This is a genomic window from Stenotrophomonas sp. YJH_SMC_110, from assembly GCF_059369255.1.
Genome location: NZ_JCAFSM010000004.1, coordinates 108,474 through 165,031, shown reverse-complemented (window position 1 = coordinate 165,031; position 56,558 = coordinate 108,474). Strand labels below are relative to the sequence as shown.

Below are 56,558 nucleotides of genomic sequence, written 5' to 3'. Positions count from 1 at the left end.
ACGGTCGGCACCCACCTCACCCGGTCGGCATCCACCTCACCCGGTAGGTGCCAACCTCACCCGGTAGGTGCCAACCTTGGTTGGCACGACGTTCCGGAGGAACCCCAGCATGCAAGGCCAACCCGAATACAGTGGCGGCTGCCAGTGCGGCGCGGTCCGCTTCCAGGCGCGTGGCGAGCTCACCGACAGCTCGATCTGCCATTGCCGGATGTGCCAGAAGGCGTTCGGTGCCTATTACGCGCCGCTGGTATCCGTGCGCGGCGTGCAGTTCAGCTGGACCCGCGGCCAGCCGCGCTATTTCCAGTCGTCCAACCTGGTGCGGCGTGGTTTCTGCGCCGACTGCGGTACACCCCTGACCTATGAAGCCCCGGATGGCGTGGCCGTGGCTGCCGGCGCCTTCGATGAGCCGGAACGCCTGCCACCGACGATCCAGTACGGGGTGGAGCGCAAGCTGCCGTTCGTCGACAGCCTGTCCGGCCTGCCGGCGCGGCGCACCGAGGACGACGTCGCCGCGCTGGAGTTCCTGGCCACCATCGTCTCCCACCAGCACCCCGACCACGACACCCCGCACTGGCCGCCGCGCAGTCGGTAACGCCCCTCTGCGGCCGGTCGCAGCGCCCGGCCTGCCGATGCTCTACCATAGCCACCCCCTTTCCGGTCCCCGCCCGCATGAGCAAGAACAGCCAGTGGATTGTCGGCGTCAACGCCGTCGCCTCCTCCATCGAGAACGACGCCGAGAACGTCCGCGAAGTGCTGGTCGAGGCCGGTGCGAAGAACCCGCGCCTGACCGAGATCGAAGAGAACGCCCGCCGCAAGGGCATCGATGTGCGCAAGGTGAACAGCCAGGCGCTGGACGGTGTTGGCGGTTCGGTGCGCCACCAGGGCGTGGCCGCGCGCTACGCCGCCGCCCGTACCTACAGCGAGAACGAGCTGGAAGGGCTGGTCACCGCGGCCGAGGGCAAGGCCCTGCTGCTGGTGCTCGACGAGGTGCAGGACCCGCACAACCTCGGCGCCTGCCTGCGCTCGGCCGCTGCCGCCGGGGCGACCGCGGTGATCATCCCGAAGGACAAGTCGGCCACGGTCAATGCCACTGTGCGCAAGACTTCGGCCGGTGCCGCCGACCTGATCCCGGTGGTGGCGGTGACCAACCTCTCGCGCTGCCTGAAGGACCTGCAGAAGCAGGGCGTATGGATCTACGGCCTGGCCGGTGAAGCCACGGCCTCGCTGTACCAGCTGGACCTGAAGGGCAATATCGCGCTGGTGCTGGGCGGCGAAGCCGATGGCCTGCGCCGCCTGACCCGCGAGAACTGCGATGGCCTGGTCAAGATCCCGATGCCGGGCGAGATCGAGAGCCTGAACGTCTCCGTCGCCGCCGGCGTCAGCCTGTTCGAGGCCGTGCGCCAGCGCGGTTGATCGGCCAGCGCGATGTGATCGGGGTCAGATCCCTTTTCCAATGGGAAAAGGGATCTGACCCCGTTTCATGTCCCGCCTCACCCCGCGCTGCCGCCCAACGCCTTGAACAGCGTCACGTCGTTGTTGAGCTGGCCCTGGCGCGCGCGTGCCAGCGACAGTTCGGCATCACGCCGGGTCTGCTGCGCTTCCAGCCAGGTGCGCAGATCGGTGGCACCCACGCGGTAACGCACTTCCTGCGCGCGTTCCACTTCCACCGCTTCGTCGTATGAAGCCTGCGAGGCCGCCACCTGGCGCGCCAGCTGCTCGCGCGCCGACAGTGCGTTGTCCACTTCCGAGAGCGCGGTATACAGCGTCTTGCGGAAGTTGCTGGCGGCGATCTGGTAGGCGGTGCCGGCGATATCGGTATCCAGCTGCGCACGCTGCAGGTTGAGGAACGGCAGCGACAGGCCGGCGCCCAGCGTGGCCACCGGGTTGCGCAGTACGTCGCCCAGCGAGGTCGCGCTGGAACCGAGGCTGCCGGTCAGGCTCAGCGCAGGGTAGTACTGGGTGGCGGTGACCTTGATGGTCTTCAGGCTGTTGCGCAGGCGAAGTTCGGCCGCGCGCAGATCGGGGCGGCGGCCGAGCAGATCGGTCGGCAGGCCTTCGCTGATGGCTGGGCTGCGTGCGCCCAGCAGGTCCTGTGGTTCGTCCTGCTGGGGCCAGGGCGTGCCGTCCAGCAGCACGGTCAGCGCGTTGCGCACCTCCACCCGCTGCTGTTCCAGCGCGCTCTGCGAGGACCGCTGCGACTGCAGGTTCTGCAGTGCCTGGCGCACTTCCAGGCGCGATACCGCACCGGCGTCGAAGCGGGCCTGCACCAGTTCGCGGGTGCGTTCCAGGCGCTCCAGGTTGGCCTGGCCGGTGGCGATCGACTGGTTGAGGTAGGCCAGGTTCCAGTACTGGGTGATGGTGTCGCTGATCACCAGCAGCGCGGTGTTCTGCCGATCTTCCTCGCTGGCCTCGGCTTCCCAGCGGGCGATGTCGCGCTGGGTGCGCAGGCGGCCCCACAGGTCCACTTCCCAACCCAGCGAGACGCCGGTGGAATAGCTGCGGCGCCAATCATCAGACTGGTTGGTGGCGCGGCTGGCGCTGCCGCTCACGCCGGATGACGAGGGCTGCGGCCACAGTGCGTTGCTGGCCAGGCCGGCCTGCAGGCGCGAACGCTGCACGGCCAGGCCGGCGGCGGCCAGATCGCTGTTGGCGGCCAGCGCCTGCGCCACCAGACGGTCCAGGCGTTCATCGCCGAAGCCGGTCCACCAGGTGTCCTGGCGGATGTCGCGGCCCGGTGTATCCAGGCTGCTGCGCGGGTCATCGGCTGGTGCGTTGAGGGTGGCATCGCCACGTCCATACTGCGCCGCCACGGCCGGGTCGTGCACCGGGTAGCGGCCGACCGACGCGCAGCCGGACAGGGCGAGTAGAACGGCACCGGCCAGCAGCAGGTGCCGGGGAGCGGGGAAGGGCAGTCGGGTCATCATCTTCATTCGCGGGCCAGGGCCTCCACCGGGTCGAGCTGCGCGGCGTTGCGCGCTGGCAGGAAGCCGAACGCAACGCCGATCAGGGTCGAGCAGGCAAACGCGGCGACGATCGAGGCGGTGGAGAACAGCACCTGGAAGTCGCTGGCGAAGCGGCCGATCATCGAGCCCAGCAGCAGGGCCAGGCCGATACCGAGCACGCCGCCGAGCAGGCAGACCAGCACCGCTTCGATCAGGAACTGCTGGCGGATATCACTCTGCCGTGCACCGACGGCCATGCGCACCCCGATCTCGCGGGTGCGCTCGGTCACCGATACCAGCATGATGTTCATCACGCCGATGCCACCGACCAGCAACGCGATGGCGGCGATGGCACCGATCAGCAGGGTCATCGTGCGCGTGGTCTGCTCGATGGTCTCGCGGATCTCGGCGCTGTTGCTGAGGAAGAAATCCTCGGTGCCATGGCGCAGGGTCAGCAGGCGGGTGATCGCTTCCTGCGCGGCGTCCATCGGCGTGTCATCGTCCACGCGCACGGTGATGCTGGACACGTGGCTCTGGCCGAGCATGCGCGACATCACCGTGGTGTACGGCACCCACACGCTGAGGCTGGTGCTGCCGCCGAAGCCGAAACTCTGCCGCTTGGCCACGCCGACCACGCGCGCCGGCACGTTGCCGAGCAGGATCACCTGGCCGACCGGGTCGACATCGGGAAAGAACTGGGCCTGGGTGTTCTCGTCGATCACCGCCACCTGGCCCAGGCCCTTGACCGCATCGGCATCGAAGAAGCTGCCGCTGAGCAGGGTCACGCCCTTGACCCGGAAGAACTGCTCGCCAACGCCGCTGACCTGGGCGGTGGACGACTGGTTGCGGTAACGCGCGGTGACCGAAGTCGATACGCTGGGGGTGGCGCTGTCCACGTAGCTCTGCCTTGCCAGTGCATCGGCATCGCTGGCCTTGAGCGTCTGTACGCGCGCCGAGCGCATGTCGCCGAAACCGCGGCCGGGATAGACGTCGATGGTATTGGTGCCGAGCGCGCTGATGTTCTGCAGGATCTGCTGCTGGGAGCCATTGCCCAGCGCCACCACCGAGACCACCGAGGCGATGCCGATGATGATGCCGAGCATGGTCAGGAAGGTTCGCAGCCGATGTGCGTTCATCGCCAGCAGCGCCATGCGGAACGCTTCGGTGAAGCGGTCGCGCGCGGCCCGCCAGCTGTTGCCGTGGGCGACGCCGGTACTGGCCTCGCGCTGCGCACGGTAGGTCGGCGCATTCGGGTTGGCGCGGTCGGCGATGATCTCGCCATCGCGGATTTCGATGATGCGCTGCGCGTGCTCGGCCACGCTCATGTCGTGGGTGACGATGATGATGGTGTGGCCTTCGGCATGCAGTTCGCCGAGGATCGCCATCACTTCCTCGCCGGATTTCGTGTCCAGCGCGCCGGTCGGTTCGTCGGCCAGGATCACCTCGCCGCCGTTCATCAGGGCGCGTGCGATCGACACGCGCTGCTGCTGGCCACCGGACAGCTGGCCCGGCTTGTGATGCATGCGGTCGCTCAGGCCCAGCCGCTGCAGCAGTTGCTCGGCACGCGCGTTGCGCACCGGGCCGGGGCTGCCGGCGTACACCGCCGGCACTTCCACGTTGCCGCGCGCATCCAGGTCGCCGAGCAGGTGGTAGCGCTGGAAGATGAAACCGAAATGCTCGCGGCGCAGTTCGGCCAGTTCGTCCGGTTGCATCTTCCCGGTTTCGCGGCTGGCCACCTGGTAGCTGCCACGGGTGGGACGATCGAGGCAGCCGAGGATGTTCATCAGCGTCGACTTGCCCGAGCCGGACTGGCCGACGATGGCCACCATCTCACCGGCGTGGATGTCGAGATTGACGTCGCGCAGCACGGCGATCACATCATCGCCGGCCGGGAATTCACGTCGCAGGTCGCGCAGGCGCAGCAGCGGCGCCGTCGTGCTCATCGGCGCCCCATGCCCGGGCCGCCAACCCGCATCTGCATGCCGCCGCGGTTGCCGCCGCCGGCGCTGGCACCGGCCGCACCCGCTTCGCCAACCACCACGCGCTCGCCTTCCTTCAGCCCGGACAGGATCTCGGCCGAGGCGCCATTGTTGATGCCCACCGTGACCTTGCGCGGCTGCGGCTGGCCCTTGTCGTCCAGCACCCGCACCATGCGCTCGTCGCCACGGCGCTTCGGCCCCAGCGCCACTGCCGGCACCATCAGCACGCCCTTGGCCTGCTTGAGCAGCACCGAGACCTGCGCGGTCATGTCGATGCGCAGCGTGCCATCCGGGTTCTCCACGTCGAACAGCGCGTTGTAGTAGACCGCGCTGCTGGAACTGGAACTGGAGGAGCTGCTGGAGCTGGATGAATTCTCGTTGGCGATCGAGGCTGGCGCCGGATTGATCTGGCGCAGCGTGGCGTGGTACTTGCGGTCCGGGTCGCCGAGCGTGGTGAAGTACACCGGCATGCCGGCCTTGATCTTGACCACGTCGGCCTCGGAGATCTCCGCATTGACGGTGACCACGTCCAGCCGCGCCAGCATGACGATGGTCGGCGCGGTCTGGTTGGCGTTCACCGTGCGGCCTTCCTCGGCCACCACCGCCACCACGGTGCCGTCCATCGGCGCGGTGATGCGGGTGTAGGCCAGGTTGGCGCGGGCGGTGCCCAGCTCGGTTTCGCGGCCCTTGATCTGCGCCTCGTAGGACTGCAGCTGGGCACGGGCGGTCTTCAGCTGCGCCTCGGCGGCATCGTATTCCTGGCGCGAGGTGGCCTCGGCGGCCAGCATCTGCTGCTGGCGCGCGAATTCCAGTTCGGCCTGGCGCAGGGTGGCCTGCTGGACGGCGCGCTGGGCGGTGACCTGGTCCAGCGAGGCCTGTGCGTTGAGCACCTGGTTCTGCTGGGTGGTGGCGTCGATCTCGGCAATCAGGTCGCCTTCCTTCACGGTGTCGCCCAGCTGCACCTTCAGCGACTTGATCTGGCCCGAGGCCTGCGCACCGACGCTGACCAGCTTGTAGGCATCGATCACGCCGGTGGCGTCCACCGTCTGCTCGATGTCACCGCGGCTGACCGGCGAGGTGGCCACCGCCGGCGCGGCGGGCTTGCGCAGCAGCCACCAGGCGGTCGCGGCGACGATCAGGGCAAGCAGGGCGATCAGTATCAGGCGACTCCGGCGGGTCGCGGGCAGCAGGCGGAACGTCACGTCGTGGCTTCACTCTCGGGGCCGCGCGTGCGGCGTTGGCGGGCATTGTGAAGACCGGGCGATGGACGGCTCAATCCTCGGGGTATGTCTGTATGTAACACTGTCGGTGAATACGCGTAACCACAGGTATCCCGCCCGTGGGTGGATACACTGGTACGCATTGCCCCGGATGCGGTTCAGCTGCCGACACGGGATGATCGCGACATGGAGACTGAAAACCCGATGCATCGACTGCTGATCGTCGACGACGACAACGACATCCGCACGCTGCTGGCCGAGCAGCTCGGCCGCGCCGGTTACCTGGTGAGCACGGCGGCCGATGGCACCGCCATGCGCCAGCTGCTGGACCGCGAGCACGTGGACCTGATCGTGCTCGACCTCAACCTGCCGCGCGAGGATGGCCTGACCCTGTGCCGTGACCTGCGTGCGCGTTCGAACACGCCGGTGATCATGCTGACCGCACGCGCCGAGCCGATCGATCGCGTGCTGGGCCTGGAAATGGGCGCCGATGACTACCTGGCCAAGCCGTTCGAACCGCGCGAGCTGCTGGCACGCATCCGCAACGTGCTGCGCCGGACCGAGGCGCTGCCGGCCAACCTGGAGCCGCTGGCGGTGCGCCGTGCGCGCTTCTCGCGCTGGGTGTTCGACCTGGAGCATCGCCACCTGGTCGATCCGGATGACCGCGTGGTGGTGCTGTCCGGCGCCGAGTTCCGCCTGCTGCGGGTGTTCATCGCGCACGCCAACAAGGTGCTGTCGCGCGAGCAGCTGGTCGCGCTCAGCAGTGGCCGCAACTACGAGGCACAGGACCGCGCGATCGACCTGCAGGTCAGCCGCCTGCGCAACAAGCTGGGCGACGACGGTGGCCCGGACGGACTGATCAAGACCGTGCGCAACGAGGGCTACGTGCTGGCCTCCGCGGTCAACCTGGAATAAGCCGCGATGAAGCGCCTGCGCCATTTCCTGTCCTCGATGGTCGGGCGGTTGTTCGTGATCCTGCTGCTGGGCATGGCGGTGGCTGCGATCGGCGCGACCATGCTGGCCACTTCCAAGCGCCAGCAGGAGTTCGAGCGGCAGAACCTGAACCGCATCGCCGACCGCCTGCAGGGCTACGTCAACCTGCTGGACGGCAATCCGGAGCTGCGCGAGCGCCTGCTGGCGATCGGCGGGCCGAGCGTGCGCGCGCTGCAGCCCGGAGCCCGCCTCGGGCGTGCCGACACGGCGCTGATGGAAGTGCTGGAAGACCGCCCCGGACCGGTGTCGCGCGCGCATGTGCACTTCGCTTCGTTCCGCTCCTGCATTCCCAAGCTGCAGGACCTGCTGCCGCCGCCACCGCCGGGTCACCGGCGGCCGCCGCGCGAACGCGACCCGGCGTTCATCCCGCCCAAGTGCCGCGCGGTGGACGTGACCCTCAACGACGGCACGCTGCTGAAACTGGCGCTGGACTCGCCGGCGGTGGCGCACAACGGCATCCTCGCCGTGGACCCGTGGTTCCTGACCCTGCTGGTGCTGGCGATTGCCGTGCTGGCCTATATCGTTGCGCGCATGGCCAGTGCGCCACTGCAGGAACTGGCCGCCGCTGCCGAGGATCTCGGCGACGATCTGCAGCGCGACCCGTTGCCATTGCGCGGGCCGCGTGAAGTGCAGCGCGCCGCCGAAGCCTTCAACGCCATGCAGCACCGCCTGCAGCGGCACCTGGCCGAACGCACGCAGATGCTGGCGGCGATCACCCATGACCTGCAGACGCCGCTGACCCGGTTGCGCCTGCGCCTGGAGAATGTCAGCGACGAAGCCCTGCGCGAGCGCCTGATCGGTGACCTGGCGGCGATGCAGGCGCTGGTGCGCGAGGGCCTGGAACTGGCCCGCAGTGCCGAGAGTGCCGAGCAGCGCGCCGCACTCGACCTGGATTCACTGCTGGAGAGCATCGTCGAGGACACCGCCGAAGGCGGCGCCGACGTGGTCTTCGAGGGGGGCAGTGGTTCGGTGCTGATGCTGCGTCCGCTGGCCATGCACCGCCTGTTCTCCAACCTGGTGGACAACGCGGTGATGTACGCGCAACGGGCGCGGGTACGGGTCGAGCGCAGCGGCGGTGCGATCACCGTAGTGGTGGCCGATGACGGCCCCGGCCTGGCCGAAGAGCAGCTGGAGGCGGTGTTCGATCCGTTCGTGCGGGTGGAAACCTCGCGTTCGCGCCAGACCGGCGGGGCCGGCCTGGGCCTGACCATCGCCCGCGCCCTGGCCGAGAAGGACGGCGCGCGGCTGTGGCTGCGCAACCGGGCCGAAGGTGGCCTGGAGGCGGTGGTGCAGTGGCCGGCCAGTGCCCAGGTGGTGGCGCCCGGCCGCGCCGGCTGAGCCGGCGGGCCGCGGACGGTGACGCCGGGGCCGGGGTTTGGCCTATCATCTGCCCATCTCCCCAGTCTCCCCTCGATGAGCCAGCCCGTTCCCGCCGGCATGCCAGTGCGCGCTGCCCGGCTGTTCCCGCACGCTGCCGCGCCCTGCAGCCGCACCTGGCCGCCGCTGCTGCGGTGATGGGCGGGCAGGGGGACGAGGGGCGCTGGGTGGAGCGCCGCGCATCAGGATTCAGGCGGGCACTGCGGCAGGGCCTGCTGTGGTTGCTGCTGGCCCTCGCGCTGCCGCTGGCGGCACAGGAGGGCGCGCCCCCGCTGCGCGACTACGCCATCGATGTATGGACCTCGCGCAACGGCCTGCCGCACAACTCGCTGCGCGACATCGCACAGACGCCGGAGGGCCATCTGTGGTTCGCCACCTGGGAAGGGCTGGTGCGCTACAACGGACTGGACTTCACCGTGTTCGACCGCAGTACGCGCCCGGGCCTGCGCGACAACGGCATCGGCGCACTGTTCGTCGACCGCCAGGGTGGGCTGTGGATCAGCGATTCGCGCGGCAACGTCAGCCACCGCGGCAGCGACGGCCAATGGCGGGTCTGGGAGCACCAGGCCGGTACACCGCAGGTGCTGATCCAGTCCATGCAGATGGACAGCCAGGGCCGGCTGTGGCTGCTGTACGAAGGCAAGGGCATCGGCTACCTGACGCCGGATGCCGGCATCGTCTACCAGGCACCGGCGGCGGACCTGCCGATGGCGATGAGCTTCACCAAGCTGGTGGTCGATGCACAGGACCGGGTATGGGTCGGCACGCTCGACGGGCTGGTGCTGCGCGACAACGACGGCGTGCTCAAGCGCGCGCCCGCCGCGTGGGGGCTGGGCGCCGGCAGCGGCCTGTCGTGGCCGTACCGGGCACCGGATGGCGCGCTGTGGATCGTCGCCGGCGAGCGCCTGTACCGGGTGGAGGACGACGAGCTGGTGCTGGTGCACCGCCTGCCGGGCCAGCTGCACATGACCTCGATGCTGCAGGACCGGCATGGCGATCTGTGGCTGGGTACCGAGAACCAGGGCCTGCTGCGCATTTCCGCCCATGGCCTGGAGCGGCTGCCGGCCGGCCTGAACCTGCCGGGCGGACGCGTGGTCAGCCTGCGCGAGGATGCCGAAGGCAGCATCTGGGTGGGAGCCAATGGGGGCCTGTACCGCCTGCGCGAAACACTGTTCAGCAGCTTCACCGAGCGCGATGGGCTCAGTGGCGACTACGTGCGCACGGTGTTCGAGGATCGCGACCGCCAGCTGTGGGTCGGCAGCGCCAGCGGCCTTGACCTCCAGACCCGCGACGGTCGTTTCCGCGCGGTGCCGCTGCACAACCGCGGCGGCAAGGCGCCCTCGGTACTGAGCCTGGCACAGGGGCCGGACGGTGACCTGTGGGTGGGAACCTTCGGCGACGGCGTTTACCGGCTGGGTCGCGATGGGGGCCTGCGCCACAACTATGCTGCGGCTGACGGCATGCCGGGCGGCAACATCCGTGCGATCACCGTTGACCCGCAGGGCGTGGTCTGGGCCGGCACGCAGAAGGGCGTGGTGCGCATCGACGGCGACCGGGTGCAGGTCTCGAACGTGCCGGGCATGCCCGGCGGCCTGATCACCGCGCTCGAGCATGACCACCAGGGCAACCTGTGGATCGGCACCATCGAAGGCATCCGCGTGCTGCGTGGCGACCACGTGCAGTCGATCGACCTGGCCCCGCTGGGGGGCGGCCGCAGCGTGTTCGGTTTCCACCAGCTGGGCGATGCGATGTGGATCAGCAGTGATCGTGGCCTGTACCGCTGGCGCAACGGTGCGCTGGCGCGGGTCGGCCTGGAGCAGGGCATGCCGGTGGACGCGGTGTTCCAGCTGGTGCCGGACCGCCTCGGCAATGTCTGGATCAGCAGCAACCGTGGTGTGCTGCGCACCGACATGGCCACCCTCAATGCGGTGGCCGATGGCCGCACGCCGCGGGTGGTGCTGGAGCGCTACAACGAGATCGACGGCATGGCCAATGCACAGGCCAATGGCAGCTCCAGTCCATCGGCGATCCTGCGCCAGGATGGCACGTTCTGGGTGGTCACCGCCGGTGGCCTGAGCACGGTCGACCCGCAACGCCTGCAGCGTTTCCGCGAGCGGCCATCGCCGCCGGCGGCGATCGAGAGCGTGCAGGTGGATGGTGCGCCGGTGCACTGGGAGGGACCGGATCGCAATTACATTCCCGGTGGCCGCCGGTTGGCGGTGAGCTATGTCGGCCTGAGCTACCTGATGTCCGACCGGATCCGCTACCGCACGCGGCTGGACGGCCTCGATGCCGGCTGGGTCGAGCGTGGCCCGCAGCGCAGCGTCGAGTTCGTTGGCCTGCCGCCGGGCGACTACACCCTGCATGTGGCTGCGGCGCATCCGGGCGGCAGCTGGGGACAACAGGAGGCGGTGTGGAGCTTCAGCGTCGAGCCGTTCTGGTGGCAGCGGCGCAGCGTGCAGGCGCTGGGCGGGCTGTTGCTGCTGGCCGGCCTGGTGGCACTGTACCGCCTGCTGCTGCAGCAGCTGAAGGCCAGCAACCTGCGCCTGGCGCGGCGGGTGGACGACGCGACCTTCGACCTGCAGGCCAAGACCGTGCACCTGCAGGCGCTGAACCAGGAAAAGACCGAGCTGGCCGAACGCCTGGCGCGCCAGGCCGAAGCCTTCGAGCGCCAGGCCCGTGAGGATGCGCTGACCGGGCTGGCCAACCGCCGCGGCTTCGACGAGACGCTGGCGCGTGACTTCGCCCGTTCGCAGCGCAGTGGTCATCCACTGTGCCTGGTGGTGCTGGACATCGACCATTTCAAGGACGTCAACGACCGCCACAGCCACAGCATCGGCGATGCCGTGCTGGTGCAGGTGGCGACGCTGATCGCAGCCGCCAGCCGCGACTCCGACCTGCCGGCGCGAACCGGCGGCGAAGAGTTCGCGCTGCTGCTCAACGACACCCGCCTGGAGGAAGCCGCGCAGCTGTGCGCGCGCCTGCGCGGCCTGTTCCATGACCACCCCGACTGGGCCGGTGTGGAAGGCCTGCGCGTGACCTTCAGTGCGGGGCTGGTGGAGCTGGATGCCGACGACCGCACCCCGGCGCTGCTGTACCAGCGCGCCGACCGCGCGCTGTACCGCGCCAAGAGCGACGGCCGCGATCGCACGAGCATTGGTTGATCGCATCCACGCATGGCGTGGATCTACTGTGCGGCGATTGATTCGCCACCATGCATCGATGGAACGACGTCGGCCTGTAGAGTCGAGCCGTGCTCGACTACCGCGCGACAGCGCGGAAAAAGGTGCAGCCGAGCATGGCTCGGCTCTACAGAAAGCGCTGTCTTACCGCGGCCAGGCGTTGGCGATGGTGCAGAACAGCCGCGCGGTCTGCTCGGTGTCATATACCGCGCTGTGCGCTTCATTCGCATCCCAACCCAGCCCGGCGGCAGTGGCCGCACGCGCCAGCACGGTCTGGCCGTAGGCGATACCGGCCAGGGTGACCGTGTCGAACACGCTGAACGGATGGAACGGGTTGCGCTTGTGGCCGGTCCGCGCCACGGCCGCGTTGACGAAGCCGAGGTCGAAATGGGCGTTGTGGCCAACCAGGATCGCGCGCTGGCAGCCGTACTTCTTCATCGCCGCACGCACCGGAGTGAAGATGTGGTCCAACGCCGCTTTTTCTTCCTTGGCCAGCCGGAACGGATGGTCGAGGATGATGCCGGTCACTTCCAGCGACTTCGGGTCGATCTCCAGGCCCTCGGCCGGGACCACGTGGGCACTGGCGGTCTGGCCGGGGTAGAGCAGGCCGTTCTCGTCCATCTCGATCGGCACCGCAGCGATTTCCAGCAGCGCGTTGCGCTGGCTGTCGAAGCCGCCGGTTTCCACATCCACCACCACCGGCAGGAAGCCGCGGAAGCGTTGTGACATCGCGCGCTGCGCCTGGGGAAGTGCGGAATCGGGAACGGCGGCAGGTGCGGGGATGGGGTCAGTCATGCGTGAATTCTATCAGAGCGGCCCTGAGCGCCCGGCCACGCAGCCCATGCCAGCCACCGTGGTGGCACGAACGCAGAACCCGGTAGGTGCCAACCTTGGTTGGCACATGACGCGCCGACCAAGGTCGGCATCTACCGAACCGCTGGCCGCGCGGGTGTGGCCGAGGGAGACCACCGCGCCAACCAGGCGTCCACGCTCAGCTTGCCGGCGCCGGTGAAGATCAGCGGCAGCAGCATGGCCATGAACAGCACCGGCAGCTTGAAGTTGCCGAAGCCCTGGTCGCTGATCGCATAGCCCATGGCCAGGTCGGCCAGCGAGTTCCACTCCATCGGCCAATGCACCGCATAGGTGGCCACCACGGTCAGCACCAGCAGGCTCGCGGCGGCGAAACGGGTGCCGAAACCGAACAGCAGGCAGGCCGCCCCGAGCAGTTCGAACCAGGTCGCCAGTTGCCAGTTCAGGGTGGCCGGCAACTGGTCGAACGGGAATGGAAAGGCGTCCTGCAGGTCGGCGAACCAGTTCTGGCCGCGCAGCTTCTCGCGGCCGGATTCGAAGAATTCCCAGGCCAGCAGCAGGCGCAGGCCGAGCGGGGCCAACCAGGGGGCGAGACGGTCCAGCTGGTCACGCGCGTCGGCCAGGGTCGGAAGGTTCATCAGGGGATCTCCGCAAATGGGGTGTCAGGGCGGGGCGGTGAGCGGGCCGATCACGCCGGCCTGCAGGAACTGCCGCAGCAGCGCGGCACCGGGGCCGGCCAGCGCGTCTTCGGCCAGCCCATGCGTGGTGGCGAGGCGTTGCAGGTACGTACGGCCTTCCAGCCCAGGCTGTTCACCGATGCTGGACAGCAGGTGCACCGCCAAGGGGCTGAGCGCGGCGAATCGCACTTCACCGTCGGCTTCGCGGCGGACCAGCAGGCCGGTGGGTTCTGGGAGGGGCTGGGTCGGCGCATCCTCTGCACCGAGACGGTGCACCGGCCACTGGTACAGCAGCGGCCACGCCAGCGGCGAACGCTGCAGCGGCACCCGCAGCGGATCGACATCGCCAGGCGCAGGAAGTGGCTCGGCCTGCAACTGGTACAGCGCGGTTTCCACCCACTCGTAGTGGGCCAGTTCGGCCAGCGCCGGGTGCGGCAGCTGCGACTGTGCCTGCAGCCACTGCACGAACTCGGCGGCCAGCTCGGTGAACAGGGGGGTCTGGCAGCGATGGGTGGCGAAGTAGTGGCGCACCAGCGCGCTCCATGCCGGTTCGCCGAGCAGGCGGACGCAGACCGGGAAACCGTTGCTCAGGAGCCCGAGCAGGTTGTTGAACAGCAGGTGCTGGTACACCGCCAACCGGCGTGCATCCAGGCCGGCCGGTGCCGGCACCGCCTGTGGATCGCGCAGGTGCGCGGTGAACGCGTGCTGCTGCGCGCGCAGGGTGTCGATAGCGTCAGCCATGTGCAGCCCCGGCGTGTGCGGCCTGCAGGCGGCGGATGGTCTGCAGTTCGCCCTGCAGTTCCGCATAGGGCGGGAAATTGAAATCGCGTTCGAGCAGGGTGGGGCGTGGGCCGATGCGAGCATAGGTACGCGCCAGCAACTCCCAGACCGGATCAATCACCGCGCTGCCATGGGTATCGATCTTCAGGTCGGGTGCCTCGTCCAGGTGCCCGGCCACGTGCAGGCAGACGATGTGCTGCGCGGGCAGGCCGGCGATGAAGGCATCGGCATCGTAGCCGTGGTTGCAGGCGTTGACGTAGACGTTGTTGACGTCCAGCAGCAGGTCGCAGTCGGCTTCGGCGAGCACCGCATTGGTGAACGCCAGCTCGTCCATCGCCGGTTCCGGCGCCAGGTAGTAGGACACGTTCTCCACCGCGATGCGGCGGCCGAGCAGGTCCTGCACGCGGCGGATGCGCTGCGCGGTATGGCGCACGGCTTCGTCGGTGAAGGGGATCGGCAGCAGGTCGTACAGGTGGCCGTCGTCGCTGCAGTAGCTCAGGTGCTCGCTGTACAGCGGCACGCGGTGCTTTTCGAGGAACCGGCCGACCTGCTCCAGCAGCGGGGTGTCCAGGGCGGCACTGCCGCCCAGCGACAGCGACAGGCCGTGGCAGCTCAGCGGATGGCGGTGTGCCAGTTCGGCCAGGGCATCACCGGCCGGGCCGCCGACATGGATCCAGTTCTCCGGCGCGCATTCCAGGAAGTCGAAGTCGCCTGCCGGAGCGTCACGCAGATCCTGCAGCAGCGCCCGGCGCAGGCCCAACCCTGCAGCCGCCGCGCGAAGCGGCGACTGCGGGTGGACGAGGCTGGCGCGGACGTCAGTGCTTGCCACCGCACTTGCCTTCGCCGCACTTGCCTTCAGCCGACTTCGTGTCGCCGGTCTTGGCCTTGGCGCCCGCTGCGCCGGCAGCCTTGCCCTTGTCGGCACCGCACTTGCCTTCGCCGGTCTTGCCGTCGGCACCACACTTGCCTTCGGCGTGCTTGGTCGCGTCGGCTGCCATCTTGGTATCGGCGGGCTTGGCATCGGTGCTGGCCTTGGCTGCCTGGCCGGCCACCAGGTAGCCCTGGGCGAGGTCGCTCATGCTCAGCGCCGAGGCGCTGGCGGTCATGCCCAGGCCGGCGGCCAGGGCGGTAGCGGTCAGCAGGGACAGGGTCTTGTTGGAACTGCTCATCGGTCTTACTCCTGGGTGGTGGGCAGGTGCCCGGGGTGAATCGATGGTGCAGCGATCCTACTCAACGAATCCTCGCCAAGAACTCAAATTTTCGTGAGATCTGTTACAGAAGCATCCGGCAGGTCCACACCGGGCACGCGTGGCGCCCACAATGCGGATGAAACACCCCAAAAAAGAAGGCCGCTGTCACCAGGACAGCGGCCACCTTGGAGTCGACTCCGGTGTTGCAGTGCAGCGTCAGGGCTGGCCGGTGCTGGAGGTCTCGTCGCGCTTTTCACGCGGTGGCAGCGGCTGCTCGCCATGCACCAGGAACCATACGTTCTCGGCGATGTTGGTGGCGTGGTCGCCCACGCGCTCCAGGTTCTTTGCCATGAACAGCAGGTGCGTGCACGGGGTGATGTTGCGCGGGTCTTCCATCATGTAGGTCAGCAGCTCGCGGAACAGCGCGGTGTACTGCGCGTCCAGGCGGGCGTCGTCCTCGCGCAGTTCCAGCGCGGCATCAGCATCGTTGTCGCGGTAGGCGACAATGGCACGCCGGACCTGCTGCGCGGCCAGGCGGCCCAGTGCACGCAGGCCCTGGATCTGCGGCAGCGGCGGCACCTTGCCCAGCGCGATCGAGCGCTTGGCGACGTTGGCAGCGTAGTCACCGATGCGCTCGATGTCGGCCGGAATGCGCAGGCCGGCAAGGATCTCGCGCAGGTCGCGCGCCATCGGGCCACGCAGCGCCAGGCGCATCACGTCGTGGCTGATCTGCTGTTCCAGCGCATCGATCGCCTCGTCGTTGGCGATGATGCGATGGGCAGCGTTCTCGTCGCGCTTCTCGATCACGTCCATCGACGCTTCGAGCTGGGCGACGGCCATCTCGCCCATGCGCACGATCTCGGCCACCAGGCGCTGCTGCTCTTCGTCGTAGCTCTTGACGATGTGGTCGTTGGGAAGGTTCATGGTTGTTCCACTCTGTAGAGTCGAGCCACGCTCGACTGATGGTGTCTGCAGGGTCGAGCCGTGCTCGACTGACGTTTCAGCCGAAGCGGCCGGTGATGTAGTCCTCGGTCTGCCGCTGCGACGGCTGCGAGAAGATCACTTCGGTGCGGTCGTGCTCGATCAGGTCGCCCAGGTACATGAAGGCGGTGTAGTCGGACACGCGAGCGGCCTGCTGCATGTTGTGGGTGACGATCACGATGGTGTACTCGTGCTTGAGTTCTTCCACCAGCTGCTCGATGCGGCTGGTCGAGATCGGATCCAGCGCCGAGGTCGGCTCGTCCAGCAGCAGCACCGACGGGCGCAGGGCCACGGCACGGGCGATGCACAGGCGCTGCTGCTGGCCGCCGGACAGGCCCAGTGCGCTCTGCCCCAGCTTGTCCTTCACTTCGTCCCACAGCGCGCCCTGGCGCAGCGCCTGCTCGACGCGGTCGGCCATGTCGGCCTTGCTCAGCTTCTCGTGGTGGCGGATGCCGTAGGCCACGTTCTCGAAGATGGTCATCGGGAACGGCACCGGCTTCTGGAACACCATGCCGACCTTGCTGCGCAGGCGGTTCATCGGGTACTTCGGCGACAGGATGTTCTCGCCGTCCAGCAGCACTTCACCGCGCGCTTCCAGCTTCGGGTACAGCGCGTAGATGCGGTTGAAGATGCGCAGCAGGGTCGACTTGCCGCAACCGGAAGGACCGATCAGCGCGGTCACGCGCTTTTCCGGGATTTCCAGGTTGATGCCCTTCAGGGCGTGGAACTTGTCGTAGTAGAAGTCCAGTCCACGCGCAGCCAGCTTCACCGGCGACGGCGTGTGCAGGCTCTCGTGCGAGGACGGCACGGCGATGCGCTGCATCGGCACGGCGTTCGAAAGGTCGTTCATGGCGTTATCCACGGAAAGGTCAGTCATGGGAGATACGGTTGCGCAGCAGGATGCCGCGGGCGGCAAGGCTGACCAGCAATACGAAGACAGTCAGCACCAGGGCACCGGCCCATGCCAGCACCTGCCAGGATTCATACGGGCTGCCGGCGAACTGGTTCATCACCACCGGCACCGAGGCCATCGGCTGGAAGATGTTGTTGTTCCAGTACTGGTTGCCGAAGGCGGTGAACAGCAGCGGTGCGGTCTCGCCGGAGATGCGGGCCAGTGCCAGCAGGATGCCGGTGATGATGCCGGCCGAGGCACTGCGGTACAGCACCTGCACGATCACCTTCCACTGCGGGATGCCCAGCGACAGGGCCGCTTCGCGCATCTGCGAGGGCACCAGGCGCAGCATCTCGTCGGTGGTGCGTACCACCACCGGCAGCACGATGAAGGCCAGCGACAGCGCACCGGCGAACGCCGAGAAGTTGCCGCCGGTCTGCATCACGTACAGGGTGTAGACGAACAGGCCGAGCACGATGGACGGGGCCGACAGCAGGATGTCGTTGACGAAGCGGACCACGGTGCCGGCCTTGCGGGCGTTGCCGTACTCGGCCAGCCAGGTGCCCGCCAATACGCCCAGCGGGGTGCCGATGCCGATCGCCAGCGCACACATCACGGCGCTGCCGAAGAACGCGTTGGCGAGGCCGCCTTCCTGCATCGGCGGCGGCGTCATCTTGGTGAACAGATCCAGGTTGATGCCGGCCAGGCCCTTGGAGGCCAGGGTGAACAGGATCCAGCCCAGGAAGAACAAACCGAACAGCGCGGTGGCGCAGGAGGCGGTGATCGCAACGACATTGCCGATGCGGCGGCGCAGGTACAGGGAGTCAGCGGTGCTGGACATCAGTTGCCCTCCTTGCGGGACAGGCGCATCAGCATCAGGCGGGCGATGGCGAGCACCACGAAGGTGACGATGAAGAGGACGAAGCCGAGCAGCAGCAGGGCCGAACGGTAGGTTTCAGTGGCTTCACCGAAATCGTTGGCGATCAGCGCAGCAATGGTGGTGCCCGGTTCCAGCAGCGACGGCGACAGGCGCACGCTGTTGCCGATCACGAAGGCCACCGCCATCGTCTCGCCGAGGGCGCGGCCGAGGCCGAGGAAGATGCCGCCGATCACCGCCGAGCGGGTGTAGGGCAGCACGATGTCCCAGCTCACTTCCCACTTGGTGGAGCCCAGCGCATAGGCCGATTCCTTCAGGCGGGTCGGCACGGTCAGGAACACTTCGCGCATCACCGAGGAGATGAACGGAATGACCATGATCGCCAGCACGAAACCGGCGGTGAGCATGCCGATGCCCAGCGGCGGGCCCTGGAACATCGGGCCGATGATCGGCCATTCGCCCAGGGTCTCGTTGAGGAACGGCGTGACGTACTCGGTCATCACCGGCACCAGCACGAACAGGCCCCACATGCCGTAGATGATCGAGGGAATGCCGGCCAGCAGTTCGATGGCTGTGCCGACCGGGCCACGCAGCCAGCGTGGTGCGACTTCGGTGAGGAAGAAGGCGATGCCGAAGCTGACCGGCACGGCGATGACCATCGCGATGACGGCGGTGACCAGGGTGCCGTAGATCGGGGCGAGCGCGCCGAACTTGTTTTCGACCGGATTCCAGTCGGCGGAGAAGAAGAAGCTCAGGCCCTGCATCTGCAGGGCATGGCGGCCGCCCCACAGCATCGACAGCGCGGCGCAGGCCAGGGCGATCAGGACGAAGATGACGGTGCCGACCAGCACCCATCGGAACAGTTTGTCGTTGCGGGCATCACGCGCATCACGCGTGGACGGGGCGGCTACAGGCTGGGCGATGGCATTCATGGGGACGGCAGGGCCAGGAAGGGGCGGGGCGGCACGGCGTGGAAGCGGTGCCCGCGCGGGGCGGGCACCGTCGAGTCCGTCACTTCAGGTCGGTCGCCCAGTAGGCCTCGATCTGCTTGACCAGTTCGGCCGGCAGCGGCACGTAGTGCAGCTCGTTGGCCTGGGCCTGGCCGTTCTCGAAGGCCCACTTGAAGAAGGCCAGGGTGTCCTGGTTGCGCTTGGCGTCCTTCGGCTGCTTCTGCATCAGCATGAAGTTGGTGGCGGTGATCGGCCACGCCTGCTCGCCCGGGGCGTTGGTGATGACCAGGTTGAAGTCCTTGGCGCTGGCCCAGTCGGCGCTGGCGGCCGCCGCGGCGAAGGTTTCCGCGCTGGGCTCGACCCAGTTGCCGGCGGCGTTCTGCATGGCGGTGTACGGCATGCCGTTCTGCAGCGCGTAGGCCAGCTCGACGTAGCCGATGGAGCCCTTGATCTGCTTCACGTACGAAGCGACGCCTTCATTGCCCTTGCCACCGACGCCGTCCGGCCACTGCACCGAGGTGCCTTCGCCGACCTTGCTCTTCCACTCCGGGCTGACCTTGGACAGGTAGTTGGAGAAGTTGAAGGTGGTGCCCGAACCGTCCGAACGGTGGACCAGGGTGATCTTGCCGTCCGGCAGCTTCACGCCCGGGTTGGCGGCGACGATGGCCGGATCGTTCCAGGTCTTGACCTTGCCCAGGAAGATGTCGGCCAGCAGGGCGCCGCTCAGGCGCAGCTTGCCGGCTTCCAGGCCTTCGATGTTGACCACCGGCACCACGCCGCCGATGGCCGACGGGAACTGGGCCAGGCCGGCCTGTGCCAGCTCTTCGCTGCTCAGCGGCTTGTCGGAGGAGCCGAAGTCGACGGTGCCGGCCTTGATCTGGGCGATGCCGCCGCCGGAGCCGATCGACTGGTAGTTGATCTTGGCCCCGGTGGTGGCGTTGTAGTCGGCCGACCACTTGGAGACCAGCGGGAAGATGAAGGACGCGCCCGCGCCGGACACTTCGGCGGTCACCTTGGCACCGGCAGCGGCCGGGGCAGCGGCACCGTCGGCCGCCGGCTGCTGCGCGGCCTGCTTGTCGCCACCGCAGGCCGACAGGCCCAGGGCGATGGCCAGGGAAAGGGCGGCAAGGCCGGCCGAGTGCAGTTTCATGGTCACTCCATAGCGGGGAAGAGCCGACGTGGTCGGCGGATGCGGCTATGAAATGATGTTTTTGTTACAGCCGTATTACGACCATGACAGAGGTGTCCTGGATCACGTTCTGACAAGGGTTTCACCGGGTTGGCCCCCATCCGGCAGAGCCCCGGAGACCCCGGATCTGCGCACCGGTATGGCGGCCGGTTGGCCCTTGTGGAGTCAAGCCATGTTCGACGGCTCCCTGCCCTCGGTAGGTGCGGACCGTCGGTCCGCACGCTCCAGCACCCAGCCGAGCGTGGGCTCGGCGCTGCAGAGGCAGATGCATGCATCCCCGAAAACAAGAAGAGCGCGAGATCTCGAGGATCTCGCGCCCGGTTGGGGCCGGCGGGGGAGAGAGGACCCGCCGGCCCCGTTCCTGCGGGGGAACGTGCTTACTTCAGGTTCTGCGACCAGTAGGTCTCGATCTGGCGGACCAGGCTGTCCGGCAGCGGCACGTAGTCCAGCTGGCGGGCCTGGGCGTCGCCGCTCTTGTAGACCCAGCGGAAGAACTCCTGGGTGGCCTTGCCGTTGGCAGCGTTCTTCGGCTTCTTGTGCACCAGGATGAAGTTGGTGGCGGTGATCGGCCAGGACTCGGCGCCCGGGGCGTTGGTCATCACCAGGTAGAAGTCCTTGGCGCTGGCCCAGTCGGCGCTGGCGGCAGCGGCGGCGAACGATGCATCGCTCGGCTGGACGAACCTGCCGGCAGCGTTCTTCATCGCCGTGTACGACAGCTTGTTCTGCAGTGCGTAGGACAGTTCGACGTAGCCGATGCCGCCCTTGATCTGCTTCACGTAGGCAGCAACGCCTTCGTTGCCCTTGCCGCCGATGCCGGCCGGCCACTGGACCGAGGTGCCTTCACCGACCGAGCTCTTCCACTCCGGGCTGACCTTGGACAGGTAGTTGACGAAGTTGAAGGTGGTGCCCGAACCATCCGAGCGGTGCACGACGGTGATCTTGGCGCTCGGCAGGGTCACGCCCGGGTTCAGCGCGGCGATGGCCGGGTCGTTCCAGGTCTTGATCTTGCCCAGGAAGATGTTGGCCAGCACGGTGCCGTCCAGCTTGAGTGCGCCCGGGGCGATGCCGGCCACGTTGACCACCGGCACCACGCCGCCGATCACCGACGGGAACTGGGCCAGGCCCGAGGCGGCCAGTTCTTCCGGCTTCAGCGGTGCATCGGAAGAGCCGAAATCAACGGTCTTGGCCTTGATCTGCGCAATGCCGCCGCCGGAACCGATCGACTGGTAGTTGACCTTGTTGCTGGTGGCAGCGTTGTAGTCGGCCGACCACTTCGACATCACCGGGTAGATGAACGAGGCGCCCGCGCCGGTGATTTCAGCGGCGTTGGCGGCGAACACGGACGACGCTGCGAAGACGGCAACGGCAACGCGCGACTTGAAGGCGTGGATCACGGGGTGGCTCCTGGGTTGATTGGAATGCGGGGTTACCCGCCCGGCGCACATTCCATAACGGTTCGATGACAGCGCGGGGACCGTTGTATGACGCATCCGTTACAGCGCTGGCTGACGCTTGCGCAGCGCGGGCCGTGAAGGTTTCGCGCAGCGGCTGAGGCGGTCGTGCGGGCACAAGGGAGGTGCGCCGGCGCCGGCTGCGGTCACCTAGCATAGGTGGCCGATGAGGTGACGGCTGCCTCCCTTCGCGCGGTCTGCGCCTGGCGTTGCGCAGGGATTCCGCGTCATCCGCGCGAAGCCGGGCGGTGCGGACCAGGGTGACCCGGCGGCTTGCCCGCGTGTCGGTGCCGATACACCACGCCATGGGCGCAAGGGATCGATAAGCATGTGCGCGCAAATGAGTCGTACGCATGACCGCACGAAGAAATCTGTGGTTGGTGCTCAATCTGTCATTCGGCTGTCATGGTTTTAACGGAACGTTCGCAAAACGCTTGACCGGCCTGCCGGCGTGGCGTTCTGCCCAAGCCATTCCAACCCTCTGGAGAAATCCAAAATGCGTTCCCATTTGCTCGCCGCCGCGGTCGTTGCAAGCCTCGGTCTGGTTTCCGCCGACGCCTTCGCAGCCCCCGCCAGCTCGGGCGTGTCCCAGGCACAGTTGCAGCAGCTGCAGGCACAGATCGCTGCGCTGCAGGCCCAGGTCCAGCAGTTGCAGAACGATTCGCAGGCGCTGCAGGCGCAGTCCGACGCGCAGTCCGAAGTGAACATCACCCAGGCGCAGGCCCTGGAAGGTGCGCAGAAGACCCAGACCAGCGTCGACAAGCTGGCCAAGCTGGTCAATGACAACAAGATTGGCGGTCGCATGTTCTTCGACCTGACCAACATCGACAAGACCAGCAACGGCAAGGACACCGCCGCCAGCGGCACCGGCCTGGACGTCAAGCGCTTCTACCTGACCGTCGACCACAAGTTCAACGACATCTGGTCGGCCAACCTGACCACCGACTTCCAGTACAGCTCGGCCATCGGCAACACCGAACTGTTCGTCAAGAAGGCCTACGTGCAGGGCAGCTTCGACCCGGCCTTCAACCTGCGCGTCGGTGCCGCCGACATGCCGTGGATCCCGTACGTCGAGAAGTTCTACGGCATGCGCTATGTCGAGAACACCCTGACCGACCGCCTGAAGTACGGCAACTCGTCCGACTGGGGCCTGCATGGCTTCGGCAACCTGGGCAACAACTTCAACTACGCCGTCTCGGTCGTGTCCGGCGCCGGCTACAAGAACCCGACCCGCAGCAAGGGCATGGACGTGGAAGGCCGCGTGGCCTACACCCCGAACGAGAACTTCGTGGTCGCCGTCGGCGGCTACAGCGGCAAGCTGGGCAAGGAAACCGACATCCAGAGCGCCGAGAACACCTACACCCGCGCCAACGCGATGGTGGCCTACGCCGACAGCAACTTCCGCGTCGGCGGCGAGTACTTCCAGGCCAAGAACCTCAACAACGTGCTGACCGTTGCCACCGACAAGACCAGTGGCTGGTCGGTGTGGGGCAGCGTGCGCGTGACCGACGGCGGCATCAACGTGTTCGGTCGTTACGATGACACCGACGTCAGCAAGACCCTGGACCCGACCCTGAGTGACAAGTACTGGAACGTCGGCGTCGAGTTCCCGGTCATGAAGAACCTCAAGCTGTCGACCGTGTACAAGTACACGCACCTGGCCAACGCCAGCGACAAGAAGAACGACAAGACCAAGGAATTCGGCGTCTGGGGCGACCTGTCGTTCTGATCTCCTGAAGCACCCTTGTCCATACACGCGGACGGCGGGCCTGGTGCCCGCCGTCTTCGTTTCGTCACAACACGATCCGTGTCACGTCTCGGCCGTGGTCTTTTCCTTGAACCGGCACAGGTCGGCGATCACGCAGCCCGGGCAATCCGGCTTGCGCGCCTTGCACACGTAGCGGCCATGCAGGATCAGCCAATGGTGCGCGTCGAGCAGGAACTCGGCCGGAATCACCTTCACGAGCGTGTCCTCCACTTCGCGCACGTTCTTGCCGGGGGCCAGGCCGGTACGGTTGGAGACGCGGAAGATATGCGTATCCACCGCCATCACCGGCTCGCCGAAGGCGGTGTTGAGCACCACGTTGGCGGTCTTGCGGCCCACACCGGGCAGCGCTTCCAGCGCTTCGCGGTCGCGCGGCACTTCGCCGCCGTACTTCTGCAGCAGGATCGCGCAGGTGGCGATCACGTTCTTCGCCTTGGCGTTGAACAGCCCGATGGTGGCGATGTACGGCTTCAGGCCATCCTCACCGAGCGCGAGGATCTTCGCCGGCGTGTTGGCGACCGGGAACAGGCGGCGGGTGGCCTTGTTGACGCCGACGTCGGTGGCCTGGGCGGACAGCGCCACGGCCACCAGCAGTTCGAACGGCGAGCTGTACTCAAGCTCGGTCTTCGGGTGCGGATTGAGCTCGCGCAGGCGGGTGAACATTTCCACCACGTCGGCGCGCGGCATGCGGCCGCCGCGCCGCGCCGGTGCGCGGGCAGTCTTCTTCGCGGTGGCCATTACGGCTCCTTGCCGGTGACGCGGGCCTTGGCCCGGGCGAGAATCGCGGCCGCCGCGGCGGGCAGGGGGGGCTTCACGTCCGGCGCCGGGGGCGGGGTGCGACGTGCATCGCGCTCGGCTTCGCGGCGGGCCAGGCGCACCGCGCGGGCGCGATAGCGTTCGCGTGCGGCCCAGGCCGTACGCAGTTGCTGCTGGGCCTGCTGCAGCCGCTGCGGAAGGTCCGGGTGGCCAGGCAGCAGCTGTTCGTCGCCGGCTCGGGCGACGTAGTCCATCAGCCCCGCCTGCAGGGCGCCATCGAGATCGTCTGCCTGGACCCGGGCGAACAACTGCGCGGGGTTGGGTCGGGATGCCATGGCGTCAGCGGTTCTGGAAGGCCGGCGGGCGGCGCTGCAGGAAGGCACTGGTGCCTTCACGCATGTCCTCGGTGGCGAACAGCAGGCCGAACTGCGCACTTTCGTATTCCAGCCCGGCCTCCAGGCTGCACTCGCCGCCCACGTGCACCGCGTCGAGCAGGCCACGCAGGGCCAGCGGTGCTGAGCGTGCCAGCTGGCGGGCGACGTCCTGCACGCGGTTGTCCAGCGCGTCAGCCGGCACGACTTCGTTGACGATGCCCAGCTCCAGCGCACGCGCGGCGTTGATCGGCGCCCCCAGCAGGCACAGCTCCAGGGTGGCGGCGCGGCCACACAGGCGCAGCAGGCGCTGGCTGCCGCCGAAGCCGGGAATCAGGCCGAGATTGATTTCCGGTTGGCCGACCTTGGCGGTATCGGCGGCGATGCGCAGGTGGCACGCCATCGCCAGCTCAAGCCCGCCGCCCAGCGCGAAACCGTTCACGCGCGCGATGACCGGCTTGGGCATGCGTTCGATCTGGCGCATCAGGGCCTGGCCCAGCAGCGAGAAATCACGTCCCTGAACGGCGCTGAGGGTGTTCATTTCCGCGATGTCGGCACCGGCTACGAAGGCCTTCGGGCCCGCCCCGGTCAACACCACCACGCGCACCTCCGGATCGGCAGCGGCGTCCCTGAAGGCATCGGCCAGCGCCTGCAGGGTCGCGGCGTTCAGGGCATTGAGCTTGTCCGGGCGCTGGACGGTCACGGTGCGGATGGCGCCTTCGTCGGCAACAGCGATCAGGGCATCGGCCACGGGGAAACTCCTGGAACGTTAAAAAAAAGTGATATTGAACTCTGCAAACGCAGACGGGTCATAGCCTGCATCGTGAGTAGCGGTTACACGTTGCGCCCGTTATCCTAACCCGTCGCCTCAGGGCGGCGAAGAACGTCCCTGAGTTACCACCCCTGGAGAACTGTTTGATGAAGTTGCGTTCTATCGCGGTCGCCGTCGCGGCCCTGGCCCTGACGGGCAATGCCTTCGCCCAGGACATCGCGTCCGAGAAGGGCAAGCTGAGTTATTACTTCGGTTACGACTACGGCAACAACCTGGCGGAGCTGACCGGTCGCGGTGAGCAGCTGGACATCAACTCGGTGGTGAAGGGCCTGCAGGATGCCTACGCCAAGAAGCAGCCGGCGATCACCGCCGAGCAGCTGAAGCCGGCCGTTGAAGCGTTCCAGAAGCGCGAGCAGGGCCGTGCCCAGGCTGCCAAGGCCGAGTACGAAAAGGCGGCTGCCGAAAACAAGACCAAGAGCGATCAGTTCATCGCGGCGAACAAGGCCAAGGCCGGCGTGCAGTCCCTGCCGAGCGGCGTCCAGTACCGCGTGATCGAAGCCGGCAAGGGCGCCAAGCCGACCCAGGCCAGCACCGTGCAGCTGGAAGTGGCCGGTCCGTTCCCGTACGGCCAGCGCCCGACCGAAGCCCGCCCGGCCCAGCAGATCCCGTCGATCAAGGTCAGCGAAGTTGAAATGAAGGCCATGCGCGAGACCCTGCTGCAGATGCCGGCCGGCTCGAAGTGGGAAGTCACCCTGCCGCCGGACCAGGCCTACGGTGCCGACCCGCGCACCCCGTTCCCGCCGAACGTGGCTGTGCAGTTCGAGATCAAGCTGGTCAGCGTCAAGTAAATCGAAACAGCAAACGAAACGCGCCGGTGATCCCACCGGCGCGTTTCTGTTTGTGCAGCCCCTGGCGGTGAAACGCCCGCGCTGCGCGCGAGCGTCGACTGACAGTCGACTCTACCGTTGGGCCGGGCCACCCGCGCAAATTCAGCCCGATCGCGCTACTGTTGCCGGGTGCAAACAATGGAAGAAACGGCGCGTGTTGTCGCAAGTCCCTGCATCGGAGTGTGCACGCTGGATCCGCACCGGCAATGCACCGGCTGCGCGCGGCATATCGATGAGATCGCGCGGTGGTCGTCGATGAGCAACGAGGAACGCAGCCGCATCCTGCGCCGCGTGCAGCCCCTGCGCGAACAACTGCAGCAATCGCTGCGTGGCTCGCTGGCCGACCACGAGCGACTGATGCGCGCGCTGCACCCCTTGGCCCAACCGCCGGCCGGCGACGGCTGGAACCGCAGTGAGCTGATCGACCTGCTGCCGCCCGGGCCTCCGGTGGAGGCTGCGGTGCTGGCCGGCATCGTCCCGCGCGCCAACGGCGCACAGGTGATCCTGACCCGCCGCACCGAAACCCTGCGCACGCACGGGGGCCAGGTCGGATTCCCCGGCGGCCGCACCGAACCCGATGACCGCGACGCATTGGCGGCCGCGCTGCGCGAGAGCCAGGAAGAAATCGCATTGGCGCCCGGCCAGGTGCAGGCGCTGGGGTATCTCGATCCCTTCGTCACCATCACCGGCTACCGGGTCACGCCGGTGGTGGCGGTGGTCGATCCGGACTTCGTGCCGGTGCCGCAGCCCAGCGAAGTGGCCGAAGTGTTCGAGGTGCCGCTGGATTATCTGATGGCGCCCGACAGCCTGCGCCAGGTCGAAATCACTCATCGCGGCCGGGTCCGCCACGTCCTGGAGTATGGCTGGCCGGAGCAGCGCATCTGGGGCGCGACCGCCGCCATTCTCTACAACCTGCGTCGTCGCCTGGAGCAAGTGCAATGAAGCCGATCGATCCGCCGTGGACCACCCTGGTCGATGTCACCACCCTTGCCGCTGCGCTGGGCGCAGGCGTGCGCGTCGTCGACGCGCGTGCCACCGCCAGCACCGCCGTGCGCGTGGTCGATGCGCGTGCTTCGCTGGCCGATCCGCAGGCGGCGGGCGGCCAGTATCTGGCAGGGCACCTACCGACTGCGGTGCATGCCGATCTCAACCGTGATCTGTCGGATCTGACCCGAAGCGGCCACGGCCGGCACCCGCTGCCGGACAGCGATGCGTTCGCCGCGAAGCTCGGCACGTGGGGCATCGGTCCCGAAACCCAGGTGGTGGTCTACGACGGCAGCGACGGCAGCATGGCCGCCTCGCGCCTGTGGTGGCTGCTGCGGCTGATCGGGCACACCCGGGTGGCCGTGCTCGACGGCGGTATTGCCGCCTGGCAGGCCGCCGGTCACGCGCTGGCGAGCGGGTCGACTGAAGTGACGGCGTTACCTGCCTACCCGGGCCGTTTCGACACCACCCAGATCGCCAACGCCGATGAAATCAGCGCACGGCTGAAGCACGCGCCGGGCTGGCTGGTCGACGCGCGCGCGGGTGAGCGCTTCCGCGGTGACGTCGAGCCGCTGGACCCGGTCGCCGGCCACGTGCCGGGCGCGGTCAACCGCCCTTTCGCCTTGAACGTACTCGATGGCCACCTGCGCGACCCACAGGCGCTGCGCGCCGAACTGCAGGGCGTGATCGGCAACCGCGATCCGCAGCAGGTGGTGCTGATGTGCGGCTCCGGCGTGACCGCCTGCCATCTGCTGCTGGCGATGGAAACGGCCGGCCTGTCCGGCGCGCGCATCTACGCCGACTCCTGGAGCGGGTGGGTCAGCGACAGCAGCCGCCCGGTGGCGACCGGCGCCTGAGCCGCGCGGGGTCGGATCCGTTTTCCAACGGAGAATGGTTCTGACCCCATCAACCGAAAATCGGGTCAGAGCCCGTTGCGTAGCAACGGGATCCGACCCCGTGTCGATTCGAAGGATCGCGGAGAACTGTCGAAGGCGGGGTGGGGCCGGTTGCGGGGGTGTCCGCAACCGGACCCACCCCGCCATCCCACGGAATGCCAGCGTTTGACGTTGACGTTGACGTTGCTGTTGCCTCTGCGGGTGCAGGGCGCAGCCCTGCCGCTTACCCAACCGGCTGCAACGGCACCTTCGCCAGCACCCGCGCCCACGGGAACAGCGGCCCCGGATCGCGCTTGCGCGCCACCGTCAACGTCGCATCGTCGCTGGCCGGCACCCGTTCCAGGTCCAGCTGGTCATGCCCGGCAATCCGTCGCAGCGACGGGTAGTGCGCCACCAGCGCCAGCAGCAGCTGTTCCAGCGCCTGCAGCTGTGCCTCGGTGTACGCCTCGTCCATCGCCTGGTGGCGGCTGTCGAACCAGTCCGGATAGCGCCCGGTATTGACCAGCTCGATGCCCAGCGTATGCGCGTTCATGCCGCGCACGTGATGGGCCACGCGTTCCGGTGCCACGTACTGCACCACGCTGCCATCGCGGTCGATGTAGAAGTGCCCGCTGTTGCCGGCGCCGCTGTCGTACAGCACGCGCTCGCCGTACTCGCGGGCCGTCGCCAGATCGGGCAGCTCGGTGCAGTGGATCACCACCATCTCCAGCGTGGCCGGGTCGCGCAGCGGCAGTCGGTCGTGGTAGGGCAGGGGCTGCAGCTGCAGGCCGGGCAGGAGCGGGTTGGGCATCCGGCGATGCTAGCATTGCGGCATGAACCTGCCTTCTCTTTCCTCGTTGGCCCGCTCGCACGGAGCACGTGCATGAGCCGCGGCCACTGCATCCTGTCGCATGGCTTCGAGAGCGGCCCGGAAGCGACCAAGGTCACCGCGCTGGCCGACGTGGCGCAGCGCCTGGGCTGGACCCATGAGCGCCCGGACTACACCGACCTGGACGCGATGAGCGAGGTCAGCCGGGTAGGCGACGTGCCGACCCGCCTGCGCCGCCTGGTCGAGCGCGCCGCCATCGCGGCCCGGCAAGGGCCGGTGGTGCTGGCCGGCTCCAGCCTGGGCGCCTACATTTCCGCCATCGCCTCGTTGCAGGTACCGGTGGCCGGCCTGTTCCTGATGGTGCCGCCGACCACGATGGGCCCGATGCCGGCGCTGGACGCCGCCGCCGTGCCGACCACCGTGGTTCAGGCCTGGCATGACGACGTGGTGCCAGCAGCGGGAGTGATCGCGTGGGCGCAGGCGCGCTCGGCGCAGCTGCTGCTGGTCGACGACGGCCACCGCCTCGAGCGCCACGTGGAGGCTTCCGCGCAGGCCTTCGAACGCTTGCTGCGGCAACTGTGAAGCCCGGGCGCACGGCGCGCCCGCCCGCATTGACTACAATGGCAGCCCCGCCGCCCCCGGCGCGGGCCTGCCGGCCGTGCCTACGGCCCTCCTTTCCGACCGGCCCGGCCCCTGTGCCGCGCCCGACCACCTGCGAACCGATCCCGTGAAATTCTTCGTCTCCTGCGCCAAGGGCCTGGAATACCTGCTTGCCGATGAACTGTCGGCCCTGGGCCTTGGCAAGGCCACTGCCACCATTGCCGGCGTCAACGCCGAGGGCGAACTGGCGCAGGCGCTGCGGATCGTGATGTGGTCGCGCCTGGCCAGCCGCGTGCTGTGGCCCATCGACGAGTTCGAGTGCCCGGATGAGCAGGCCCTGTATGACGGCGTGCGTGCGCTGCCGTGGCACGAGCACATCACGCCGGAGATGACCCTGGCGGTGGACGCGCACGTGTCCGGCGACAAGATCACCCACGCCCGCTTCGCCGCGCAGCGGATCAAGGACGCCATCGTCGACCGCATGCGCGATGAAGGCCTGGAACGCCCCTCGGTCAACACCGATCTGCCCGACGTGCGCGTCAACCTGTCGCTGCGCAAGGGCCGTGCCTCGTTGTCGATCGATCTCGGCGGCGGCCCGCTGCATCGCCGTGGCTGGCGTGGTGCTGCCCACGAGGCACCGCTGAAGGAAAACCTGGCCGCCGCGCTGCTGCTGCGCGCGCAATGGCCGCGCCTGCACGCTGCCGGTGGTGGCCTGCTGGATCCGATGTGCGGCAGCGGTACCCTGCTGATCGAAGGTGCGCTGATGGCCGCCGACGTCGCTCCCGGCCTGATGCGTCATGGCAGCCTGCCGCCGAGCCGCTGGCTGGGCTTCGACAAGGCCGCCTGGAAGTCCATCCAGAGCGAAGCACGTGAGCGCGAAGCGGCCGGCCTGGCCGCGCTGAAGCCAGTCATCCACGGCAGCGACATCGATCCGACCGCGATCCAGGCGGCACGCGAGAACGCCGAGGTCGCGGGCGTCGCCCACGCGATCCGCTTCACGCGCGCCGACGTGGCCGACCTGGCCGCGCCGGAACAGGAGATCGGTGCGGTGGTCTGCAACCCGCCGTACGACGAACGCCTGGCCGCCGATCCGGCGCTGTACCGCGCGCTGGGCAACGCCCTGCAGAAGGCGGTGCCGCAGTGGCGCGCCAGCCTGCTGTGCGGCAACGACGAACTGGCCTTCGCCACCGGCCTGCGCGCCGGCAAGAAGTACCAGATGTTCAATGGTGCGCTGGAGTGTGCGCTGATCGTCTGCGACCCGATCGCCGTGCCGGGCCGTGATCCGGCACAGCCGCGCGAGCTGAGCGTAGGCGCGCAGATGGTGGCCAACCGCCTGCGCAAGAACCTGAAGAAGTTCAAGAGCTGGCGTGCCCGCGAAGACATCACCTGCTTCCGTGCCTATGACGCCGACCTGCCGGAGTACGCGGCCGCCATCGACGTCTACGAGGAAGACGGCGGCAAGCGCCGTACCTTCCTGCACGTGCAGGAATACGCCGCACCGGCTGCCATTCCCGAGAACGACGTGCGCCGCCGCCGCAACGAGCTGCTGGCCGCTGCGCGCGAAGTGTTCGGCGTGCCGCCCGAGCAGGTCTCGATGAAGTCGCGCGAGCGCGGCAAGGGCGGCAGCAAGTACGGCCGCTTCGAGCAGCGTGACGAATTCATCGTGGTGCGCGAGAACAATGCACTGCTGCAGGTGAATCTGTTCGACTACCTGGACACCGGCCTGTTCCTCGACCACCGCCCGCTGCGCCGGATGATGGCCGAGCAGGTACGTGGCAAGCGCTTCCTCAACCTGTTCTGCTACACCGGCGTGGCCAGCGTGCAGGCGGCGGTGGCCGGTGCCGCCAGCACCACCAGCGTCGATCTGTCGGCGACCTACCTGCAGTGGTGCTACGACAACCTGGCGTTGAACGGGCAGGGCGGCAACCAGCACCTGCTGGTGCAGGCCGACGCGATGGCGTGGCTGGAGGGCGACCGTGGCCAGTACGACGTGATCTTCTGTGACCCGCCGACCTTCTCCAACTCCGCGCGCGCCGATGACTTCGACGTGCAGCGCGAGCAGATCAAGCTGCTGCGTGCAGCCGTGGCGCGGCTGGCGCCGGGCGGCGTGCTGTACTTCTCCAACAATTTCCGCCGCTTCAAGCTGGAAGAGAACGCCATCGCCGAATTCGCCCAGTGCCGCGAGATCACCGCGCGCACCATCGGCCCGGACTTCGAGCGCAACGCGCGCATCCACCGCGCGTGGGAATTGAAGCGGTTGGGGTAACGCGACGCCCGGGGTCGGATCCCCTGCGCGAAGCGCAGGGGCTCTGACCCCATCCGGATCTACGCACCAGGGGTCAGAGCCCTTGCGCTTCGCGCAAGGGATCCGACCCCGGTGGCCCGGCTACAGCACCGCCACCACCAGCCCCAGCACCGGCAGCACGATCGCCAACGCCGCGATCCACTTCGGCCGGTACGGGTACAGCCCGAACGACAGCGCCAGACCGCCCAGTGTCATCGTGCCCAGCCACAGCACCGGGCCCATCGCCCAGCCGTGGTCGATCACGCACAGCGCGAACGCCACCGTCAGCAGGGCCCAGCCCAGCACGCGCCACTGGGTGCGCCGTGCGGGCGTGGCTGCGGCGCTGCCGTGCAGGTCGTGCTGGTGCTTTTCCATCGCCAGCGACAACGCGGTGAACGCGGAGAACGACAGGGCCAGTGGCAGCAGCATCATGCGCTGGCCTCCGCTTCGGCGGTTTCCGCAGCGTCCACCGGGGCCCTGGGTGCTGCTGCGGCGGCGGCGCGCTTCTTCTTCTCGGCCGCGCTCAGCGGTGGCGTCCAGCGCTGCATGCGCCAGCCGCACAGCGCCAGCATCGCACCGAACGCGATCATCGACAGATCGACGCCAGCCAGTACCCAGTCACCGCTGCGCAATGTGATGCCAAGATGCGCGTGCGTGGTCAGCGCGTTGACCACCGGTACCAGCGCGAACGCAGCCGCACCCAGGTACAGCTGCCACGCCCACATCATCCGCTTCGGCCAGATGAAGGCGGCCAGCAGCGCGCCGCCCCAGGCGTAGAAGAACACGTTGGCTTCCGCACTCGCGCGCCCGGCGATGTCCAGCGGCAGCAGGCGGTTGCCCCAGAAGTAGGCCGCAAAGGCGATCGGCAGGCCGGCCACGGTGCCGATGTTCAGCGCATCGACCAGGCGCAGGCCGAAGCCGGTGCGCCCACTCTTGGCATGCTTCGGCCGTTCCTTCACCGCCCACAGCACCACGCCGCTGGCCACCATCAGGCAGCCGACCAGGCCGGACAGGAAGAACAGTGCACGCAGGCCCCAATCGGCGAAGCGCGCCAGGTGCAGGCCGTACAGCACGCCACGGGTGGCGGTGGCGCCGCCGGATGGAGGCGTTTCCTCCAGCAACGTGCCGTTGACCATGTTGTAGCGAACGGCGGGAGTGTCGGTGGACAGGCGCTTGCCGTCGCGTTGGCGGATGTCGATCACCGCATTGGCCGCCCCCGGGTTGGACACGGTGAAGCCGGCCACTTCCACGCCGTGCCAGTGCGCACGTGCGCTGTCCAGCAGCTGCGCGATCGGCAGCGGCGTGGCGCGTCCTTCGGCCGGCGCGGTCACCTCCGGCATGCCACCGAAGGCTTCGCTGAAGAACTTGTCTTCGTCCTGCGGGTAGGCGACTTTCACCCCCCACGGCAGGTACATGACCATCAGGGTGACGATGCCGGTGTAGGTGATCATCGCGTGGTAGGGCAGGGCCATCACCGCGCTGACGTTGTGGAAATCGAGCCAGGAACGCAGGCCCTTGTCCTTGCGGAACGTGAAGAAGTCCTTGAAGATTTTCTTGTGGGTGATGACGCCGGTGATGATCGCCACCAGCATGAACATCGCGCAGAAGCCGACCAGGTAGCGCGCCCACAGCACCGGGATGTAGTGCAGGTCGAAATGCAGGCGGTAGAAGAAATCACCGCCCCGTGTTTCGCGTGCCTTCAGTGCCTGGCCGGTATTCGGGTCCAGCGTGGCTTCGCCGAAGCCACCGCGACGGCCGCGACTGGGATCGGCCAGCTCCGGTGGCAACCGCCAGAACATCTGCATGGCCGGGTTGCGCGGCTGCGGCAGGGTGACGAACCAGTTCCCGGCCTGCGCCGCATTGGCCTGCAGGTAATCCACGGCGCGCTGCGCGGCGACATCGATGCTGACCTGGCTGGACGGAAGTTCCGGTCGCATCCAGCGGCTGATTTCCTCGCGATAGTAGCTGGCGGTGCCCGCCATGAAGATCAGCAGCAGCAACCAGCCGACCAGCAGGCCGGTCCAGGTGTGCAGCCAGGCCATCGATTGGCGGAACCCGTTCTTCATGCCCAGGCTCCCATCAGGCGCGCAATGGCCACCATCAGCAGGGTGGGAGCGAGAATGCCGACCCAGGCGCGCAGCGCGCTGCGGGTCGCGAACGCCCACAGCGCTGCGCAGGCGGCCACCAGGATGGCCAGCAGCATGCCGGTCAGCACGGCCTGGCCGCGCGCACCGGGCAGCGCCACCGCGCAGAACACGCTGGTGGCCGAAGCCAGCGCGTAGCCGCCGAAGATCGCGGCCAGCGAGCGTGACAGCACGCCCCAGCGTGGATTGGAGAAGAAGGTGCGGGGGCTGGCGGTTGCGGGCGAGCGGTCCACGGCGTTCCTGCAGGTAGGGGAGGGGATGGAACGCGTCCGCGGCCCCCTTGCGCCCTGCGCATGTCGCCCAGCGTGTCCCATCGACGAAGCACTGCCCGCGCAGGCGGGCAATCCAGAGGTCGGGGATGTACACGGGCGATGGGCGCGTCTTCCGCGCCCGCTTGGCTAAGCGTACAACCGATCAGTAAATGATAGGCATTCGCATTTTATGAATCAAGCATGATGATCCGGGGGCGCACCGAGGCCTAGAACCTGAACACCACTGTCGCCGCATGCAGCAACAGGCCGATCAGCCCACCCACCAGCGTGCCGTTGAAGCGGATGAACTGCAGGTCGCGGCCCACGCTCAATTCCAGCTGTTCGACCAGATGCCGCTCGTCCCAGCCCTTCACGGTCTGCGCGATATGCGTGGTCACACCCTCGCGCAGGCGGCCGGTCAGGCGTTGCGCACCTTCCAGCAGGTGCTGGTTGAGGGCCTCGCGCAGGGCCGGGGCGGCCTGCAGGCTGGCGCCCAGCGAGGCGAGGCTGCGCTGCAGGTGTCCGACCAGCGCCGAGTCCTCGCGCTGCAGGTCGTCGCGCAGGCTGGCGTGGATGCGCGCCCACAGCCCTTGCACGTAGTCCTGCAGGGCCGGATGGTCGATCATTTCCTGCTTGAGCTGTTCGATGCGCTCGGCCAGGGCCGGGTCCTCGCGCAGGCGCTGCACGTAGTTCTGCAGCCAGGTCTCGTAGTCCTGGCGCAGCGGATGCTGCGGCTCGGCCAATACCTGCTGCAGTTCTTCCAGCACCGCCCGCGCCAGGCGCTCGGCCAGGCTGTCGCCGATCTCATCGATCGGCTTCACCCAGTTCACCGTGCTCGAGAGCGTCGGCCATTCGCGCTGGATGTAGCGCACGATCAGCTGCGAGGCGCGTTCCTTCACTTCTGGCTGTTCCAGCCAGCGGCCGAGCCGCTGCAGGCCCTCGTCCAGCACGCGCTGGTGGCGCCCGTCGGCGGTCAGCAGGGCAAGCAGCTCACCGGCGGTGGCGGCGGCATTCCACTGCCGCAGCTGCTGCACCACGAACGCATGCAGCTGCCGGCGCACCGCTGTCTCGTCGAAGAAGTCCAGTGCCTGCAGGGCCCAGCCGCGTGCCATGTCGGCCAGCATCCGCGAGCGCGCCGGGTCGGCCAGCCAACTGCCGAGGCGGCTGGCCGGATCGAACACCTGCAGCTTGGCCAGCAGCACCTGCGGTTCCAGGAACTGGTCACGCACGAACAGGGCGAGGCTGTCGCCGATGCGTTCCTTGCTGCGCGGGATGATCGCAGTGTGCGGAATCGGCAGGCCCATCGGGCGCCGGAACAGCGCGACGACGGCGAACCAGTCGGCCAGTGCGCCCACGGCTGCGGCCTCGCAGAACGCCGAGACCCAGGCCCAGATGCCGCGTTCGCCCTGCCAGTGGCTGACCGCGAATCCGGCCAGCATCAACAGCAGCAGGCCCAGTGCGAGGGCTTTCAGGCGTCGCAGCTGAGCGCGGCGCGGATCGTGGGCAGGCGTCATGCCGGAAGTCTAACCGCAGCCCGGTGACGCCTGCCTGTAGAGCCGAGCCCATGCTCGGCTGCCTTGCGCGTGGCAAAGAGCAGCCGAGCATGGGCTCGGCTCTACAGAAGCGCGTCGAGAGCGCTTACAGCGCTTCCAGTTGCTTGCGCAACGCAGCCAGCTGCGCGCGCAGGGTGTCGTTCTCGCGGGTCAGCGCGACGACGCGGCGGCGCAGTGCCGGGGCATCCTCGCCCAGTTGTTCCAGCGCCGACAGCACCTCGGCGTCGCGGCTGGCGATCTGCTCCTCGTCCGGTTCCTCGAAGTCCATCTCGGCCGCTTCCGGCTTCGGTGCGCGCGGCTTGCGCTTGGACTCGCGCACGCGCTTGGCGGCCTGCTTCAGCTCGTCCTTGCCACCGGCGGCGGCGGCGCGCTGCTCTTCTTCCGGCAGGTCGGCCACGGCGGCGGCGGCGCTGATCGAGATCACGCCGGCCTTGACCGCTTCCACCACCTCGGCGGCGGCCTGGGCGTGGATGCGCTCGATCATGCCGACCTGGCTGGTGCTCAGCTTGGCTTCGCGCGCCAGCTCGGCGCGGCTGATCTTCGGTGCCGGTTCCCACGGCGGACTGTCTTCACCGGTCTCATCGGCGACGTCGGCGGTGCCATCGCTCTCGCGCTGCAGCTGCGCCTGCTCGACCTGCTTGCGGGCGGCCAGGATGTCGCGCTTGCGCAGCGCCAGCACGCCGCGCTGGAAGTCGGACACGCTGCGGCGGCCCAGATGCTGTTCGATCATCCACAGGTGCACGTCTTCCATGCTCTGGAAGCGGGTGTTCTGCACGGTATTGAAGGGCAGGCCATGCTTCTGGCAGATGCCGAAACGGTTATGGCCATCGACCAGTACATTCCCCCACAGCACCAGCGCATCGCGGCAGCCTTCGGCCAGGATGCTGCGCTCCAGCGCGTCATGTTCGTCCGCGGTCAGCGGGTCGATGTAGGCCTTGAGTTCTTCTTTGACGACGATATCCATGGGCACGGCAGCGAGCAGGAGCGGAACCGCCCATTGTACCCGCTCGCCACCATCGGCCCGGCTCAGGCGGTGGCCCGGATCATCTCGCCCAGGGTGCCGGTGATCTGGTCGATCTGCGCCTTGTCCACGATCAGCGGCGGCGACAGCGCGATGATGTCGCCGGTGCAGCGCACCAGCAGTCGGCCGTCGTGGAAGCAGCGCCGGTAGACCTCGTAGCCCCGGCTGCCCGGCGCATCGCGGCGAGGCGCCAGCTCAACCGCGCCGACCAGGCCGAAGTTGCGGATGTCGATCACGTTGGGCAGGCCCTGCAGCGCATGCAGTCGTTCCTGCCAGTACTCGCCCAGCTCGATGGCGCGCTCGAACAGACGCTCCTCGGCATAGACCTCCAGCGTCGCCAGCGCCGCGGCGCAGGCCAGCGGGTGCCCCGAACAGGTATAGCCATGGAAAAGCTCGATGGCCTGTGGCGGTGCCTGCATCAGGGTTGCATGCACGGCGTCGCTGGCCAGCACGCCACCCAGCGGTACCGCGCCGTTGCTGACCGCCTTGGCGAAGGTCAGCAGGTCCGGGGTGACCCCGAAGCGCTGCGCGGCGAAGGGCATCCCAACCCGGCCGAAACCGGTGATGACCTCGTCGAACACCAGCAGGATGCCGTGCTGGTCGCACAGTTCGCGCAGGCGCTGCAGGTAACCCGGTGCGGGCAGGATCACCCCGGCTGAGCCGGCAATGGGTTCAACGAATACGGCGGCAATCGTCGAGGCATCATGCAGCGCGATCAGCCGTTCCAGGTCATCGGCCAGCTCCGCGCCCTGGCGCGGCAGGCCCCTGCTGAACGCATTGCGCGGCAGGTCCAGGGTGTGGCGCAGGTAGTCGACGCCGCCCAGCTGCAGGCCGAACGGCTTGCGGTTGTTGGGCAGCCCGCCCAGCGCCATGCCGCCGAAACCCACCCCGTGGTAGGCCTTCTCGCGGCTGATGAAGCGGGTGCGCTGGCCCTCGCCGCGCTGGCGGTGGTAGGCCAGCACGATCTTCATCGCGGTATCCACCGCCTCGGAACCGGAGCTGGTGAAGAACACATGGTTGAGCGGGCCCGGCGCCAAGGCGGCCAGCCGCTGCGCCAGGGCGAAGGCCGGCGGCGAGCCCATCTGGAAGGCCGGCGAATAGTCGAGCGTGCGCGCCTGCTCGACGATGGCCTCGACGATGCGCGGCCGTGCATGGCCCGCGTTGCAGCACCAGAGGCCGGCGGTGCCATCGAGGATCTGGCGGCCGTCGACATCCTCGTAGTGCATGCCCTCGGCACGCACCAGCACACGCGGCGCGGCCTTGAACTGGCGGTTGGCGGTGAACGGCATCCAGTACGCCTCCAATGACTCCGGGCGTCGGGTGGCCAGATCGTGCAGGTCGCTCGCGGAACGCTTCATGCCAGCTCCATCGGGTCCGATGGGGGAAATGTAGCGCAGCCACGTCACGGTGGAGTCGCGGCCGCGCCGGTATAACCGGGGAAACTGTTCCGAGGAGCCCGACATGGCCGACTTTCCCGACCGCAGCCACTGGCAGGCGCTGGCCCAGCAGCTTTCGATACCCGGACAGGCCTTTATCGAGGGTCGTTACACCGACGCTGTCAGCGGCGCGCGCTTCGACTGCATCAGCCCGATTGATGGTCGCGTGCTGGGGGTGGTCGCCGACTGCGATGCACAGGACGTGGAGCGCGCAGTGGGCGCGGCGCGGCGTGCCTTCGATGCGGGCCACTGGTCACAGGCCAGCCCGGCCCATCGCAAGCGCGTGCTGCTGGCGTTGGCGGCGTTGGTGGAAAAACACGCGGACGAGCTGGCCCTGCTGGAAACCCTGGACATGGGCAAGCCGGTGCGTGATGCGCGTCGTATCGACCTGCCCGGCGCGGTGCGCTGCCTGCGCTGGACGGCCGAAGCGGTGGACAAGCTGTACGGTGAGGTCGCGCCCACCGGCCCGCATGAGCTGGGCCTGGTCACGCGCGAGCCCGCCGGCGTGGTGGCGGCGATCGTGCCGTGGAATTTCCCGTTGCTGATGGCGTGCTGGAAGATCGCGCCTGCATTGGCCATGGGCAACTCGGTGGTGCTCAAGCCTTCCGAGCGCTCGCCCCTGAGTGCGTTGCGGCTGGCGGCGCTGGCCGCCGAAGCGGGCCTGCCGGAGGGTGTGCTGAACGTGCTGCCGGGCCACGGTGCGCGCGTCGGTGAGCCGTTGGCCCTGCACATGGATGTGGACGTGCTGGCGTTCACCGGCTCCACGGCCACCGGCGCGCGGCTGCTGCAGTATTCAGGGCGGTCCAACCTCAAGCGGGTCTGGCTGGAGTGTGGTGGCAAGAGCCCGCACGTGGTGTTTGCCGATGCCCCGATCTGGATGCCGCTGCGAAGGCGGTGGCACGGGGCATTTTCTTCAACCAGGGCGAGGTCTGTACTGCCGGGTCACGGCTGCTGGTGCAGCGCTCGATCCGCGAGGATTTCGTGCACCAGGTGGTTGCCTACGGCCAGCACATGCAGCCGTGCCACCCGCTTGACGCCGACGCACCGATGGGCGCGCTGGTGGATGCCGCGCATCTGGACAAGGTGATGGGGGATATCGTGCGTGCCGAAAGCGAGGGCGCCCGCCTGCTGCTGGGCGGTCATCGCGCCGATGTCGAGGCGGGCGGTTGTTATGTGCAGCCCACGGTGTTCGATCAGGTGAGCCCCGACCAGGCATTGGCGCGCGAGGAAGTATTCGGGCCGGTGCTGGCGGTGCTCGGCTTTGACGACGAAGCCGAAGCGGTGCGCCTGGCCAATGACAGCCGCTACGGCCTCGCCGCCGGCCTGTGGACGCGCGATCTGGGCCGCGCCCACCGCGTCGCACGCCAGCTGCGCGCCGGCAGCGTCTGGGTGAACGGCTGGGATGGCGGTGACATGACCGCCCCGTTCGGTGGCTACAAGCAGTCCGGCAATGGGCGCGACAAATCGCTGCATGCGTTCGACAAGTACAGCGAGATCAAGGCCACCTGGATCCAGCTGTAACGGCGTCGGGGCTTGCGCCCACATGTAGAGCCGAGCCGATGCTCGGCTGCATTTCGTGGAATGTGGTCGAGCAGGGGCGAGAACCTGCAGAACAATGGCGCCTGCCACCCTCGTTGGCATCGGTGTCGGCTGAAACCATCGTCCCGTGCGGCCACCGGCCCGTGGCAGAATCGGGCGATCCGCCGTTACCCGTGTTGCCGATGTCGACGATCACCGCTGCCGCACCGCCCGTGAACTCTCCCCGCCGCGTCCTGTTGGCCAGCCTGATCGGCACCACCATCGAATTCTTCGATTTCTACATCTACGCCACGGCCGCAGTGCTGGTGTTCCCGCACCTGTTCTTCCCGGACAGCAGCGAACAGGCGGCGCTGTTGCAGTCACTGGCGACCTTCGCGGTGGCGTTCATCGCACGGCCGGTCGGCTCGGCGGTGTTCGGCCATTTCGGCGACCGCATCGGCCGCAAGGCCACCCTGGTCGCCGCGTTGCTGACCATGGGCCTGTCCACGGTGCTGATCGGTCTGCTGCCGACCCACGCGCAGATTGGCCTGTGGGCGCCCGCGCTGCTGGCGCTGTGCCGCTTCGGCCAGGGCCTGGGCCTGGGCGGCGAGTGGGGTGGGGCGGTGCTGCTGGCCACCGAGAACGCGCCGCCGGGCAAGCGCGCCTGGTACGGCATGTTCCCGCAGCTGGGCGCGCCGATCGGTTTCCTGTTGTCGGCGGGCATTTTCCTGGCGCTCGGCCGCTGCCTGAGCCAGGACGACTTCCTGCAGTGGGGCTGGCGTATTCCGTTCGTGGCCAGCGCGCTGCTGGTCGGCCTGGGCCTGTGGGTGCGCCTGAACATCCATGAGACGCCCGACTTCAAGCAGGCACTGGAGCGCAAGGCGCCGGTGCGGCTGCCGATGTGGACGGTGCTGCGTGACCATCCGGTGGCGATGCTGCTGGGCACGCTGGGGGCGTTCGCCACCTTCGTGCTGTTCTACCTGATGACCGTGTTCAGCCTCGGCCATGGCACCGCCGTGCTGGGCTACAGCCGCGAGCAGTTCCTGCTGATGCAGATGGCCGGCATGCTGTTCTTCGCGCTGGGCATCCCGTTGTCGGCGCGCTATGGCGACCGCTGGGGCACGCGTCGCACGATGATCGTGGCCAGCGTGCTGATCATCGGCTTCGGCGTGCTGTTCGCTCCGCTGTTCCAGCCGCACAGTCCCTGGCTGGTCACGGCGTTCCTGTGCCTGGGCCTGTTCCTGATGGGGCTGACCTACGGCCCCTGCGGCACCTTCCTGGCCGAGATCTACCCGGTGGAAGTGCGCTACACCGGCGCCTCGCTGTCATTCAACCTGGCCGGCATTCTGGGTGCGGCGCCGGCGCCGTACCTGGCCACCTGGCTGGCGGAACGCTTCGGCCTGGTCGCGGTCGGCTACTACCTGTGCCTGACTGCGGCAGCGACCCTGTGCGCGCTGGTGGCCCTGCACCGGCGCGCGCTGCGGCTCAGCCAAAGAAGCGCTTGAGCGTGCGCCCCAGCCAACCGCCGCCCTGGTGTTCGCGGGCGAACTGGTTCAAGTGCGCCTTGACCTGTTCGGCGTAGGCCTGGTCATCGCCGCGGATGTGGTTGAACAACCAGCGCGAGAGCATGGTGCGCAGTTCATCGCTGATGTCCTCGCCGGCCTGGAAGCGCATGCGGTACTCCGATACCCGCTTGATGAAGACTTCATGCACGCGCTTGTGCGCGGCACAGAACGGATAGCCCGCTTCCTCCATCAGTTCTTCCTCGAACGCGAAGTGCGACATGGTGTAGTCCACCACTTCGTCGATCACCTCGCCCACTGCCGCACGCTGCATGCTGGCCTGGGCCACGTGCAAATGGTTGAGCATCTCGATGATGCGGCGGTGTTGTTGGTCGATCACATCGATGCCGATGTTCAGATCGTCCTGCCAGACCAGTAGTGCCATCCCCGGCTCCCCTTCATGCGTATGTCGGGGCTGACTGTAGAGCTGCCGCGCTGGCGCGGCGTTGATCTGGATCAAGGCTGCCCGGTCAGGTCAGCGCGGGCTCGCGCGGGCGCAGCGGGCTGGCCACCGTGGTGCAGCTGACCCGGTTGCGGCCGCCGGCCTTGGCCAGGTACAGCTGGCGGTCGGCTTCGGAGATCAGCCGATGCAGTGCATCGCGCTGCGGGCGCAGGCAGCACAGGCCGATGCTCACCGTCATGCGCAGGCTGGCGGTGCCGATGTCCACTTCCAGCGCGGCGATGCGCTGGCGCAGTTCCTCGAAGTACAGCAGGGCCTCGTCCTGCTCCATGTCCGGCACCAGCAGGCAGAACTCCTCGCCGCCGAAGCGGGCGGTCAGGTCGTGGCTGCGGGCATGCGCGGCCACCGCACCGGCCACCGCGCGCAGCGCGTCATCGCCGGCTTCGTGACCGTAGGTGTCGTTGATGTGCTTGAAGTGGTCGATGTCGATCATTGCCACCGCCACGCACTGGCCATGCAGCTGCAGTTGCGGCAGCTGGCGCTGGCTCTGTTCCAGGAAGCAGCGACGGTTGGGCAGGCCGGTGAGGAAGTCGCGGGTGGCCAGGTCCTGCAGCGTGCCGATCAGCTCCAGCTGATCCACGTTCTGCGAGACCCGGCAGAAGAACTCCTCGCGCGAGAACGGCTTGCGCAGGAAGTCGTTGGCGCCGTTCTTCAGGAAGCGCGGGATCAGCGAAGCGTCGGTATTGCCGGAAATGCCGATCACCGCCACCTTGTCGCGCGAGCGCAGGGTGCGCAGGCGGCGGGTGAACTCCACGCCCTGCATGCCGGGCATTTCCTGGTCGACCACGGCCAGGCGGATCGCAGGATGCGCGTCGATCGCGGCCAGGCCCTCGTTGCCGTCAGCGGCCTCGTGCACCTCGTGGCCGTACATGCGCAGCAGGGCGGCGGCATAGCCGCGCGCGGACGGCGAGTCGTCCACCACCAGTGCCGCAATGCGCCGGTTGCGCTCCAGGCGCTGCACCAGCCACACCAGGTAGTCGATGCTGCCCGGCGTGTTCTTCAGCACGTAGTCGATGATCTGCTGCTGCAGTACGCGCTTGCGCAGATCCTCGTCGTAGACGCTGCTGACCACCACGGTGGGCAGGCCGCGCCTGAGGAAGAACTCGACCACCGCGTCGCGGTCGCCGTCGGCCAGCACCAGCCCGGTCAGTACCAGGAACCAGCCCCCATCCTCGCTCAGCAGGCGATCGGCCTCGGCCAGGGTGGAAGCGATCACCACCGGCAGTTCCAGGCGCTGCTCGATGGCCTCGCGCAGCATGCCGGTGAACGCACGGGAGTTTTCGACCAGCAGGATCCGCTGCGGCAGCGGATCGGCCAGGTCGCCATCGACGGCGGCCTGCGGCAGGACGGGCATGATGCGGTGGCTCACGAGGGAGGGACTCGGCACGGATAGCGGCGGTTTCGGGTGCAACTTTAGCCGGAGCAGCGTGCCCTGCGCGTCGTTCACCGATCAGGCAGGCGATGCGAATGCCGCCGCTGTACCCGCAAGCGATTCGTGCAGGACGAGCCGGAGCCGGTTGCCACGGCAATGCACCGTGCCGCCGTAGGCCATTATCCGGCCGGCCAGACGCTCGATGGCCTGCTGAACGGTCCGGTTCGACAGCGTGCGACCGCGGTCAAGCAGGCCAACGACCACCACGATGCCGCGCCGGTCGCCCGCCTGGCCGCTCCGGGCGCGCACGCTGACCTGTCCCGACTCCAGTTCCAGCAGCAGCGACACCGCCTCGATCAGCGAGCGATAGATGGCGAGCTGCAGGTCGACAGTCAGCAGGCAGGGGTTGCCCTCCAGCCGGGGCGGAATCACGCGATGGGAGTTGTCCCAGCTTTCGCATGCGCCGCTAACCCGCAGCGCGATATACAGCCCAACCTGCTCCAGCCCCGTGGGGTAGACCAGACTGGCCTGTTCACGGAACAGCCGCGAGTGCACGGATGAGGCGTGCTGCAGGCTGTTGGCCACCGCATGATGCCCCTGCGCCTTCAGCCAGCTGACCATCTCGCCGAGCGAGCTGTCCATGCCTTCGCCGAGTTGCTTGAGATGGGAGGCGCGCTCGCGAAGCTCACGCTCACGGGTCTGGTGCGAACTACGTGCCAGGCGCAACGTGGTTTCCTCTGCCAGTCCACGGCACCGTGCACGCTCATGGTGATAGCTGATGCTGGACCCCAGGGCGAGCAGTGCGACACTCATCACGGCCATGTTCTGCTGGGTGGCGAAGGTGCCCAGGTCGAACGAGGACGGTAGGCCGGTGCTGGGTGTGGCGAAATGGAGTGGAAGGTTCAACAGCGGAATCGCGATGGCAGCGCCACGCCACCCATGCATGAAGGTCAGGGCGATCGCTGGGAGGGAGGACAGCAGCACCAGGTGGGTGCGTGTGGTGTGGGCGCTGATGGCCGTAAGCTGCATGCACAGGCCCAGGACCAGCATCACCAGGATGGCCGTGACCGTAGGCGCAGCAAAGCGGCGCGTCCAATTGGGGGCCGCGTGTCGTCGCGACCAGAGGAATGCCAACGGCACGAGGGTGATGATGGCGGCGAAGTGGCCAAAGATCGTGCGATCAACTGCGCTAAGCAGGTTGCTCGGCGGTGGGTTCGACCACAGAGCAAATGAAATGCCCATATTGAGAGCCGGGACGAACAACGCCGTGCAGAAGGTCAACGACAGCAACCAGAGGCCGGTGGCGGACTCCGATGGCATTCTCATGCGATGCAGGTAGACCACCAGCATCGCCACGGGCATCAGCAGCGTCGAGGCCAGAATGACCCAGGCCAGGCCGTAGGTGTCGATCATGGGAATGCGCAAGGTTGCGAAGTACGCGTACTCGCCAAGCAGCAGGTAGGGCCACAGGCGGGTCGGGACGATCAGTAGTGCCGCTGCCCGGATGCCCGCGGGCAGGAAGAACTGATCCAGCGAGAACTGACGCGAGGCAAGGCAGCCCAGGGCGTAGACGGCCGCGAGTGCGATTCCGACGGGTCGGATCCGGAAGCTCAGTTCAATTGCTTCTTTGAATCGGTCCAAGCCCGCGCCTCTCGTCTCCCGGCCAATGATGACTGACCACTTCCGCAGACACTATCGACAGTTGGAGATGGGTGCAATCGAGGTGTCTGGCCTCCCTTTGCGCTGCAATCGGCGGCTTCCCATGCTTCGAGGCCCTACATGCCCGGCAGTGCGGCGGCATAGCCACCAGAGGACGGTGAATCATCCACAATCAGTGCGCCCATGTGTCGATCGCGTTTCAGCCGTTGCACCCGCCACGTTCGGCGGTTGATGCTGTCCGCTGTGTTCGCCGTCACACAATCGACGACATCCTGCTGTTGCACGCGCCTGTCCAGGTCCTTGTCGCAGATGCCGCTGACCCGCACCGTGCGCGGGTTTCGCCGCGGGTATTGGCGATTTCGGAGGCAGATTCGGCGTGGCATGGGTTTGCATCGATCCAGTGGATTATCTCCGACAGGCACTGCGGAGTCCGCCCGGTATATGCTGATGCGATTGGCGGTAGCATCCTTCTTGATCCGTATTGCATCCAACCTGGAGGTCAGTGTGAGAAGTTTCCGAATTCATGCATTTGCTGGTGCATTGATGTTGGTGCCGGTATCCGTTTTTGCTTTTGCCCCGAGTGACGACCATGGAATCAAGTTGGCCGGCCAAGGACTCGGCCAGTCGATTCCGCAGGCACAAGACCTCAGCGTGGATCCCGGCTGGTTGGTCTATGGGTTCGAGCGCGATGGCATGGATTATTTCCAGGTAAACGATCTCGCAGGGCACGTGCACATCGTGATCGGCAATGCTGCCGGCACGTTCTGGGTGCTGCCGGCAGGTGACCCGTCTGCGAAGGTGTCGTTGCCGGAGCAGCGCCTGCCTGTTCCCGCCAAGGCCACCAGAACGGTTGTCTATCGGGCCCCCGCATTCACGCTGGTCAGATATGCAAGCGGAGCTGATGTGTTGTGGGCAGTAGAGGCACCCTGATACTGACAGTTGCCGGGATATCGGCCAGCTTCAGTATCAGACTGCATGGGCACCCGGTGTTCGCCGGGTGCCCATGACGCCCTGGGCCAGGGGGACGAGCGGGACGTTATGCGATTCTGCTGTGTTGGTTCGATCCGGTCGCTTGACTGTGAAATGCACTACTGCAGCGCAGAGGGTGCGGGGCAGCCGTACCGCGATGGAGTACTGGCTACTGCCTCCAGTCTGGTTTCGCGGTCGAGGAACAGAATCCTGACCCGGTTGCGATAGCAGTCAACGGTCCCGTCATAGGGGAGGGTTCGCCCGGTCAGTCGCTCGAACGCTGCCATCGTTGTCTGCTTGGAAAGGCGTCTGCGCTGTTCCAGCAGTGACACGACCATGAGGATTCCGCGCCTGGAGCCCATTCTGCCGCACCTTGCACGAATGCGAATCTGACCACCTTCATGCTTGAGAAGAATGGAGACCGCGTCAATCAGTGTCCGGTAAGCGGCCAACTGCAGTTCCACGCTCAGGTTGCAGGGGTCGCCTTTCAGATCCGGGCGGAGAACGCGCTCCGTCAGCTTCCACGACTCACGGATGCCACCCGCCTGCAGGGCCACGTAAAGCCCAAGATGCTCCAGGCCCGAGGGATAGACCATGCTTGTCTGTTCGCGAAAGAGCCGCGAATGTACATTCGAGGTATGCAGAAGGCTGTTGGCCACTGCGTGATGTCCCTGGGCCTTGAGCCATTCGGCCAGCTCAACCAGCGACGTATCAATGCCGTCGCCGAGCTTGCGAAGGTGCAGGGCACGTTCACGCAGCTCCATCTCGCTGGCCAATTGCGAGCTCCTCGCCAGATGGATGGCGTCCCTTTCCCCCATCTCGCGCAGCCTGTAACGGTGGTAGAAGTGGGTGATGCGTGATCCGAGCAGCAGCAATACGATGCCGCTGATCGCCATGATCTGCTGGGTGATGAAGGCCGCTGGATCGAATGCGGTGGGATGGGTGTTGGGCGTGGTCAGGCCGATGACCATGTTGAGCACCGGCACTGCAAGGGCAGCCCCCTTCCAGCCATACAGGCAGGTAAGCGCGGCCGCGGGGAGTGCCAACAGCAGCAGGAACGTTGCCTTCAATGCAATCCAGTCTGCGGGCAGTTGAGTCGCTGCTATCCCGATCAGCAGCATCGATGAAAGTGCTGCCAGCATCGGGGTCTTTCGTCGAGCGTTCCACTCCTGCCCCACGTCCTGCCGCGCCCACAGCATGGCGATGGGGGCCACCGTCAGAATGCCGATGAAATCACCCACGCTGAAGCGCGCGGCATTGGTCAGGAAGGGTGTGGAAGGAGGTGTTGGCCAGAGCAGATGGGAAAAACTGAGGTTGAGCAGAGTAATAACGACGCTGGAAGCGGCGGCAATCAACAAGAGGCCGATCGTCTGCGACTCCGCCATCAGTCGCCGTTGCAGCTTCACAATCAGCATCACCGCTGGCATGAGGAATGCGGAGGCAACAATGACCCATGTCAGGCCGTACTTCTCGATCATCGGCACGCGGGACTGTGCAAAGTACGCATATTCGCCCAGCAGCAGGTAGGGCCACAGGCGCGGCGGGCACAACAGCACGGCTGCCACCCGGATGCCGGCTGGCAAATAGAACTGATCCAGCGACAGCTGTCGGGTTGCCCAATAGGCCACTGCATAAAGCAAGGCAATCATCAGGCCAGCCGGACGAATGCGCACCTTCAGCAACAATCCTTCTTTCCACCAGTCCAATCGCACGTCCCCCTCTCCTACGTGTCCCCTGTCAGCATCCATTCGCCGCGGGGCCCGGTTTCTCAGGACGGTATCGGTCTGCGAACGATTATGCAATTGCATAGCTGCGCATTTAGGAAATTGTCCAGCCATCCATCACAGATGTCGCGTGAAAATCTGTGACGTGTGCAGCACGATCAGCGCTGCGGTACGTTTGTCAGAACGTTCAATACAGGTGGAGATGCAGAATCTTCACCACAACGCATCCCGCAGCTTGTACCAGGACATCGCCGCCACCAGCAGCGGCGTGCGCAGCAGCCGGCCGCCGGGGAAGGGCGCATGCCGAAGGCGCTGGAACACGTCCAGGCGCTCGCTCTGGCCGGCAATGGCGGCGGCGATCACCTCGCCGGCCAGCCCGGCGGCGGCCACCCCATGGCCGGAGAAGCCCTGCGCGAAGTACAGGTCGCCGTCCAGCCGGCCCCAATGCGGGGCGCGGTTGCGGGTGATGTCCACATAGCCGCCCCAGACCTGGTCCAGCGCCACGTCGGCCAGCTGTGGGAACACCTGGTGCATGCGCCGCTGCATCACCCCGCGCAGGCCGGGTGGGGGCAGCGCCGAGTAGCTGGCGCGCCCGCCAAACAGCAGCCGATGGTCATGGCTGAGGCGGAAATAGTCCAATGCCCAGGCGGTGTCGGCCACGGCCATGTCGTTGCCGATCAGGGCGCGGGCGCGCTCGGCCCCCAGCGGCGCGCTGGCGCCGATATAGGTGCCGACCGGCATGATCCGCCGTTCCAGCTCGGGCAGCAGGCCCTGCAGCCAGGCATTTCCGGCCACCACCAGATGCGCGGCGCGTACGCTGCCCTGCGCGGTGTGCAGGGTGGGCTGCGGTCCGCGCTGCACGCGGGTTACCGCCGAATCCTCGTGGATCACCACGCCGGCCGCGCGCGCCGCATCGGCCAGACCGCGCGCATAGGCCAGCGGGTGCAGGTGCGCGCTGAGCGGATCGAACATCGCGGCACGATAGCGCGGGCTGTCCAGCTGCGCGCGCAGGGCGTCACGGTCCCACCACTGCATGGGGTAGTCGTAATGGCGTTGCAGGTGCTCGCAGTTGGCCCGCAGCTCGCGCTCATGGCGTTCGCGGATGGCGACGCTGGCGTGGCCTTCCACCCAATGGCAGTCAATGCCGTGGCGATTGATGCGGGCGCGCATCGCCTGCACCGCGTCGCGCGACCAGTCGAACAGGTGGCGCGCATCATCACGACCGAGCTGACGCTCCAGCTCATCCACCTCGCAGCCGTAGCCGACCAGCGCCTGGCCACCATTGCGGCCGGACGCGCCCCAGCCGATCCGCTGCGCTTCCAGCACTACCACGCGCCGGCCACGTGCCGCCAGTTCCAGGGCTGCGGTCAGCCCGGTATAGCCGGCGCCCAGCACCGCAACGTCGGCCTGCACATTACCCTGCAGCGGGGGCAGTGCGGGCGGTTCGGGCAGGCTGGCGGCGTACCAGCTGGGCGGGAACGCGGCGCTCACTGCAGGCCTCGCGGGTGCAGGGCGGGAGGGCGGAGCGGGGCAGGTCGATCGGCGTTCACCCCGGTAGTTTCGCCGATGCGTGACGGCTGTGATGTGACGGCACCGACTTGCCGCCTTCGCCGGGCGACGGGTAACGTGTTGGCACGCCAAGGAGTTTTCCCATGCGCAGCCTGCCCTGGGTGGGCCTGCCCACCGACAGCACCGTGCTCGGCCATCACCGTTTCGCGGTGGCCGGCGAGAAGTACGTGCGCGCGCTGGCCGAGGCGGCCGAGGTGACTCCGGTAGTGTTGCCGAGCCTGCAGCCACCGCTGCCGGCCGGCGACTGGCTGCAGGGGCTGGATGGCCTGCTGCTGACCGGCGCGGTCAGCAATATCGAACCGCAGCACTACGAAGGTGGCCGCAGCTGGCCAGGCAATCCACATGACCCGGCCCGCGATGCCAATGCCTTTGCGTTGCTGCACGAGGCACTGGCGCTGGACCTGCCGGTGCTGGCGATCTGCCGCGGCTTCCAGGAGTTGAACGTCGCGCTGGGCGGCAGCCTGCATCCGCAGGTTCACGCGGTGCCTGGCCTGGCCGACCATCGCGAAGAACCGCAGGCGCCGGTGGAGGTGCAGTATGGGCCGGCGCACGCGGTCACGCTGGCCGCCGATGGCTGGCTGGCGCAGTGGCACGGCAGTGGCCGCGCGCAGGTCAATTCGGTACACGGGCAGGGTGTCGCCCGCCTGGCGCAGGGGCTGCAGGTCGAGGCCGTGGCCGACGATGGGCTGGTCGAAGCGGCACGCAGCCTGCACCATCGTTTCGTGCTCGGCGTACAGTGGCACCCGGAGTGGCGTGTCATGCAGGCGCCGTTCTATCACGCTATTTTCCGTGCGTTCGGCCAGGCTTGCCGGCAGCACCAACAGAACCGACTGGATTCCCGATGAGTTCCCGAACGCGCCCGCGCAAGACGGCCACGCCCCCCGCACCGCAGGAAAGCACGCTGCTGCGCTGGCTGAAGGAGCGGCGCATCACCGAGGTGGAATGCCTGGTGCCGGACATCACCGGCAACGCGCGCGGCAAGATCATTCCCGCCGACAAGTTCTCGCACGACTACGGCACGCGCCTGCCTGAGGGCATCTTCGCCACCACCGTCACCGGCGAGTTCCCTGACGATTATTACGAGCTGACCTCGCCGTCCGACTCGGACATGATGCTGCGCCCCGATCCGGACACGGTGCGCATGGTGCCGTGGGCGGCCGACGCCACCGCGCAGGTCATCCACGATTGCTACACCAAGAGCGGTGAGCCGCACGAACTGGCGCCGCGCAACGTGCTGCGCCGCGTGCTGGCAGCCTACGCCGAGCTGGGCCTGCGCCCGGTGGTGGCGCCGGAACTGGAGTTCTTCCTGGTGCAGAAGAACACCGACCCGGACTTCCCGCTGCTGCCACCGGCCGGCCGCTCCGGGCGCCCGGAGACCGCGCGGCAGTCGTACTCGATCGATGCGGTCAACGAGTTCGACCCGATCCTCGACCTGATGTACGACTACGCCGATGCGATGAAGCTGGACGTGGACACGCTGATCCACGAGTCCGGCGCGGCGCAGCTGGAGGTCAACTTCACCCATGCCGATGCGATGGACCTGGCCGACCAGGTGTTCCTGTTCAAGCGCACCATGCGCGAAGCGGCGATGCGCCACGGGGTGTATGCCACGTTCCTGGCCAAGCCGATGGAAAACGAGCCGGGCAGTGCCATGCACATCCACCAGAGCCTGGTGCGGGTGAGCGATGGCAGCAACGTGTTCGCCGGCGAGACCGATGCCGAGGGCGAGTTCAGCCCGGTGTTCGGGCACTACCTGGGCGGCCTGCAGAAGTACGCACCGCAGGCGATGGCGTTCTTCGCGCCGAACGTGAACTCCTACCGCCGGCTGGTGTTCGGCGAAGTCTCGCCGAGCAACGTCCACTGGGGTTTCGACAACCGCACCTGCGGCCTGCGCGTGCCGCTGGATACGCCGGAGAACATGCGCGTGGAAAGCCGTTTCGCCGGGTCCGATGCCAATCCCTACCTGGCGATGGCCGCGACCCTGGCCTGCGGCCTGTTGGGCATCCGCGAGCGGCTGGCACCGGATGCGCCGGTGACCGGCAGCGCCAAGGAACTGGGCTACGACCTGCCGCGCTCGCTGGGCGAGGCGCTGGACGGGCTGGAGCGGTGCAGCGAGCTGCAGGCCCTGCTGGGTGAGCGCTTCTGCCGGGCCTACATCTCGGTCAAGCGCAAGGAATACGAGACCTTTTTCCGCGTCATCAGCTCGTGGGAGCGCGAGTTCCTGCTGCTGAACGTCTGAGCATCCGGAATAGAAAAATCCGCCGCCGGGGGGTAGGCTGGCACCCGTCGCCGGCCCCGCCGGCCCCCCCTTCCCGCATTCTGGAGCACCCGATGAAGCTGCGTATCCTCACGCTCGGCCTGGCCTCCGCCATGCTCGCCGCCTGTGGCGGTGGCAATGGCGGCGCGCAGGACAGCCAGGTCCTGAACGTCTACAACTACAGCGATTACATCGCCGAGGACACCATTCCGACCTTCGAGAAGGAGAGCGGGATCAAGGTGACCTACGATGTGTTCGACAGTGACGAGATGGTCGAGACCAAACTGCTGGCCGGCAACAGCGGCTATGACGTGGTGGTGCCGACCCTGAACTTCTTCGGTCGCCAGATCCAGGCCGGTGTGTTCCTGCCGCTGGACAAGAGCAAGATCCCGAACCTGGCCAACCTCGATCCGGCGGTGATGAAGCGCATCGCCACCCAGGACCCGGGCAACCAGTACGGCGTGCCGTACATGATCGGCACCACCGGCATCGGCTACAACGTGGACATGCTGAAGCAGCGCTTCGGCGGCAGCGCCGACATCGCCAACAGCTGGGACCTGGTGTTCAAGCCGGAGAACATCAGCAAGATGAAGGACTGCGGCGTGACCATCCTGGACACGCCAGCGGACATGATCCCGATCGCACTGCATTACCTGGCCCTGGACCCGCACAGCGGCGACCCGGCCGAGCTGCAGAAGGCCGCCGACCTGCTGAAGTCGATCCGCCCGTACGTGCAGAACTTCCACTCCTCGCAGTACGTGGGTTCGCTGGCCAACGGCGGTACCTGCCTGGTGGTCGGCTGGTCGGGTGACATCATCCAGGCCCGCGACCGCGCCGAGGAAGCCAGCAATGGCGTGCACGTGGCCTATTCGATCCCGAAGGAAGGCGCACCGCAGTGGTTCGACATGCTGGCGATCCCGAAGGACGCCAAGCATCCGGAAGCCGCGTACGCCTTCATCAACTACCTGCTGCAGCCGAAGGTTGCCGCGGCCAACACCAACTTCATCCACTACGCCAACCCGGTGCCGACCGCGACCCCGCTGGTGGACGAGGCGATCCGTACCGACCCGACCATCTACCCGCCGGCCGACGTGGCCGAGAAGATGTTCACCTACTCGATCAACACGCCGGAGACCGACAAGCTCTACACCCGGCTGTGGACCGAGGTGAAGACCGGGCGCTAAGGGCTGGCTGGCAGGTGGGTGCCGACCGTTGGTCGGCATGCTTTTCCGGCGGGGCCGGCCAACGGTCGGCCCCCACCAGATCTGCATATCCCCCCGGCCCGGTGGGTGCCACCTGTTGCCGTCATATCCCCTGCAGCCCCCGGCCGTTAGAATGGCGGCCGCTGTCCACCGCCCGCTCCCGGAGCCCCCATGCCCGTTGAAGCCCAGCCGGTAGCCGCCGTCGTCGACACGACCGGTGCGCCCGGCTATCTCTCCATTCGTGATTTGCGCAAGGAATTCGACGGTTTCGTCGCCGTCGACGACGTCAATCTGGACGTGCGCAAGGGCGAGATCTTTGCCCTGCTCGGAGGCTCCGGCAGCGGCAAGTCGACCCTGCTGCGCTGCCTGGGCGGCTTCGAGACGCCCACCAAGGGCAGCATCACCGTCGATGGCCAGCGCCTGGACGCGCTGCCGCCGTACCAGCGGCCGGTCAACATGATGTTCCAGTCCTATGCGCTGTTCCCGCACATGACGGTCGAACAGAACATTGCCTTCGGCCTGAAGCAGGATGGCCTGGGCAAGGACGCGATCAGCAAGCGCGTCGGCGAGATGCTCGACCTGGTGCAGATGGGCCACCTGGGCAAGCGCAAGCCGCACCAGCTGTCCGGTGGCCAGCAGCAGCGCGTGGCGCTGGCGCGGTCGCTGGCCAAGGGGCCGAAGCTGCTGCTGCTGGACGAGCCGATGGGCGCGCTGGACAAGAAGCTGCGCTCGCAGATGCAGCTGGAACTGGTCAGCATCATCGAGTCGTCGGGCGTGACCTGCGTGATGGTCACCCACGACCAGGAAGAAGCGATGACCATGGCTACCCGCATCGCGGTGATGGATGCCGGCTGGATCCAGCAGGTCGGCAAGCCGGACGAGGTCTACGAGCAGCCGGCCAACCGCTTCGTCGCCGAGTTCATCGGTTCGGTCAACCTGTTTGACGGGGTGATCGACGAGGACCTGCCCGAGTACGTGACCGTGCGCTCGCCGCTGTTCCCGGCACCGATCTACATCGCCCATGGCATCACCTGTTACGAAGGGCAGCCGGTCGCATTCGCGCTGCGCCCGGAAAAGGTGATGATCGGCAAGGACGAGCCGGAAGGGCACACCAACAAAGCGCAGGGCGTGATCGAGGACATCGCCTATTTCGGCAGCCATTCGGTCTACCACGTGCGGCTGCCCAGCGGCGCCAAGGTGCTGGCCAACTTCGCCAACTCGCAGCGCTGGGCCAGCGACGGCCTGACCTGGGGTGACAGCGTGTGGGTGCACTGGCGCGACAACGACGGCGTGGTGCTGACCTCATGAGCGTCGCCGGCCTGAAGCGCTGGCTGCCGGGGCTGCGTGCCACGGTGATCGGCATTCCGTACCTGTGGCTGCTGCTGTTCTTCGCAGTGCCGTTCCTGATCGTGCTGATGATCAGCTTCTCGCTCAGCCGGGTCGGCTCGCCGCCGTATACCTGGCTGCTGCAGTACGCCGACGGCGGCTTCTCGCTGAAGCTGAACCTGGAGAACTACCTGGCGCTGTTCCGCGATTCGATCTATGCGCAGGCGTTCCTGAGCTCGATCAAGATCGCGGCGATCTCCACCTTCTTCACCCTGCTGATCGGCTATCCGATGGCCTATGCCATCGCGCGCCTGTCGCCGGCCGCACGCAACGTGGCGATGATGCTGGTGGTGCTGCCGTCGTGGACCTCGTTCCTGATCCGCGTGTATGCGTGGAAGGCAATCCTGGACCGCAATGGCCTGCTTGACCAGTTCCTGCAGTTCACTGGCCTGCAGACGCTGATGACGTCGATGGGGCTGCCGAAACTGCAGCTGATCGATACGCCGACCGCCGCCTATATCGGCATCGTCTACTGCTACCTGCCGTTCATGGTGCTGCCGCTGTACGCCAACCTGGTCAAGCATGACCACCGCCTGCTGGAAGCGGCCTACGACCTCGGCGCCAAGCCGTGGCAGGCGTTCCTGCGCATCACGTTGCCGCTGTCGAAGGCCGGCATCATCGCCGGCTGCATGCTGGTGATGATCCCGGCGGTGGGTGAGTTCGTGATCCCGGAAATGCTCGGTGGTTCGGAGACGCTGATGGTCGGCCGCCAGCTGTGGAACGAGTTCTTCAACAACCGCAACTGGCCGGGCGCTTCGGCGATGGCGGTGGCGATGATCCTGTTGCTGCTGGTGCCGATCCTGCTGTTCAACCGTTCCCAGCAGCGCCTGCTGGAAGGGAAGCAGGCATGAGCCCGCGTACCGCCAAGGGCCTGGGGCTGGGCGTGCTGCTGCTCGGCTTCGCCTTCCTGTACCTGCCGATCCTGTTGTTGATGTTCTACTCGTTCAACAGCTCGCGGCTGGCGATGGTCTGGGCCGGGTTCTCCACCCGCGCCTACAGCGACCTGTTCGCCGACCGCGCGCTGATGGACGCGATGTGGACCAGCCTGGTGGTGGCGTTCTGGACCGCCTGTACCGCCACCGTGCTGGGTACGCTGGCGGCGATGGTGATGACCCGCTTCAAGCGATTCCGTGGCAAGCCACTGTTCGGCGCGCTGGTGACCGCGCCGCTGGTGATGCCGGACGTGATCCTGGGCTTCTCGCTGATGGCGCTGCTGGCATCGATGGGCGCGATTCCCGGCTTCCCGGCGCGTGGCCTGGCCACTATCTGGATCGCGCACGTGACCTTCACCCTCTGCTTCGTCACCGTGGTGGTGTCCTCGCGCCTGCAGGAAATGGACCTGTCGCTGGAAGAAGCGGCGATGGACCTGGGCGCCAGCCGGTTGACCGTGTTCACCCGCATCACCCTGCCCATCATCGCGCCGGCGCTGGTGGCGGGTTGGCTGCTGGCCTTCACCCTGTCGCTGGATGACGTGGTGGTGGCCAGCTTCGTGGCCACGCCGGGCTCGACCACGCTGCCGATGAAGGTGTTCGCTTCGGTGCGCATGGGCATCAGTCCGAAGATCAACGCGTTGGCCACGCTGCTGGTGTCGGCGGTGTCGATCGCTGCGGTGATCGGCTGGTACATCAACGCCCGCGCCGAGAAGCGGCGCCAGCGCGACCTGCAGCTGGCGCGGCAGGACAACGGCTGAGTACACGGCCTGTCGACAGCGCCGGCAACATCCGGCTCACGGACAGCGGCGCACAATGGGGGTCTTCCAGATGGAGATCCCCCATGACCGTCGAGATCATCGACCCGGCCACCGGCCAGGTGACCTACCGCCATGAACTGATGGGCGCTGCTGACATCGAGCAGCGCCTGCAGGCTGCCGCCGATGCCTTCCCCGGCTGGGCCGATCGCTCGCTGCAGGATCGCGGTGCCGTCCTTCGCCAGATCGCCGCGCAGCTGCGCACGCGTCGCGACGACCTGCAGCAGGCGATGACCCATGAGATGGGCAAGCTCAAGGCCGAGGCGCTGGCCGAGGTCGACAAGTGCGCTGCCGCCTGCGAGTACTACGCCGACCACGCGGCCGACTATCTCAAGCCGCAGCTGATCGATACCGAAGCCCAGCGCAGCTACGTGCGTTACGAGCCGATCGGCTGCGTGTTCGCGGTGATGCCATGGAATTTCCCGGTCTGGCAGGTGTTCCGTTTCCTGGCCCCGGCGTTCATGGCTGGCAACGTGGCCCTGCTCAAGCACGCCAGCAACGTGCCGCAGTGCGCCGACCTGATCCTGGCGGTGTGTCGTGACGGAGGCCTGCCTGAGGGCGTGTTCGACGTGCTGCACATCGACAACGACCAGGCTGCCGAGGTGCTGCGCGACGCACGGGTGAAGGCGGTGACGCTGACCGGCAGCGAACGGGCAGGGCGCTCGATCGCCTCCAATGCCGGCAGCCAGCTGAAGAAGTCGGTGATGGAGCTGGGTGGCAGCGATGCCTTCGTGGTACTCGACGATGCCGACCTCGACAAGGCCGTGGCGGCGGCGGTGAAGTCGCGTTTCGACAACAGCGGGCAGACCTGCATTGCGGCCAAGCGCTTCATCGTGGTCGATGCGGTGGCCGATGACTTCACCCGACGCTTCGTTGAAGCCGCGGGCCAGCGCCAGTATGGCGATCCCAGTGAGCGTGGCACCACGCTGGCACCGATGGCGCGCGCGGACCTGCGCGATGAGCTGCACAAACAGGTGCAGGCCAGCGTGGCGAAAGGTGCGCGCGTTCTGGTCGGCGGCGAGCCCATTGCCGGCACCCATGCGGGCTATCCGGCGACCGTGCTCGATCAGGTCGACCCAGGCATGCCTGCCTACGACGAGGAGCTGTTCGGGCCG

General features: G+C 67.4%; 49 protein-coding genes and 1 pseudogene (1 of these 50 only partly in view). 21 read left to right on the top strand and 29 right to left on the bottom strand.

Features of this window, described 5'->3' with window-relative positions; translation table 11 throughout:
* Window positions 1-109 precede the first annotated feature (109 nt).
* Both AC5P6H_RS09890 and rlmB read left to right on the top strand, forming a co-directional pair.
* Entirely contained in the window at window positions 110-592 is a 483-nt protein-coding gene (locus AC5P6H_RS09890) for a GFA family protein (RefSeq protein WP_445391480.1), read from the top strand.
* 77 nt (window positions 593-669) lie between these two features.
* The gene (rlmB, locus tag AC5P6H_RS09885; RefSeq protein ID WP_005408775.1) at window positions 670-1,413 is read left to right on the top strand and encodes a 23S rRNA (guanosine(2251)-2'-O)-methyltransferase RlmB; all 744 of its coding nucleotides are present in this window, start codon (window positions 670-672) and stop codon (window positions 1,411-1,413) included.
* Between the two features lie 77 nt (window positions 1,414-1,490).
* On the opposite strand, the gene AC5P6H_RS09880 is transcribed toward rlmB, so the two are convergent.
* From AC5P6H_RS09880 to AC5P6H_RS09870, 3 genes are read right to left on the bottom strand one after another with little or no spacing between them, the layout of a single operon-like run.
* Window positions 1,491-2,930 carry a TolC family protein gene (locus AC5P6H_RS09880; RefSeq protein WP_495202569.1) on the bottom strand — a complete coding sequence of 480 codons (1,440 nt, stop codon included), beginning with the start codon at window positions 2,928-2,930 and terminating at the stop codon, window positions 1,491-1,493.
* Window positions 2,927-4,885 (bottom strand): MacB family efflux pump subunit, encoded by a 1,959-nt coding sequence (locus tag AC5P6H_RS09875; protein ID WP_495202568.1) that lies wholly within the window; start codon window positions 4,883-4,885, stop codon window positions 2,927-2,929. The genes AC5P6H_RS09880 and AC5P6H_RS09875 overlap by 4 nt, the downstream gene beginning before the upstream one ends.
* Entirely contained in the window at window positions 4,882-6,123 is a 1,242-nt protein-coding gene (locus tag AC5P6H_RS09870; protein ID WP_014646531.1) for an efflux RND transporter periplasmic adaptor subunit, read from the bottom strand. Before AC5P6H_RS09870 ends, AC5P6H_RS09875 begins: the two co-directional genes overlap by 4 nt.
* 204 nt (window positions 6,124-6,327) lie before the next feature.
* Here AC5P6H_RS09870 and AC5P6H_RS09865 point away from each other — a divergent pair, with 204 nt between their 5' ends.
* From AC5P6H_RS09865 to AC5P6H_RS09855, 3 genes are all read left to right on the top strand, one after another.
* Window positions 6,328-7,056 carry a response regulator gene (locus AC5P6H_RS09865; protein WP_041863210.1) on the top strand — a complete coding sequence of 243 codons (729 nt, stop codon included), beginning with the start codon at window positions 6,328-6,330 and terminating at the stop codon, window positions 7,054-7,056.
* A 6-nt stretch (window positions 7,057-7,062) separates the two neighbouring features.
* Entirely contained in the window at window positions 7,063-8,472 is a 1,410-nt protein-coding gene (locus AC5P6H_RS09860) for an ATP-binding protein (protein WP_032956880.1), read from the top strand.
* A gap of 176 nt (window positions 8,473-8,648) precedes the next feature.
* Complete coding sequence (locus tag AC5P6H_RS09855; protein ID WP_053495256.1) at window positions 8,649-11,675, top strand: ligand-binding sensor domain-containing diguanylate cyclase; 3,027 nt, start codon at window positions 8,649-8,651, stop codon at window positions 11,673-11,675.
* A gap of 162 nt (window positions 11,676-11,837) precedes the next feature.
* On the opposite strand, the gene rnt is transcribed toward AC5P6H_RS09855, so the two are convergent.
* The 11 genes from rnt to pstS (AC5P6H_RS09800) all read right to left on the bottom strand — a co-directional run bounded on the left by rnt (window position 11,838) and on the right by pstS (AC5P6H_RS09800) (window position 21,433).
* A complete protein-coding gene (gene rnt, locus AC5P6H_RS09850) occupies window positions 11,838-12,488 on the bottom strand; it encodes a ribonuclease T (protein WP_032956522.1) in 651 nt (216 codons plus the stop codon).
* Window positions 12,489-12,619: 131 nt separating this feature from the next.
* Window positions 12,620-13,141 (bottom strand): HvfX family Cu-binding RiPP maturation protein, encoded by a 522-nt coding sequence (locus AC5P6H_RS09845; protein ID WP_495202567.1) that lies wholly within the window; start codon window positions 13,139-13,141, stop codon window positions 12,620-12,622.
* A gap of 24 nt (window positions 13,142-13,165) precedes the next feature.
* Window positions 13,166-13,921, bottom strand: a complete 756-nt coding sequence (locus AC5P6H_RS09840; RefSeq protein ID WP_069117332.1) for an HvfC family RiPP maturation protein — start codon at window positions 13,919-13,921, stop codon at window positions 13,166-13,168.
* A complete protein-coding gene (locus tag AC5P6H_RS09835) occupies window positions 13,914-14,789 on the bottom strand; it encodes an HvfB family MNIO-type RiPP peptide maturase (protein ID WP_495202566.1) in 876 nt (291 codons plus the stop codon). The genes AC5P6H_RS09840 and AC5P6H_RS09835 overlap by 8 nt, the downstream gene beginning before the upstream one ends.
* Window positions 14,776-15,129 carry an HvfA family oxazolone/thioamide-modified RiPP metallophore gene (locus tag AC5P6H_RS09830; protein WP_495202565.1) on the bottom strand — a complete coding sequence of 118 codons (354 nt, stop codon included), beginning with the start codon at window positions 15,127-15,129 and terminating at the stop codon, window positions 14,776-14,778. Before AC5P6H_RS09830 ends, AC5P6H_RS09835 begins: the two co-directional genes overlap by 14 nt.
* A gap of 237 nt (window positions 15,130-15,366) precedes the next feature.
* Complete coding sequence (gene phoU / locus AC5P6H_RS09825; protein WP_495202564.1) at window positions 15,367-16,074, bottom strand: phosphate signaling complex protein PhoU; 708 nt, start codon at window positions 16,072-16,074, stop codon at window positions 15,367-15,369.
* A 76-nt stretch (window positions 16,075-16,150) separates the two neighbouring features.
* Window positions 16,151-16,981, bottom strand: a complete 831-nt coding sequence (gene pstB, locus AC5P6H_RS09820; protein ID WP_005408788.1) for a phosphate ABC transporter ATP-binding protein PstB — start codon at window positions 16,979-16,981, stop codon at window positions 16,151-16,153.
* 19 nt (window positions 16,982-17,000) lie between these two features.
* On the bottom strand, window positions 17,001-17,864 hold the full coding sequence (gene pstA, locus AC5P6H_RS09815) for a phosphate ABC transporter permease PstA (RefSeq protein ID WP_014646538.1): 864 nt from the start codon (window positions 17,862-17,864) through the stop codon (window positions 17,001-17,003).
* Window positions 17,864-18,832, bottom strand: a complete 969-nt coding sequence (gene pstC, locus AC5P6H_RS09810; protein ID WP_005412771.1) for a phosphate ABC transporter permease subunit PstC — start codon at window positions 18,830-18,832, stop codon at window positions 17,864-17,866. Before pstC ends, pstA begins: the two co-directional genes overlap by 1 nt.
* Window positions 18,833-18,911: 79 nt before the next feature.
* On the bottom strand, window positions 18,912-20,000 hold the full coding sequence (gene pstS / locus AC5P6H_RS09805) for a phosphate ABC transporter substrate-binding protein PstS (RefSeq protein ID WP_014646539.1): 1,089 nt from the start codon (window positions 19,998-20,000) through the stop codon (window positions 18,912-18,914).
* A gap of 416 nt (window positions 20,001-20,416) precedes the next feature.
* A complete protein-coding gene (pstS, locus tag AC5P6H_RS09800; RefSeq protein WP_014646540.1) occupies window positions 20,417-21,433 on the bottom strand; it encodes a phosphate ABC transporter substrate-binding protein PstS in 1,017 nt (338 codons plus the stop codon).
* Window positions 21,434-21,986: 553 nt separating this feature from the next.
* Here pstS (AC5P6H_RS09800) and AC5P6H_RS09795 point away from each other — a divergent pair.
* On the top strand, window positions 21,987-23,219 hold the full coding sequence (locus AC5P6H_RS09795) for a porin (RefSeq protein ID WP_014646541.1): 1,233 nt from the start codon (window positions 21,987-21,989) through the stop codon (window positions 23,217-23,219).
* Window positions 23,220-23,300: 81 nt separating this feature from the next.
* Here the strand turns inward: AC5P6H_RS09795 and nth are convergent, their stop codons facing one another.
* Genes nth through AC5P6H_RS09780 form a run of 3 tightly spaced genes read right to left on the bottom strand, consistent with a single transcriptional unit; the run spans window position 23,301 to window position 25,133 of the window.
* The gene (gene nth / locus AC5P6H_RS09790) at window positions 23,301-23,993 is read right to left on the bottom strand and encodes an endonuclease III (RefSeq protein ID WP_014646542.1); all 693 of its coding nucleotides are present in this window, start codon (window positions 23,991-23,993) and stop codon (window positions 23,301-23,303) included.
* A complete protein-coding gene (locus AC5P6H_RS09785; RefSeq protein WP_049442206.1) occupies window positions 23,993-24,346 on the bottom strand; it encodes a hypothetical protein in 354 nt (117 codons plus the stop codon). Before AC5P6H_RS09785 ends, nth begins: the two co-directional genes overlap by 1 nt.
* A gap of 4 nt (window positions 24,347-24,350) precedes the next feature.
* Window positions 24,351-25,133: an enoyl-CoA hydratase/isomerase family protein gene (locus AC5P6H_RS09780; RefSeq protein WP_049407492.1), complete on the bottom strand. Its 783-nt coding sequence runs from the start codon at window positions 25,131-25,133 to the stop codon at window positions 24,351-24,353.
* A gap of 167 nt (window positions 25,134-25,300) precedes the next feature.
* Between AC5P6H_RS09780 and AC5P6H_RS09775 the strand changes: the two genes are divergently transcribed.
* The 3 genes from AC5P6H_RS09775 (at window position 25,301) to AC5P6H_RS09765 (ending at window position 27,882) form a co-directional block, all read left to right on the top strand.
* Entirely contained in the window at window positions 25,301-26,002 is a 702-nt protein-coding gene (locus AC5P6H_RS09775) for an FKBP-type peptidyl-prolyl cis-trans isomerase (protein WP_014646545.1), read from the top strand.
* Window positions 26,003-26,179: 177 nt separating this feature from the next.
* A complete protein-coding gene (locus AC5P6H_RS09770) occupies window positions 26,180-26,983 on the top strand; it encodes a CoA pyrophosphatase (RefSeq protein ID WP_495202563.1) in 804 nt (267 codons plus the stop codon).
* Window positions 26,980-27,882, top strand: a complete 903-nt coding sequence (locus AC5P6H_RS09765) for a sulfurtransferase (RefSeq protein ID WP_495202562.1) — start codon at window positions 26,980-26,982, stop codon at window positions 27,880-27,882. The genes AC5P6H_RS09770 and AC5P6H_RS09765 overlap by 4 nt, the downstream gene beginning before the upstream one ends.
* A gap of 262 nt (window positions 27,883-28,144) precedes the next feature.
* On the opposite strand, the gene AC5P6H_RS09760 is transcribed toward AC5P6H_RS09765, so the two are convergent.
* Window positions 28,145-28,711, bottom strand: a complete 567-nt coding sequence (locus tag AC5P6H_RS09760) for an N-acetylmuramoyl-L-alanine amidase (protein ID WP_032961607.1) — start codon at window positions 28,709-28,711, stop codon at window positions 28,145-28,147.
* A 72-nt stretch (window positions 28,712-28,783) separates the two neighbouring features.
* Here AC5P6H_RS09760 and AC5P6H_RS09755 point away from each other — a divergent pair, with 72 nt between their 5' ends.
* Both AC5P6H_RS09755 and rlmKL read left to right on the top strand, forming a co-directional pair.
* Window positions 28,784-29,311: an alpha/beta hydrolase gene (locus AC5P6H_RS09755; protein WP_032961606.1), complete on the top strand. Its 528-nt coding sequence runs from the start codon at window positions 28,784-28,786 to the stop codon at window positions 29,309-29,311.
* Window positions 29,312-29,456: 145 nt separating this feature from the next.
* Window positions 29,457-31,595, top strand: a complete 2,139-nt coding sequence (gene rlmKL, locus AC5P6H_RS09750; RefSeq protein ID WP_169412228.1) for a bifunctional 23S rRNA (guanine(2069)-N(7))-methyltransferase RlmK/23S rRNA (guanine(2445)-N(2))-methyltransferase RlmL — start codon at window positions 29,457-29,459, stop codon at window positions 31,593-31,595.
* Between the two features lie 120 nt (window positions 31,596-31,715).
* Here the strand turns inward: rlmKL and AC5P6H_RS09745 are convergent, their stop codons facing one another.
* The 6 genes from AC5P6H_RS09745 to aptA all read right to left on the bottom strand — a co-directional run bounded on the left by AC5P6H_RS09745 (window position 31,716) and on the right by aptA (window position 37,940).
* Entirely contained in the window at window positions 31,716-32,045 is a 330-nt protein-coding gene (locus tag AC5P6H_RS09745) for a DUF3325 domain-containing protein (protein WP_049442214.1), read from the bottom strand.
* Window positions 32,042-33,679 carry a PepSY-associated TM helix domain-containing protein gene (locus AC5P6H_RS09740; RefSeq protein ID WP_049442215.1) on the bottom strand — a complete coding sequence of 546 codons (1,638 nt, stop codon included), beginning with the start codon at window positions 33,677-33,679 and terminating at the stop codon, window positions 32,042-32,044. Before AC5P6H_RS09740 ends, AC5P6H_RS09745 begins: the two co-directional genes overlap by 4 nt.
* Entirely contained in the window at window positions 33,676-33,990 is a 315-nt protein-coding gene (locus tag AC5P6H_RS09735) for a DUF3649 domain-containing protein (RefSeq protein WP_049442217.1), read from the bottom strand. The genes AC5P6H_RS09740 and AC5P6H_RS09735 overlap by 4 nt, the downstream gene beginning before the upstream one ends.
* A gap of 245 nt (window positions 33,991-34,235) precedes the next feature.
* Window positions 34,236-35,522 (bottom strand): DUF445 domain-containing protein, encoded by a 1,287-nt coding sequence (locus tag AC5P6H_RS09730; protein ID WP_495202561.1) that lies wholly within the window; start codon window positions 35,520-35,522, stop codon window positions 34,236-34,238.
* 124 nt (window positions 35,523-35,646) lie between these two features.
* Complete coding sequence (locus tag AC5P6H_RS09725; RefSeq protein WP_014646555.1) at window positions 35,647-36,525, bottom strand: ParB N-terminal domain-containing protein; 879 nt, start codon at window positions 36,523-36,525, stop codon at window positions 35,647-35,649.
* Window positions 36,526-36,587: 62 nt separating this feature from the next.
* Complete coding sequence (aptA, locus tag AC5P6H_RS09720) at window positions 36,588-37,940, bottom strand: omega-aminotransferase AptA (RefSeq protein WP_014646556.1); 1,353 nt, start codon at window positions 37,938-37,940, stop codon at window positions 36,588-36,590.
* Window positions 37,941-38,043: 103 nt separating this feature from the next.
* On the opposite strand from aptA, the pseudogene AC5P6H_RS09715 reads away from it, so the two are divergent.
* Together AC5P6H_RS09715 and AC5P6H_RS09710 are read left to right on the top strand one after the other, a co-directional pair.
* Window positions 38,044-39,539, top strand: a pseudogene (locus AC5P6H_RS09715) (aldehyde dehydrogenase).
* Window positions 39,540-39,739: 200 nt separating this feature from the next.
* Complete coding sequence (locus AC5P6H_RS09710) at window positions 39,740-41,041, top strand: MFS transporter (protein WP_032961593.1); 1,302 nt, start codon at window positions 39,740-39,742, stop codon at window positions 41,039-41,041.
* Here AC5P6H_RS09710 and AC5P6H_RS09705 read toward each other — a convergent pair.
* From AC5P6H_RS09705 to AC5P6H_RS09695, 3 genes are all read right to left on the bottom strand, one after another.
* Entirely contained in the window at window positions 41,022-41,483 is a 462-nt protein-coding gene (locus tag AC5P6H_RS09705; protein ID WP_004151683.1) for a bacteriohemerythrin, read from the bottom strand. The genes AC5P6H_RS09710 and AC5P6H_RS09705 overlap by 20 nt on opposite strands.
* Before the next feature lie 85 nt (window positions 41,484-41,568).
* A complete protein-coding gene (locus tag AC5P6H_RS09700) occupies window positions 41,569-42,912 on the bottom strand; it encodes a diguanylate cyclase (protein ID WP_041863220.1) in 1,344 nt (447 codons plus the stop codon).
* A 96-nt stretch (window positions 42,913-43,008) separates the two neighbouring features.
* The gene (locus AC5P6H_RS09695; protein ID WP_478406370.1) at window positions 43,009-44,571 is read right to left on the bottom strand and encodes an MASE1 domain-containing protein; all 1,563 of its coding nucleotides are present in this window, start codon (window positions 44,569-44,571) and stop codon (window positions 43,009-43,011) included.
* A gap of 459 nt (window positions 44,572-45,030) precedes the next feature.
* On the opposite strand from AC5P6H_RS09695, the gene AC5P6H_RS09690 reads away from it, so the two are divergent.
* Window positions 45,031-45,519: a hypothetical protein gene (locus tag AC5P6H_RS09690; protein ID WP_049405537.1), complete on the top strand. Its 489-nt coding sequence runs from the start codon at window positions 45,031-45,033 to the stop codon at window positions 45,517-45,519.
* Window positions 45,520-45,677: 158 nt separating this feature from the next.
* Here AC5P6H_RS09690 and AC5P6H_RS09685 read toward each other — a convergent pair whose 3' ends face one another.
* Complete coding sequence (locus AC5P6H_RS09685; RefSeq protein WP_049405548.1) at window positions 45,678-47,270, bottom strand: MASE1 domain-containing protein; 1,593 nt, start codon at window positions 47,268-47,270, stop codon at window positions 45,678-45,680.
* Window positions 47,271-47,495: 225 nt separating this feature from the next.
* Window positions 47,496-48,773, bottom strand: coding sequence for an NAD(P)/FAD-dependent oxidoreductase (locus AC5P6H_RS09680; RefSeq protein ID WP_164232471.1), 1,278 nt, complete (start codon window positions 48,771-48,773; stop codon window positions 47,496-47,498).
* A 161-nt stretch (window positions 48,774-48,934) separates the two neighbouring features.
* Here AC5P6H_RS09680 and AC5P6H_RS09675 point away from each other — a divergent pair, with 161 nt between their 5' ends.
* The 7 genes from AC5P6H_RS09675 to AC5P6H_RS09645 form a co-directional block, all read left to right on the top strand.
* Entirely contained in the window at window positions 48,935-49,696 is a 762-nt protein-coding gene (locus AC5P6H_RS09675; RefSeq protein WP_495202560.1) for a gamma-glutamyl-gamma-aminobutyrate hydrolase family protein, read from the top strand.
* Entirely contained in the window at window positions 49,693-51,090 is a 1,398-nt protein-coding gene (locus AC5P6H_RS09670; RefSeq protein WP_046429791.1) for a glutamine synthetase family protein, read from the top strand. The genes AC5P6H_RS09675 and AC5P6H_RS09670 overlap by 4 nt, the downstream gene beginning before the upstream one ends.
* A 92-nt stretch (window positions 51,091-51,182) precedes the next feature.
* Complete coding sequence (locus AC5P6H_RS09665; RefSeq protein WP_495202559.1) at window positions 51,183-52,292, top strand: polyamine ABC transporter substrate-binding protein; 1,110 nt, start codon at window positions 51,183-51,185, stop codon at window positions 52,290-52,292.
* A gap of 189 nt (window positions 52,293-52,481) precedes the next feature.
* The gene (locus tag AC5P6H_RS09660; RefSeq protein ID WP_014646566.1) at window positions 52,482-53,618 is read left to right on the top strand and encodes an ABC transporter ATP-binding protein; all 1,137 of its coding nucleotides are present in this window, start codon (window positions 52,482-52,484) and stop codon (window positions 53,616-53,618) included.
* Window positions 53,615-54,547: an ABC transporter permease subunit gene (locus AC5P6H_RS09655; RefSeq protein ID WP_014646567.1), complete on the top strand. Its 933-nt coding sequence runs from the start codon at window positions 53,615-53,617 to the stop codon at window positions 54,545-54,547. Before AC5P6H_RS09660 ends, AC5P6H_RS09655 begins: the two co-directional genes overlap by 4 nt.
* Window positions 54,544-55,386 carry an ABC transporter permease subunit gene (locus tag AC5P6H_RS09650; RefSeq protein WP_005415928.1) on the top strand — a complete coding sequence of 281 codons (843 nt, stop codon included), beginning with the start codon at window positions 54,544-54,546 and terminating at the stop codon, window positions 55,384-55,386. The genes AC5P6H_RS09655 and AC5P6H_RS09650 overlap by 4 nt, the downstream gene beginning before the upstream one ends.
* Before the next feature lie 83 nt (window positions 55,387-55,469).
* Window positions 55,470-56,558 carry the 5' portion of an NAD-dependent succinate-semialdehyde dehydrogenase gene (locus tag AC5P6H_RS09645; protein WP_495202558.1) on the top strand. 276 nt of this gene lie beyond the right edge of the window, so only the first 1,089 of its 1,365 coding nucleotides appear in the window; it begins with the start codon at window positions 55,470-55,472; its stop codon lies off the right edge, out of view.

Excerpts from the sequence above, each read along its gene's own strand:
- AC5P6H_RS09740 (WP_049442215.1), bottom strand. The coding sequence starts at position 33,679 with ATGAAGAACGGGTTCCGCCAATCGATGGCCTGGCTGCACACCTGGACC.
- AC5P6H_RS09650 (WP_005415928.1), top strand. The coding sequence starts at position 54,544 with ATGAGCCCGCGTACCGCCAAGGGCCTGGGGCTGGGCGTGCTGCTGCTC.
- pstA (WP_014646538.1), bottom strand. The coding sequence starts at position 17,864 with ATGTCCAGCACCGCTGACTCCCTGTACCTGCGCCGCCGCATCGGCAAT.
- AC5P6H_RS09675 (WP_495202560.1), top strand. The coding sequence starts at position 48,935 with ATGCGCAGCCTGCCCTGGGTGGGCCTGCCCACCGACAGCACCGTGCTC.
- AC5P6H_RS09865 (WP_041863210.1), top strand. The coding sequence starts at position 6,328 with ATGGAGACTGAAAACCCGATGCATCGACTGCTGATCGTCGACGACGAC.
- AC5P6H_RS09785 (WP_049442206.1), bottom strand. The coding sequence starts at position 24,346 with ATGGCATCCCGACCCAACCCCGCGCAGTTGTTCGCCCGGGTCCAGGCA.
- AC5P6H_RS09860 (WP_032956880.1), top strand. The coding sequence starts at position 7,063 with ATGAAGCGCCTGCGCCATTTCCTGTCCTCGATGGTCGGGCGGTTGTTC.
- AC5P6H_RS09760 (WP_032961607.1), bottom strand. The coding sequence starts at position 28,711 with ATGCCCAACCCGCTCCTGCCCGGCCTGCAGCTGCAGCCCCTGCCCTAC.
- AC5P6H_RS09670 (WP_046429791.1), top strand. The coding sequence starts at position 49,693 with ATGAGTTCCCGAACGCGCCCGCGCAAGACGGCCACGCCCCCCGCACCG.
- AC5P6H_RS09705 (WP_004151683.1), bottom strand. The coding sequence starts at position 41,483 with ATGGCACTACTGGTCTGGCAGGACGATCTGAACATCGGCATCGATGTG.
- AC5P6H_RS09795 (WP_014646541.1), top strand. The coding sequence starts at position 21,987 with ATGCGTTCCCATTTGCTCGCCGCCGCGGTCGTTGCAAGCCTCGGTCTG.
- aptA (WP_014646556.1), bottom strand. The coding sequence starts at position 37,940 with ATGAAGCGTTCCGCGAGCGACCTGCACGATCTGGCCACCCGACGCCCG.
- AC5P6H_RS09700 (WP_041863220.1), bottom strand. The coding sequence starts at position 42,912 with ATGCCCGTCCTGCCGCAGGCCGCCGTCGATGGCGACCTGGCCGATCCG.
- AC5P6H_RS09775 (WP_014646545.1), top strand. The coding sequence starts at position 25,301 with ATGAAGTTGCGTTCTATCGCGGTCGCCGTCGCGGCCCTGGCCCTGACG.
- nth (WP_014646542.1), bottom strand. The coding sequence starts at position 23,993 with ATGGCCACCGCGAAGAAGACTGCCCGCGCACCGGCGCGGCGCGGCGGC.
- AC5P6H_RS09745 (WP_049442214.1), bottom strand. The coding sequence starts at position 32,045 with ATGATGCTGCTGCCACTGGCCCTGTCGTTCTCCGCGTTCACCGCGTTG.
- AC5P6H_RS09770 (WP_495202563.1), top strand. The coding sequence starts at position 26,180 with ATGGAAGAAACGGCGCGTGTTGTCGCAAGTCCCTGCATCGGAGTGTGC.
- AC5P6H_RS09665 (WP_495202559.1), top strand. The coding sequence starts at position 51,183 with ATGAAGCTGCGTATCCTCACGCTCGGCCTGGCCTCCGCCATGCTCGCC.
- AC5P6H_RS09830 (WP_495202565.1), bottom strand. The coding sequence starts at position 15,129 with ATGAGCAGTTCCAACAAGACCCTGTCCCTGCTGACCGCTACCGCCCTG.
- AC5P6H_RS09765 (WP_495202562.1), top strand. The coding sequence starts at position 26,980 with ATGAAGCCGATCGATCCGCCGTGGACCACCCTGGTCGATGTCACCACC.
- AC5P6H_RS09890 (WP_445391480.1), top strand. The coding sequence starts at position 110 with ATGCAAGGCCAACCCGAATACAGTGGCGGCTGCCAGTGCGGCGCGGTC.
- AC5P6H_RS09840 (WP_069117332.1), bottom strand. The coding sequence starts at position 13,921 with ATGGCTGACGCTATCGACACCCTGCGCGCGCAGCAGCACGCGTTCACC.
- pstC (WP_005412771.1), bottom strand. The coding sequence starts at position 18,832 with ATGAATGCCATCGCCCAGCCTGTAGCCGCCCCGTCCACGCGTGATGCG.
- phoU (WP_495202564.1), bottom strand. The coding sequence starts at position 16,074 with ATGAACCTTCCCAACGACCACATCGTCAAGAGCTACGACGAAGAGCAG.
- pstS (WP_014646539.1), bottom strand. The coding sequence starts at position 20,000 with ATGAAACTGCACTCGGCCGGCCTTGCCGCCCTTTCCCTGGCCATCGCC.
- rlmB (WP_005408775.1), top strand. The coding sequence starts at position 670 with ATGAGCAAGAACAGCCAGTGGATTGTCGGCGTCAACGCCGTCGCCTCC.
- rnt (WP_032956522.1), bottom strand. The coding sequence starts at position 12,488 with ATGACTGACCCCATCCCCGCACCTGCCGCCGTTCCCGATTCCGCACTT.
- AC5P6H_RS09725 (WP_014646555.1), bottom strand. The coding sequence starts at position 36,525 with ATGGATATCGTCGTCAAAGAAGAACTCAAGGCCTACATCGACCCGCTG.
- AC5P6H_RS09690 (WP_049405537.1), top strand. The coding sequence starts at position 45,031 with ATGCTGATGCGATTGGCGGTAGCATCCTTCTTGATCCGTATTGCATCC.
- AC5P6H_RS09755 (WP_032961606.1), top strand. The coding sequence starts at position 28,784 with ATGAGCCGCGGCCACTGCATCCTGTCGCATGGCTTCGAGAGCGGCCCG.
- AC5P6H_RS09710 (WP_032961593.1), top strand. The coding sequence starts at position 39,740 with ATGTCGACGATCACCGCTGCCGCACCGCCCGTGAACTCTCCCCGCCGC.
- AC5P6H_RS09660 (WP_014646566.1), top strand. The coding sequence starts at position 52,482 with ATGCCCGTTGAAGCCCAGCCGGTAGCCGCCGTCGTCGACACGACCGGT.
- AC5P6H_RS09880 (WP_495202569.1), bottom strand. The coding sequence starts at position 2,930 with ATGAAGATGATGACCCGACTGCCCTTCCCCGCTCCCCGGCACCTGCTG.
- AC5P6H_RS09845 (WP_495202567.1), bottom strand. The coding sequence starts at position 13,141 with ATGAACCTTCCGACCCTGGCCGACGCGCGTGACCAGCTGGACCGTCTC.
- AC5P6H_RS09855 (WP_053495256.1), top strand. The coding sequence starts at position 8,649 with ATGGGCGGGCAGGGGGACGAGGGGCGCTGGGTGGAGCGCCGCGCATCA.
- AC5P6H_RS09730 (WP_495202561.1), bottom strand. The coding sequence starts at position 35,522 with ATGACGCCTGCCCACGATCCGCGCCGCGCTCAGCTGCGACGCCTGAAA.
- AC5P6H_RS09655 (WP_014646567.1), top strand. The coding sequence starts at position 53,615 with ATGAGCGTCGCCGGCCTGAAGCGCTGGCTGCCGGGGCTGCGTGCCACG.
- AC5P6H_RS09875 (WP_495202568.1), bottom strand. The coding sequence starts at position 4,885 with ATGAGCACGACGGCGCCGCTGCTGCGCCTGCGCGACCTGCGACGTGAA.
- pstB (WP_005408788.1), bottom strand. The coding sequence starts at position 16,981 with ATGAACGACCTTTCGAACGCCGTGCCGATGCAGCGCATCGCCGTGCCG.